The following is a 54,646-nucleotide window of genomic DNA, read 5'->3' as shown; positions in this document are numbered from 1 at the left end:
GCGCGGCCGGGTCAGCCCATAGACGACCTGATAGGGAACGCCCGCGCCGTCGTCGGTCTGGCCGGATTGCATGACGGCGCTGTAGCGCGTGGCGGCGCTGTCCGGCGAAACCCGCTCGCCATAGGCGTAGCCCATGCCGAGGTCGCCCTGCGCGATGTCGCCGAGCGTCTCGGCCAGATTGGGCCCCCAGGTCAGCCGGTCGGTCCCGATGTCCCAGTCATAGACGACCGCGCCGATGGAGCTGAGAATACCCGCCGGATCGGGTCCCGCGGCGACCGCCGGGGCCGGCGGCGGCGCGAGAGGGGCGGGCGGCGCGAGGGGCCGCTGGGGCATGGAAAGGGGCGAATGGACCGTCGCGACCGGCGTGTCCTGCCCCCGGCTCGCGATATGGCGCAACTGCATCTGCTCAATACCTTTGTCTCGACTGTCGGGCGCTACTGTCGCGGCCAAACGTAAAGGCGGCGTTTCAACGCGAACAAGGCGCGCGCGCCGGGGCGCTGGACGGAACGGCCGCGCGCATGCGAATGACTCGCCTGACAGAGAAACCGCGTGGAGAGGCAAGACATGGACGCCGGCGCCTTCAATGACATCAGTCTCGACGACCTCAAGGCGGGCCTCGCCAGGGGCGCCATCCTGCTCGTGGACGTGCGCGAGGCCGAGGAATACGCCGCTGGCCATATCGCCGGCGCGCTGTTCAACCCGCTGTCGCGGTTCGACCCCTCGCAGCTTCCGGTCGCGGGCGACGGACAGAAGGTCGTGATCTACTGCCGCTCCGGGCGCCGGTCGGTGTCGGCCATGGAGCAGGCGCGGCTCGCCGGCCGGCGCGACGCCGACACCCATTTTGGCGGCGGCATTCTCGCCTGGCTGAACGCGGGCGAGCCTGTCGTCGCGGGCATGTGAGTCACCCCCAGAGCGCGGCGGGCGGCGGCTCCATGGTCGAGCCTTCGTAGACGAGGCCGGGCTCGCGATCCTTCGCGAGCAGCAGCGGCCCGTCCAGATCGACGAAGGCCGCCATCTGCCCGATGAGCGTGGCCGGAGCCATGGCGAGCGACGTGCCCACCATGCAGCCGGCCATGATCGCAAAGCCCATCTCGCGCGCCGCCTGCGCCATGGCGAGCGCCTCGGTCAGCCCGCCAGTCTTGTCGAGCTTGATGTTGACCGCGTCGTAGCGCCCGCGCAGCGCCGCGAGCGAGGCGGTGTCATGGGCGCTCTCGTCCGCGCAGATCGGGATCGGCCGGGCGACGCGCGCCAGCATCTCGTCCTGTCCGGCGGGCAGCGGCTGCTCCACGAGCGCGACGCCATAGCGGGCGCAGGCGTCGAGCTGCGCCGCCAGCGTCTCCTCCCGCCAGGCCTCATTGGCGTCGACGATCAGCGTGGCGTGGGGCGCCCCCGCGCGCACGGCGGCGAGGCGGGCGTCGTCTCCCTCTCCGGCGAGCTTGACCTTCAACAGCGGCCGGTCGGCGGCCCGGATCGCGGCGGCGCGCATCTCGTCCGGCGTCCCGACCGACAGCGTATAGGCGGTGACGAGCGGCGTGAGACGGGAGAAGCCGGCGGCCAGCCAGGCGCGCCGTCCGCTCTTTTTCGCCTCGAGATCCCACATGGCGCAATCGACGGCGTTTCGCGCCGCCCCGGCGGGCAGCAGCCGTTGCAGGGCGACGCGATCCGCGCCCGATTCGAGCGCCGATCGCACGCCTTCGATGGCGGCTGTCACGCTTTCGACGCTTTCCCCGTATCTTGCATAAGGCACGCATTCGCCGCGCCCCTGCGCGTCGCCGTCGCGCAGCGTCGCCGTCACGACGACGGCCTGCGTCTTCGCGCCGCGCGAGATGACGAATCGCCCGGCGATGGGAAAGGCCTCCACGGCCAGGGTCAGCTCGATGGGCACACCGGACCTCCGCTTCCTCCGCGCCTGATTCCAAAGGCTGTGCGCCAGCGCGCTTGTCGACCGCATGTCACGAAGTTAAGAGAAATTGCAAGGCTTTACTCACAGCCGTCCCGAGATCGAGGTTCAATGGAGCTCACCGCCGCCCCGCAGCCGCCGGATGTCGCGTCCCGCGAAGGCGGCGCGCGCCTTGCGCTTCTCGGCGACTGGACGCTCGCCGCGTCCCGGCGCCTGGAAGAGAAGGCGCAGGCTCTCACCGCGCTCGACGCCGGCGCGCATTTCGTGACATTTGACCTCGCGGGGGTGTCGCGGCTCGACACCGCCGGCGCCTGGCTGATCAACCGGGCGCGCCAGACGCTCGCCAGCGCCAATGTCGGCGTGGCTCTGGAGCATATCCGGCCGGAGCACGGCATGTTGCTCGACGAGGCCGCCTGGCGCGATTTCGGGCCGCAGACGCGCGCCAGACTTCCCGTCCTCATCCAGCTCCTGTCGGATTTCGGCCGCGCGGTCGTGGTGAGCCTGAAAGAATTTTACCGCGGCGTGTCCTTCCTCGGCGAATTCGTCGCCGCCATGGCCTTTGTCGCGACGCATCCGCGCCGTTTCCGGCTGACGGCGCTCGTCGCCCATATGGAGCTGATCGGCCTGCGCAGCGCGCCGATCATCATCCTGATCAATCTGCTGGTCGGCGGCATTGTCGCGCAGCAGGGCATCTATCAGCTCCTGAAGTTCGGCGCGTCGAGCTATTCCGTCAGTCTCATCGGCATTCTCGTGTTGCGCGAACTGGGCGTGTTGCTCACCTCGATCATGATCGCGGGCCGCTCGGGCTCGGCGATCACGGCCGAGATTGGTTCGATGAAGATGCGCGAGGAAATCGACGCGCTGCGCGTGATGGGTCTGTCGCCGCTGGAGGTGCTGATCGGGCCGCGCGTGCTGGCGCTGGTCATCTCGCTGCCCATTCTCACCTTCATCGCCGACATGTCGGCGCTCTTTGGCGGCATGCTGGTGTCCTGGAGCTACGGCGGCATCAGCCCGATCGCCTTCACCGCGCTGCTCAAGGAGGCGATCGCCTTTCACACCTTCATGGTCGGCATCATCAAGGCGCCCTTCATGGCGCTGGTGATCGGCATCATCGCGGCGATGGACGGCCTCGCGACGGAGGGCTCGGCGGAATCGCTCGGCCGCCAGGTCACCTCCTCCGTGGTGAAGTCGATCTTCATGGTCATCGTGCTCGACGGCCTGTTCGCCATCTTCTTCGCCGGTGTGGACTACTGATGCCGACGCGGGTCCACGACAGCAGGGACGCCGGGGCGCCGGCGGGGGAGCCGATCATCAGCGTGCGCGACCTCGTCGTGGGGTTTGGCGACAGGCTGGTGATGAACGGCCTCAACCTCGACGTCTACCCCGGCGAGGTGATGGGCTTCGTGGGCGGGTCGGGCCAGGGCAAATCCGTGCTGACGCGGACCATTCTCGGTCTGGTGCCCAAGCGTTCGGGAACGATCCGCCTCTTCGGCCGGGATCGCGACGCGCTGGGGCCGGCCGAGCGCCGCGCGCTGGAGCAGCGCTGGGGCGTGCTGTTTCAGAACGGCGCGCTGTTTTCCGGCCTCACCGTGAAGCAGAACATCCAGATGCCGATGCGCGAGACGCGCGATCTGTCGCAGCGGCTGATGGACGAACTCGCCATGCTCAAGATCGAGCTGGTTGGCCTGAAGCCCGACGCCGCAGACAAATTTCCGTCGGAATTGTCGGGCGGCATGATCAAGCGCGCGGCGCTGGCGCGGGCGCTGGCGCTCGATCCCGAACTGGTGTTCCTCGACGAGCCGACCTCGGGCCTCGACCCGATCGGCGCGGCGGAATTTGACGAACTCATCGGCACGCTGCAGGAAACGCTCGGCTTGACCGTGTTCATGGTGACGCACGACCTCGACAGCCTGTACGCGATCTGCGACCGCGTCGCCGCGCTCGCCGATGGCCGGGTGATCGCGTCGGGCGCCCTCGATGAGCTTCTCAAGTCCGACCATCCCTGGTTGCAGGCCTATTTCCACGGCGTTCGCGGCAGCCGTCTCGCCGCTTCGGGCGCCTAAAGAGGACGACGCATGGAAACCCGCGCCAATTTCGCTCTGATCGGCGCCTTCACGCTGGCGATGATCTTCGGGGCCTTCAGCTTCGTCTACTGGTTCTCCGGGGCGAGCCAGAGCGGCAAGCAGGACATCTATCAGATCGTCTTTTCCGGCGCCGTTTCGGGCCTGTCGCGGGGGTCGTCCGTCCTGTTCAACGGCGTGAAGGTCGGCGAGGTGACGCATCTCGCGATCTCCGACAAGGACCCGAGCAAGGTCGACGTGCTCGTCAAGATCGACGACAACACGCCCGTGAAGACCAACACCCGCGCCCGCCTCGAAACGCGCGGCTTCACCGGCGTCGCCGACGTGCTGCTCGTCGGCGGAACGCCGGGCGCGCCCGATCTCGCCATCGCGGAGGGCCATCGCTATCCGCAGATTCAGGCCGAGCGTTCGGAAATCCAGAACCTTCTGGGCAATGTGCAGAACCTCTCCACCAAGGCGGCGGAGGTTCTCGTCAAGCTCGACAAGCTTCTCGACGAGAACAAGGATTCGATCAGCGGCACGCTGAAGAACGCCGAGGCCTTCACCAAGACCCTGGCCGACAATTCGGCGCAGATCTCCTCCTTCATCAAGGACGCCTCGGAGGCGGCGCATTCGCTCAAGCCGGTCGCGGCGCGTCTCGACACGCTGCTCGCCGCCGGGGAGAAGACGATCAAGGCGATCGACCCGAAGCAGATCAAGACCATCACCGGCAACATCGCGGGCGCGTCCGCCAACATCAAGAATTTCTCGACCACGGGCCTGCGCCAGTATGAGCAGCTCGCCGTCGACGCGCGCAAGGCCGTCGACACGCTGGATCAGGCGATCAAATCCATCGAGCGCGACCCCTCGCAATTCATCTGGGGACCGGCGCAGACGACGCCCGAATATCACGGCCGATGAACCTTTTGTCCGCCGCGCGCGGGTGCTAGAACCGCTACACTTCGGCTTGGGGCGGACGAGCGCATGGCGAGGACGATGCAGGGCGCGCGGCGCGCGGGAACGCTGTTCGGCGCGACTCTTGGCGTCGCCCTGGCGGCGTCGGCCGCCGGCTGCGCGCCGCCCATGCGCCAGACCTTCGACCTCTCCGCCGCCGCCGGAGCGCCGCCGGGCGCGGAACGCGCGGGACCGGCGCTGGTCGTGCGCGAGCCCACCGCCGCGCCGCCGACGAGTTCCCCGAGGGTTGTGGTGCGCGGCGCCGATGGCGGCGTCTTCATCCTGCCCGGATCGGAATGGTCCGCGCCGCTGCCGCGGCTGTTGCGCGAGCGCATGGTCGAGGCGCTGCAACGGGCGGGCGTCGGCGCCGCCGCCTATGGGCTGGCGGGCGTCGCTCTGGCCACGGACATCCGCCGCTTCGAAATCGACGTGGCGCGCAATGTCGCCGTGGTCGAGCTTTCGGCGAGGCTCGTCGACGCGAACACGGGCGCGGCCCGCGCGGCGCAGAGCTTCGTCGCCGAAACGCCGGCTCCCGAACATACGGGCGCGCCGGCCGTCATGGCGCTCACGGAGGCGGCCGGAGAGGCGCTCGCGCACATGGCGCGGTGGGCGCGCGGGAAAGTCTGATTCATCCGGTAAATTGCGTGAGAGGGTCGCTTTTTACACATTGGCCAGCAGCCTCGGCGGGCGGCGCCGCTCGCGGCGAAAGGGGCTAGCGCGGCGCCCGGACGGGTGCTAATCGAGCGCTGAACAAACAGGCGTTCGGCCTGCGCCGAACGGGCAAGGGCCGGCGCAAGCCGCACGACGGAATCATTTCAAGGAAGAGACGCGCGTCATGGTGAAGATGAGCTTCGACGACACCGCCACCCGCTACGGCGCCGAACCGGGCGGCGGCGCGCCGACCAAGGTCAAGATCACCTTCGTCGATTCCAACGGCCAGGCCCGCACGGTCGAGGGCGAGGTCGGCGCCACCGTGATGGAGACCGCGCGCCGCAACGACATTCCCGAGATCGCGGCCGAATGCGGCGGCGCCTGCGCCTGCGCGACCTGCCACGTCTATGTCGACGAGAAATGGACCGAGAAGACCGGCAAGCCCTCGCAGATGGAAGAGGACATGCTGGATTTCGCCTTCGACGTGAAGCCCAACTCGCGTCTGTGCTGCCAGATCACCGTGCGCCCGGAGCTCGACGGGCTGGTGGTCAATACGCCCGCGCAGCAGGGCTGATCTCGCCCGGCGTCTCCCTGCAAGCGGGGAGAGAGGCGCGGCGAGGGGCCAGGCCGCTCCCCGCGCGCCAGACGCGGCGGCGTCTTGCCGCTGCGGATTCGTGTTGCATCGCGCCACGAATACGATAGACGAACGCGAGAGGCGGCGGATGAGCCATCCGCCGGTCGGCTGGCCGCGTTCATTGTCCTCCCCGGGTTCTGCGCGGACCCTGTCCCGACCCCGCCCCGCGCGTCGCGGTCGCGCCGTGAGACAGTCGCCGCCGTGAGACAATTGAGGATTTTGAGACATGAACCAGCTCAATGAAGCCGCGATCGAAACCGATGTCGTCATCGTCGGGGCCGGCCCCGCCGGCCTGTTCGCAGTGTTCGAACTGGGTCTCCTGGACATCAAGTGCCATGTCATCGACATCCTGCCGCGCGCCGGCGGCCAGTGCTCCGAGCTCTATCCCGAGAAGCCGATCTACGACATTCCGGGCCTGCCGATCGTCACCGGCCAGGAGCTGACCGACAATCTCCTCAAGCAGATCGACCCTTTCGGCCCGACCTTCCATTTCAATGAAATGGTCGAGACCCTGACGTCGCTCGGCACGGCGGACAAGCCTCTGTTCCGCCTCACGACGGACGCGGGCAAGATCTTCATGGCCAAGGTCGTGATCGTCGCGGCTGGCGGCGGCTCCTTCCAGCCCAAGAAGCCGCCGATCCCGACGATCGAGCAATATGAGGGCAAGTCGGTCTTCTACGCCGTGCGCCGCATGGAAGATTTCCGCGACCGCGACGTCGTCATCGTCGGCGGCGGCGATTCCGCGCTCGACTGGACGCTCAATCTCCAGCCTGTCGCCAGGAGCCTGACGCTCGTGCATCGCCGCGACGCTTTCCGCGCCGCGCCGCATTCGGTGACGGCGATGCAGGATCTGGTGAAGGAGGGCAAGATCTCCTTCCGCCTCGGCCAGATCACGACGGTCGAGGGCGCCGACGGCCAGCTCGCCAGCGTGACGCTGAAGGGCAATGACGGCGTGGAGGAAAAGCTCTCCTGCCACCGCATGATGCCCTTCTTTGGACTGACCATGAAACTCGGCCCGGTCGCCGAATGGGGCCTTCAGCTCAACGAGAACCTGATTCCCGTCGACACGGAGAAGTTCGAGACGAGCCATCCCGGCATTTTCGCCGTGGGCGACATCAACTTCTATCCGGGCAAGCTGAAGCTCATTCTCTCGGGCTTTCACGAGGGCGCGCTGGCGGCGCAGAAGGCGCATCGCTACATCTATCCCGAGAAGAAGCTGCTGTTCCAATACACGACGTCGTCGACCAATCTTCAAAAGAAGCTCGGAGTGTCCTGAGCAACGTGGACGTTTCGGTCACGACGCTGGACTTGGGGGGGATTCGCCCCGAACACTGGCCGGCGCTGGCCGAATTGCTGGATGACCAGGAGCGCGCCCGTGCGGCGCGCTTCGCGTTTGAAGAAGACCGGCAGGCCTATGTCGCCGCCCATGCGCTGCTGCGCGCGGCGCTCTCGGACGCAGCCGGCGGCGCGCCACAGGAGTGGCGTTTCGCGGCGGCCAAACATGGCAAGCCTTATCTCATCGATCCCCCGCGAGACCTGCGCTTCAGCATGACGCATACGCGGAGCATGGTCGCCGTGGCGGTGACCGAGGGGGTCGAGATCGGCGTCGACGTCGAGCCCGCGAACCGCCGGGCGGAAAGCATGAAGCTGGCCGAGCGGTTCTTCGCTTCCGAGGAAACCGCGCTGCTGCGCGCGCTCGAGGGCGACTCGCGGCGGGACGCTTTCTTTGCGATCTGGACGCTGAAAGAGGCGGTGGTGAAGGCGACCGGCGAGGGGCTGTCGCGCGGCCTGGCCAGTTTCACGATTTTTCTCGATCCGCCGCGCGTGGTCATGGCGGACGATCCGGGCGCGTGGCGGCTCGCGCATTGGCGCCTCGGCGCGCACCATGTGGCGCTGGCGGGCAGATGCGCCGACTGGCGGCCGAGTCTCGTCGAGAGGGACGCGGCGGCCTTGTTGCGAGCTGGCGAGTGAGCGACGCTCCGGCGCCCCCCTGTCTCTCCCCCGCGTCGCGAGGGAGGGAGAGGGGACGCGGCTACGGAAAAGTCACCCCGTGTTCCGCAACCCAGCCGACACGCCGTTGATCGACATGAGAATGCCCTCGCGAATCTCCGCGTCGGTCATGCCGGCGCGGTGGCGGCGGATCAGTTCGGCCTGGATGTAATTGAGGGGCGCGATATAGGGGAAACGGTGCCTGATCGAGCGCGCCAGCGTCGGATTGTCGGCCAGCCGCTCCTTCGTGCCCAGGATTTTCTCCAGCGCCTCGACCGAGCGGGCATGCTCCGCCTCGATCATCCCGAAAATGCGCTCGGCCAGCGCGCGGTCCTCGACCAGATCGGCGTAGCGGCGAGCGATCTCGAGATCGGTCTTCGACAGGATCATGTCGATGTTGGAGAGCAGCGAGCGGAAGAAGGGCCATTCCCGCGCCATCTGGCGCAGAAGATCGAGCCGCGCCTTGCCGTCCGTCTTCAGAAAGCCCGCGATCGCCGAGCCGAAGCCATACCAGCCCGGAAGCGCGACGCGCGCCTGCGCCCAGGAGAAGCTCCACGGGATCGCGCGCAAATCCTCGATCTTGCGCGAGGGTTTGCGCGAGGCCGGGCGCGAGCCGATGTTGAGCGTGGCGATTTCCGAGATCGGCGTCGAGGCGAAGAAATAATCGACGAAACCGTCGGTCTCGTAGACGAGGCCGCGATAGGCCGCCATGCCGGCGCGCGAAAGGTCCTCGGCGATCTCCAGAAATTCCGGCGGCGGCGCCTTGTGCTGGGAGAGCAGCGTCGCCTCCAGCGTCGCCGCGACGAGCAGCTCCAGATTGACATGGCCGATCTGCGGATTGGCGTATTTGGCCGCGATCACCTCGCCCTGTTCGGTGAGGCGGATCTGGCCGTTCACCGTGCCCGGCGGCTGCGCGAGAATGGCGTCGTAGCTCGGCCCGCCGCCGCGCCCCACCGTGCCGCCGCGGCCGTGGAACAGGCGCATGGTGACATTGGGCATGGAGGCGAAGAAGTCCGCCAGCGCGGTGGAGGCGCGGTACAACTCCCAGATGCTCGTGAGAATGCCGCCGTCCTTGTTGGAGTCCGAGTAGCCCAGCATGATGTCCTGCTGCGCGCCGGAATTGACGACGAGGCGCTGAATGCCCGGCAGCGCGTAAAAGGCCCGCATGATGGGCGCCGCGTTGCGCAGATCGCCGATGGTCTCGAACAGCGGCACGATGATCAGATCGGCCGCCACGGCGTCCGCGTCGCGCGGATCGAGCGTGCCGCGCATCAGGCCGCATTCCTTCTGGAGCAGCAGCACTTCGAGCAGATCGCTGACCGTCTCCGTATGGCTGACGATGTAATGGCGGATCGCTTCGTCGCCGTAGAGCCGGCGCATCTCGACCGCGCGCTCGAAGATCGCGAGCTCGCTCATGGCGCGGTCGCTATAGGCGTGGTCGGGCAGGCGCACGGGGCGCGGATCGAACAGGAGCCGCATGAGGAGCTGCTGCTTCTCCATCTCGGAGAGGGCGGCGTAATCCTCCGCGACGCGCGCGGCGGCGAGCAGTTCCGAAATCGTCTCCTCGTGACGGTCGGAGCTCTGGCGCAGATCGAGCGTGGCGAGATGGAAGCCGAACACCTCGACGGCGCGGATGAGGGGCTCCAGCCGCTGCGTGGCGATCACCTCGCTGTGATGAATGCGCAGGGATTCGTCGATGGTGACGAGATCGGCGAGAAAGGCCCAGGAATTCGCGTAGGGCTCGCCGGGCGCCATGGCGTGGCGCATGGCCTGACCGCCGGTGAGCTTCTCCAGCGTGCCGGCGAGGCGCGAATAGACGCCGATCAGCGCGCGGCGGTAGGGCTCGTTGTCGCGATGCGGGTTGTCGTCGCCGGCGCGGATGGCCAGCTCTTCGAGCGCCCGCGTGGCGCCGCCGTAACGCCGCGAGATGGAGAGGTCGGCGCCGATCTCGTGCACCTCCAGCAGATAATAGCGCAGCGCCGTCTCGCACTGCATGCGCATGGCGGTCGAAAGCGACTCGGCGGTCACATTGGGATTGCCGTCGCGGTCGCCGCCGACCCAGGCGCCCATGCGCAGGAAGGGCGGCACGCGCAGACCATCGAGCTTGGCCTCGATCTCGCCGTAGAGTCTGGGGATCTCGCGCAGAAAGGTCGAACGGTAATAGCTCAGGGAGTTTTCGATCTCGTCGCGCACGGTGAGGCGCGATTCGCGCAGCAGCTCGGTCTGCCACAATTGCAGCACGCGGGCGCGGAGCTGCATCTCGTTTTGCGCCCTCTCGGCCTTGCCGCGCAAATGCTCGCGCGCGGCGAGCAGGTTGAAGATGTTGCGCTCGGCGTCGAGCAGGCTCTTGCGGCGCACTTCGGTGGGATGGGCGGTGAGCACCGGCGAAATCCAGCCGCGCGACAGCGCCGCGGCGATCTTGCCGGGGCCGACGGCCGCCTTGCGCAGATGGGCGAAGGAGCGGACGAGGCTGGGCTCGTTCAGCGTCCCCCCTTCGGCGAGCGTGCGGGCGCGCTCCTTCAGCGGATGCAGGTCCTCGGCGATATTGGCGAGATGCGAGAAATAGCTGAAGGCGCGGATGACGCTGGTCGCCTCCTTCGCGGTCAGCGAGCGCAGCAGCGCGTCGAGCTTCGCGGCGGCGTCCTGATCCTTGTTGCGGCTCGCCGCGACGGAGAGGCGGCGGATCGTCTCGATGCGCTCGAACGCCTCATTGCCCTCGTGCTCGCGCACGGCCTCGCCCAGCAGGCGCCCGAGCAGGCGGATGTCTTCGTTGAGGGGCAGATCGCCGCGCGCCTCCGGCTCGGCCGCGGCCGGAACCGTGACGGGCGTGTCCTTCGTCTGTGCGTCGATCTGCATGATGAACCCTTGAAATCAAGCGCCCCGCCCCGGGGCTCGATCAAAGGCTATAGCAGGCTTGGGGCCAGTTTTCGACGGGCTGCGAAAAAGCGCCGTTTCGGGGCCGCCGCCCGGCCCCTTGTTGAAAATCCCCGCCCCCCTTATAGACCTTGCGCGGCCAGAAAAACGTCAATCGCCCGCGCTCTCGCGGTCCAACCGGTCACGCCATGCTCGACACTTTGGAAATCGCCCTCTTCGCGGGGCTCGGGGTTCTCTTCGCCATTGGCCTCATCGTGCTCACGCGCTGGTCGAAAACCCGGCCGGCGCTGCTCGCGGCCTATGCGCTCATCGCCATCGCCTTCCTCTATGTCGGCTTCGCCATCCGCGCCGAGAATTACGAGACCTGGGTCGGCTTCGAAATGACGGCCGTGGCCGTCTTCGGCACGCTCGCCGGCATGTCCATCGTGGGCTCGCCCTGGTTCGTGGTCGCCGGCCTGCTGCTCCACGCGGGCTGGACGCTCTATGAGCATTACCTCGGCGCCGGCCAGGCTTTCGCTCCCGCGCCCGCCGTGATGGCGACCATCGGTTTCGACGTGGTCGTGGCGCTCTATGTGGCCTTCATGACCCTGCGTGGCCAGAAGGAGGGCGCGCAGGCCGCCCCCGAGCGCAAGCTCGCCGCCCGTTCGCAAAACCGCAAGGGAGCCGCGCGATGAACGCGCCCGCCGCCGACTTCAACATCCGCCACGACTGGACGGTCGACGAGATCGTCGCCATCCACAATCTGCCGCTGCTCGACCTCATCGCGCAGGCCAACGCCGTTCACCGCCGCTATCACGACGTCAACGACGTCCAGAAGGCGGCCCTGCTCTCGATCAAGACCGGCGGCTGCCCGGAGGATTGCTCCTACTGCCCGCAGTCCGCGCATCACCGCGAGGTGAAGCTCGACCGCGTCGACCTCCTGACCACGGACGAGGTGCTCGCCGCCGCGAAAACCGCCAAAGACGCCGGCGCCGACCGTTTCTGCATGGGCGCCGCCTGGCGCTCGGCGCCGAAGGACAAGCGCTTCGACGCGGTGGTCGACATGGTGCGCGGCGTGCGCGAGATGGGCATGGAGGCCTGCGTCACGCTCGGCATGATCGACAGCGGGCAGGCGAAGCGCCTCGTCGAGGCCGGGCTCACCGCCTATAACCACAATCTGGACACCGGCCCGGAATTTTACGGCGACATCATCACCACCCGCACCTATCAGGACCGTCTCGACACGCTGAAGGCGGTGCGCGGCGCGGGGCTGGAGATGTGCTGCGGCGGCATCATCGGCATGGGCGAGAGCGTGCGCGACCGCGCCGGCATGTTGCAGGTGCTCGCGGGCTTCGACCCGCACCCCGAGAGCGTGCCGATCAATACGCTGGTCGCCGTCGAAGGCACGCCGCTCGCGCAGCAGCAGAAGGTCGATCCGCTCGATCTCGTGCGCATGATCGCGACCACCCGCATCGTGATGCCGAAGGCCCGCGTCCGTCTGTCCGCCGGCCGCTCCTTCCTCACCCGCGAGGCGCAGATCCTCTGCCTCGTCGCCGGGGCGAATTCGATCTTCTACGGCGAGAAGCTCCTCACCACGTCGAACGCCGGCGTCAACGAGGACGACGCCCTGTTCAGCGCGCTCGCGCCACGCTGAAATCGAGCCGCTTCCCGCCGGGCTCCCGGCGGGGGAACTTGTAAGGGTCGAGCCCCGCCGCCTCGGCGGCGTTGAGGATTAGCGGATGCAGAAGGTCGCGCTCGGCGTCCTCGAGAAGGCCGCCCCCGGTCTCGGCGTCGAGCTGCATGAGTTCGTCGAAGACCCGCGCGATCTGCTCGACGATCCGGTCTTCCGGCGCGAGGGGCGGCAGCGCCTTGAGCGATGCGAAATAGGCGCGCAGGCAGGCGTCGACGCGGGCGGTGGCCTCCGGCGTCGCGCCCCCGACCCCTCTGTCCCGGCAGCGCTCCCAATGGACCGCGATGGACTGTTCCGCATCCTCGAGCAGGGCGGTCAGCCGCCGGTTCCGCGCCGCATCCATGGTCTTGCGCCTCCTGTCGACAGTCATGTTGTCGGTCGACATATGCTAAAATTTCACCAAAACCAGACGTCGCAGGCGGAACATAAATGAGCGCTCACGCCAGATTTGTCCTCGCCGGCGTCATGGGCTGGCCCATCGCCCATTCGCGCAGCCCCAGGATCCACAACCACTGGTTCGCGCGCTATGGCGTCGAGGGGAGCTATGTCCCGCTGGCCGTCGAGCCGGGCAGGCTCGAAACGGCGTTGAGGGCGCTGCCGGCGCTGGGCTTTTCCGGCTGCAACCTCACCATTCCGCACAAGGAGGCCGCGCTGGCCTGCCTCGACGAGATCGACCCGGCGGCGCGCCGCATCGGCGCCGTCAATTGCGTCGTCGTCGACAAGGCTGGCGCGCTGATTGGCCGAAACTATGACGGCTACGGCTTCATCGCCTCGCTCCACGAGGCCGCGCCGGCGTGGAGGGCCGATGACGGCGCCTGCGTCGTGATCGGCGCCGGCGGCGGCGCGCGGGCGATTGTCTCGGGGCTGATCGAGGCGGGCGCGACGGACATCCGCCTGTTCAACCGCACCCGCGCCCGCGCCGACCGGCTCGCGACCGATTTCGGCGCGCCGGTCGCGGCCTTCGACTGGGAGGCGCGCCACGAGGGGCTCGCCGGCGCGGGGCTTCTGGCGAACACCACCAGCCAGGGCATGGTCGGGCAGGACCCGCTCGACCTCTCGCTCGCCGCCCTGCCCGCCTCGGCGGTGGTGGCCGACATCGTCTATGCGCCGCTGGAGACGCCGCTGCTGGCGGCGGCGCGGCGCATGGGCGCGACGCCGGTGGATGGGCTCGGCATGCTGCTGCATCAGGCCCGCCCGGCCTTCCGCGACTGGACCGGGATCATGCCGGAGGTGACGCCGGAGCTGCGCGCGCTGATCGTCGCGACGCTCTGAGTGCCCGACGGCGCGGAGAGAGGTCCGGGAGCGGGCAAAAAAAAAGCGCCAGCGGCCCGAAGGCCGCCGACGCCCGCTACAGACTAAGCGAAAATCTTGAAAGGTCACGCAGCCTTTTGCGCGCCGCAGAGCGGAGCGACGGAGAGGGTCGCCACGTTGCGGGCCAGATCCATCAGCTCTTGCGACTGGCGGATGAAGGCCGCGAAGCGCTCGCTGGCGAAACGTGACTGAATGTCGATGACGTCCTCGAAAGTCTTCGCCCTGCCGATCTCTTCGGCGAGATCGAGAAAGGCGGCGGCGTTTTCCGCCCAGAGATCAATGGATTTCTTCGACCAGCCGGACGAATCGAACTGGAAGGACGCCGAAAAGGCGTCCGTCGCCGATTCGACCGCTTCCTCAATCACGGCGAGGGGCGCGGAAATGCTGTCGGCGATTTCCGGCTCGGGCGCGGCCGTCTGCGCCAGCGACGGCGCAACGGCGTCCGCCGCGGCGATCGCGGCAGCCTCGGCCGCCGTCTCAACGGGCGCGTCGGCGGCGATCGTCATCTCCGTCGGCTTTCCGGCGAGGAAATCCTCACCGGCGTCGTCGGGCCTGCTTTTGTCAGCCTTGCTTTTCGTCGCCATCTTCCCGTTCCTTCGCATTTTTGAGGTTGTGGGAGGTCTTGCCGCCTCAGCCCTTCAGCGTGGTCGACCGCTGGATCGCGGCGCCGAGCTCCTTGGTCTGCTCCTGAATGGCCTCGAACTGGGACTTCACGAAGTCGGCCTGAAGCTGGAACACTTCCATCGGATCCTTGGCCTTCACGAGCTTCTGCGCGAGGTCGAAGGCGGCGTTGACATTGGCTTCGGCGAAGGACAGCGCCTTGGCGCCGACGTCTTTCGCGCCCGGGGGCGTCAGCGGCAGATCGGTGGTGGAGGTCAGCGCCTTCTGGGCCGCGCCAGCGAAGCCGTCAAAAGCCTTGCGCGCCTGCTCGACGCTCTTTTCCGCGAAATCGCGAACCTCGTTGGGTACCTGATAAACGGGGTCAACCATGTACGTCTCCTGTGAACGCCGCCCCGATAATGGCCGTCATCCCGGCGCGGCGGCGGCCCGCCGGCGACAGCCGACAGGCGAGGATAAATATGCCCTGCTTTCTGCTGCAACGCAACAAATATTGTGCAATGCATCATAAGCTAACCATTTTGGTGAGAAAATGCCCTGAACAGGGGCGCCGACCGATGGACCGGGCTGCGCCAAACGATTAAGTTTGTGTTAACAACGGGCTTGACCATGGCCTTTGGGTCAGGCGTGTTCGAACCGTGTCCCCGTCGCAAAGGCGGCTAGCGTCATGAGCTCTTCGCAGGCAGAGACCGAGGACGGCGCGCGCGCCGCGAGGCGCATCGCGGCCGATCCTGCGTTTTCGGCGCTCGACGCCTCCGGGGCGCCCATTCTGGCGGCCAGCGGCGATCCGCTCAGGATCGTTCATCTCAACGAGGCCGCGAGCCGGCTGTTCGGCTCCGACCGCGCCGCGCTGGCGGTCCGGCTGTTCGAAAGCGCGGGAGCGGGCGCGCCGCGTCTGGCCATGCTGGTCGAGTCGCTGCGCCAGGGCGCGGCGCTTCGGCTCGAGCGGCTGAGCCTCGATCTGGCCGAGGGGCCCCGGACCGTCACGATCCTCTGCCGCCAGCTCGCCGAGCCGGACGCGCCCGCCTGTTTCGTGATCGCCGCGCTCGGCCTGCGCGCCGCTCCGACCGGCCCCGTCGCCCCCTCCCCGGCTGCGGCGGAGACGCCGCCCCCGTCGCCGGCCGCCCCAGCCTCGCCCGAGGCGCTGCGCGCGCGGCTGATCGACCGCAACGGCGCCCGCGCGCCGCGTTTCCTCTGGAAGACGGACTCGGACGGACGCTTCATCGACGTCACCCATGTCTTGGCCGATGTGGCTGGCGCGGAGTCCTCCGATATTCTCGGCCGCACGGTCGAGGAGATTGCCGACCGCCTGCGACTGACCCCAGCCTTCGCCTCGGCGCTTGCGGCGAAGAAGAGCTTTGCCGGGGTCGAGGTCGATTGGCCGCTGGCCGAGGCCGGCGCCCGCGCGCCCACGACGCTGGGGGGTCTCCCGGTCACGGACGCGGACCGCCGCTTCGCCGGTTTTCAGGGCTATGGCGTGATGCATCTCGACCGCGCCCTGCTCGCCGCCCTGGCGGCGGAGACGCCCCCCGAACCTCACCCGGCGGAGCCGCCCGCGTTCCCGCCCGAGGCCTACGCCGCCGACAATGTCGTGCCGCTGCGGCCGGCCCCGGTTCAGCGCGAGGCGCAAGACCTTTCGCCCGCGCCCGAGGCCGCGATGTTGACCTCGATCGAGCGGGAGAATTTCGAGGAGATCGCGCGGGCGCTGCGCGTGGACGAGCCCCAGGCGAGCGACGACGCCAGCGCGGCGGTCACGCCGCCGCCGCTGGCGGTATTGCCGCCTTTGCCGCCGCCGGAGGAGCCTTGCGAAGCCAGGGGCGGGCCGTTGACCGACGAGGCGGTTCAGGAGCTGGCGGCCGAACTGGGCGCGCTGTTGCAGGGCGCGGCCGCGCCGCCGCCCGCCGCCCCGCTTCCCGCGCCGCCGCCGCCGGCGGCCGCGAATGTGCTGGACTGCCTGCCGGTGGGCGTGCTGATCGCGCGCGGCGCGCGGACGCTGTTCGCCAATCAGACGCTGCTCGACTATCTCGGCTATGCGGATATCGCGGCCTTCGAGGCGGATGGCGGCCTCGCCCGCATGTTCTTCGGCCGCCCTCCGGGCGATCCCGGCGCGCGGGCGGCGGCCGTGCAGTCGATCGACGGCGAGGCGCTGGACGTCGACGTGCATCTTCAGACCGTCGAATGGGAGGGGCGGCCGGCGACGCTGGTGACCCTGCGCCGCAACCGCAACCGCCCGCCCGGCCCCGAGGAAAGCGCGCTGGCGCTGGCCCGCGACCGCGACGAGAAGCTCGCCCGCGCCCGCGCCGACAACAGCCTGCTGCGCGCCATTGTCGAGGCCAGCGGCGTCGCCGTGGCGGTAGTGTCCGACGACGGCCGCATCGAGAGCGCGACGGGCGCCTTCGCCGCGCTGTTCGACGCGGAAAAGGGCGCCCTGGACGGGCTGCCGCTGTCCGCGCTGTTCTGTGCGGAAGACGGGCGGCTGCTGACGGCGCGGCTCGGCCGCGCGGCCGATCAGGGCGCGCTGCGCCTCTCGGCCCGTGTGGGCCTGAAGAGCTTCACGGCGACGCTGCGCCGTCTGGGGCCGGGCCAGCGGCTCTGCGTCGAGCTGCGCGAGGAGGGCGCCGAGTCGCGCGCGCTCGAACTCGCCGCCGCGCGGGACGCGGCCGAACAGGCCAATGCGGCCAAGTCCGATTTCCTGGCCCGCGTCAGCCACGAGATCCGCACGCCGATGAACGCCATCCTCGGCTTCGCCGAACTGATCATGGAGGAGCGTCTCGGGCCGATCGGCAATGAGCGCTACAAGGAATATATCAAGGACGTGCATGCGTCAGGCGAACTCGTCCTGTCGCTCGTCAATGATCTGCTCGATCTGTCCAAGATCGAGGCGGGCAAGATGGAGCTGGACTTCGACCGCGTCGACGCCAATGCGGTGATTTCCGAATGCGCCTCGATCATGCAGACGCAGGCCAACAAGTCGCGGATCGTGATGCGCCTTTCGCTGGCCGAGCGCCTGCCGCCGGTGCGCGCCGATCAGCGCTCCTTAAAGCAGATCCTGCTCAATCTCCTGTCGAATGCGGTGAAGTTCAACGAGCCGGGCGGTCAGGTGATCGTGTCGAGCGCGCAGACGGACTCGGGCCATGTCGTCATCCGCGTGAAGGACACGGGGATCGGCATGTCGGACGATGAGATCGCGACGGCGCTGGAGCCGTTCAAGCAGGTGGCGGCGGCGCATCAGAAGCTCGGCACCGGCCTCGGCCTGCCGCTGACCAAGGCGCTGATCGAGGCCAATCAGGCGAGTTTCACCATCCGCAGCCGGAAAAACGAAGGGACGCTGGTGGAAATCATCTTCCCGCCGCCGCAGGTGATGGCGGCGGAGTGATTATTGCCGATGGGCGAGCGCGCGCATCCTGATCCGGCCAGTTCGACCACTGAAAAATGGCCGACCCAGTCATTCCGCTCCTCGATGCGGGCAAGCAGCGCCGCGCCAATTGACGTCGACGGCGGCGTGGGCAGCCGGAACAGAATGATCCCGCATGACGCCGGAAGGCCGAAGCGCCAGGCAAGCTCGCCGAAATCCTTGTCGAAGGTGAGCAGGATGCGTGCTTCTTGCAACGCCGTCTCAAGGACGCGCACGTCGCTGGCGCCCGCAGCGGACTGGCTTATCCAGTGAATGTCGTGCCCGGCCGTGCGAAGTGCGTTGACGGCCTCGCCGGGGAAATTCTCATCGGCGAGGAAGCGCATGTCAGGCCGCGCTTGGATAGGTTTTTTCAGACCTCAGCAAATCCCGCGCGTAAGCCAGACAAGCCGCCACATCCTCACGCGTCAACGACGGATAATTGCGCAGAATATCCGCCTCGCTCCAGCCATCCGCCATCAGGCCGATGATGAATTCGACCGATAGCCGAGTGCCGCGAACGACCGGCTTGCCGGCGAGCACGTCGGGGTCGAGCGTTATGCGGGGCTGGTCGGTCATGGGCGGCCTCCTGCGAAAGATATACACCATCGGAGGCCCAAGCCCAGCGACTGTCGCCTCCCCCGTCATGCCGCGCGCCTCGCAGGCCAGACGCGCCCGGCCATGACGCGGGCAAGAGGGGGCGTTACCGGCTCAGACGAGCCGGCTCTGCGCCTTCGCTGCCGCAATAAAGCTCGCGAACAGCGGATGCGGCTCGAACGGCCGCGACTTCAGCTCGGGGTGGTATTGCACGCCGATGAACCAGGGATGGTCCGCGATCTCCACCGTCTCGGGAAGCACCCCGTCCGGCGAAGTTCCGGCGAACATCAGGCCGCAGGCCTCCAGCCGTTCGCGATAGGCGATGTTCACCTCATAGCGATGGCGGTGGCGCTCGGAAATCTCCGTCGCGCCGTAGACCTGCGCGATGCGCGAGCCCGGCGCGAGGCGCGCGGGATAGGCCCCGAGCCGCATGGTGCCGCCGAGATTGCCGCCCGACGCGCGCTGCTCCAGCTCATTGCCCTTCAGCCATTCGGTCATGAGGCCCACGACGGGCTCGTCGCAGGGCCCGAATTCGGTCGAATTGGCCTTGTCGATCCCGGCGAGCGCGCGCGCCGCCTCGATCACCGCCATCTGCATGCCGAAGCAGATGCCGAAATAGGGAACCTTGCGCTCGCGCGCGAAACGCGCCGCCAGAATCTTGCCCTCGGCGCCGCGCTGGCCGAAGCCGCCCGGCACCAGAATGCCGTGGACATGTTCGAGATGCGCGGCGGGATCGCCGCCCTCGAAAATCTCCGACTCGATCCAGTCGAGATTGACCTTCACCCGATTGGCCAGCCCGCCATGCGCCAGGGCCTCGATGAGGCTCTTATAGGCGTCCTTCATCTCGGTGTATTTGCCCACCACCGCGATGGTGACCTCGCCCTCCGGATTGGCGATGCGCTGGGTCACCGCGTTCCAGCGGCTCATGTCGGGCTTGGGCGCCGGCTCGATGCCGAAAGCGGCCAGAACCTGCGCGTCGAGACCCGCCGCATGATAGGCGCGCGGCACTTCGTAGATATTCGCGGCGTCGCGCGCCTCGATCACCGCCTGCTCGCGCACGTTACAGAACAGGCCGAGCTTGCGGCGCTCCTCGCGCGGAATCTCCCGGTCGGTGCGGCAGAGCAGAATGTCCGGCTGAATGCCGATCGAGCGCAGCTCCTTCACCGAATGCTGCGTCGGCTTGGTCTTCAGCTCGCCGGCGCTCGGAATGAAGGGCAGCAGCGTCAGATGCACATAGATGCAGTGATGCGGCGGCAGGTCGTTCTTGAGCTGGCGGATCGCCTCGAAGAAGGGCAGCGCCTCGATGTCGCCCACCGTGCCGCCGATCTCGATCAGGACGAAATCGACGTTCTCATTGCCGTCGAGGACGAACTCCTTGATGGCGTTGGTGACGTGCGGAATGACCTGGATGGTCGCGCCGAGATAGTCGCCGCGCCGTTCCCGGTTGATGATGTCCTGATAGATGCGGCCCGTGGTGACATTGTCCTGCCGGGTCGCGGGACGGCCGGTGAAGCGCTCATAGTGGCCGAGATCGAGATCGGTCTCGGCGCCGTCGTCTGTGACGAAGACTTCGCCGTGCTGATAGGGGGACATGGTCCCCGGATCGATGTTGAGATAGGGGTCGAGCTTGCGCAGCCGGACCGTATAGCCGCGCGCCTGCAGCAGCGCGCCGAGAACCGCCGACGCGAGACCCTTGCCAAGTGAGGAAACCACGCCGCCGGTGATGAAGATGTAGCGCGCCATGGGGCTTAACGCCTAACGCCTTTCGAGGGGTTTGGATAGCATTTATTGCGCCGGGGAAGCCGTCTTCCCCAGCGCGTTTTCGTCGCGGCTCACAGGTCGCGCGTGGCGTTTACTGCGGGGATTTCCACTGGGTGGGCGCGTCGGCCTTCGGAGCCTCGGCGGCGGGCGCCGCGGGCGACTCGGCCTTCGGAGCGTCAGCCTTGGGGGCCTCCGCCTTGGGCGCCTCGGCGGCCGGGGCCGGAGCAACCTCCGCCTTCGGGGCGTCAGCCTTCGGCGCGTCAGCCTTGGGGGCTTCAGCGGCGGGGGCCTCGGTCTTCGGAGCCTCCATCACGGGGGCGCCGCCCTGCTGGCGCTTCTGCTGGGCGCGCTGGAGCTGGTCGAAGAGCGAGTCCTTGCCGGGCTCGGGCGCCTTCTCGCCGGGCTTCACTTCCTTGAACTTGGCGTCGCCCTGGTCGATCGCCTTGGTCCAGTCGTCGCCGCCGGCGGCGCGGCGCTCCCACGCCGGCAGAACGGTCAGCGCAATGCTGGTGAGGAAGAAGATCGTCGCGAGAATGCCGGTCGCGCGGGTGAGCGCATTGGCCTGACCCCGGCCCGTGAACACGCCGCTGCCGCCGCCCATGCCGAGCGCGCCGCCCTCGGACTTTTGGTAGAGCACGAGAATGACGAGCGCCGTCACCACCATCAGGTGGATCGCGATAATGACCTGTTGCATTTCAGACCTTCTTCCCTAGCGGAGACGCGGCCATGGCCGCACTCGACGCCAAAACCTGGCCAAAACCCTGGCGGGCTTCTACACCATGGACGGGGCGCACGGAAGGGGCGCCGTCGCCTCCGCCGCTCCCCTGCGCGAACAAAAAAGCGGGCCGCGAGGGCCCGCCCGTCGTCACGCCGCGCCGGACGCGCTCAGTAGAGATTGCCGTCCTGGCCCTTCCACTTGCCGCCCTCTTCGTCGAAGCGGGTTTCATCCTTGAAGTCGACGACCTTGCCCGGCTCGATATACTGCTTCTCCTTGATCATCTGATTCTGGATGGTCGTGGAGTAATAGGTGCTGGCCGAGCAGCCCGCCTTCACCGCGCCGGCGGCGTCCGGCTTGCATTCGAGATTGGCACCCTTCGGGAATTTCACGGTCGCCGTGAAATAGAACTCATAGCCCTTGTGGCCCGCGCCCTCGACGTCGAGCGGCCAGAAGCGCGTCACGTCGAATTTCTCGATCGTCGCGTCGGGATCGAACTTATTCTTGATCAGATTCTCGAAGACCTTGCGCGCGTCTTCGGGCTTCGGCTCACAATTCACGAGGCAGAAAGCCTTGGCGGGGACGGCCCCGGCGAAAGCCGCGAAAGTGGCGAGCGCGGCGACTTTAAGAAGGTTCATGAAGCGTCTCCCTCCGCATTTTATGAAACACCGCCCGGCGGTCGCCGCTCTTTGAGGTCCGGCGCGACTCGCTTGTGCGATTTCCTATTCCTTGACCTTTTTCAAGCTGCACGGCTTCCCCCTTTCGGGCAAGGGAAAGCGACCGCGCGAATTGTCGCACGGCGACGCCCGATCGCCCCATGTTGCGCGGGGCGCCCCGGCGCTCTATTGACGGCGCGGGTTTCTCGAACACAGAGGGTTCTTTTCATGTCCGCCCACAAGCTCCTGCTCCTGCCCGGCGACGGCATCGGCCCGGAAATCTCCGCCGAGGCCGAGAAGGTGATCGACTTCCTGAGCCAGGCGGGCGTTGCCAAGTTCGAAATCGAGCGCGGCCTCGTGGGCGGCGCGGCCTATGACGCGCATGGCGTCGCCATCAGCGAGGGCGACATGGCGCTCGCCCAGAGCGCCGACGCCGTGCTGCTCGCCGCCGTCGGCGGGCCGAAATGGGACGGCGTGCCCTATGCCGTGCGCCCCGAGGCTGGCCTGCTGCGCCTGCGCAAGGACCTCGCGCTCTTCGCCAATCTGCGCCCTGCCATCTGTTACCCGGCGCTCGCCGACGCCTCCTCGCTCAAGCGCGAACTCGTCGACGGTCTCGACATCATGATCGTGCGCGAGCTGACCGGCGGCGTCTATTTCGGCGAGCCGAAGGAAATCGTCACGCTCGAAAACGGCGAGAAGCGCGCGGTCGACACGCAGGTCTACACAACCCACGAGATCGAGCGCATCGGCCGCGTCGCCTTCGAGCTCGCCCGCAAGCGCCGCAACAAGGTCACCTCGTCCGAGAAGGCGAATGTCATGCGCTCGGGCTATCTGTGGCGCGAGGTCATCACCGCCCTCCACAAGCGCGAATACGCCGACGTGCAGCTCGAGCACATGCTCGCCGACGCGCTCGGCATGCAGCTCGTGCGCTGGCCCAAGCAGTTCGACGTGATCGTCACCGACAATCTCTTCGGCGACATGCTCTCCGACGAAGCCGCGATGCTCACCGGCTCGCTCGGCATGCTGCCCTCCGCCTCGCTCGGCGCGGCGGACGCCAATGGCAAGCGCAAGGCCATGTACGAACCCTGCCACGGCTCGGCGCCGGACATCGCCGGCAAGGGGATCGCCAATCCGATCGCCATGATCGGCTCGCTGGGCATGGCCATGCGCTATTCCTTCAACAACGCGAAGGCCGCCGACGCCATTGATCAGGCCATCGCCGGCGTGCTGGCGAAGGGCCTGCGCACGATCGACATCAAGGGCGACGCGCCGTCGTCGATCTCCACCCGCCAGATGGGCGACGCCATCGTGGCGGAGCTGAAGACCGTTCTGGGCTGATCCGCGCCCGATCGCGTCACGCCTGCGCGGCGCTCGCCGAGAGACCGGCGAGCGCCCGCTCGATTTTCGGCCCGAGCGTCTTTTCGCGGAGCCCGAAGAAATTGCGCACCTTGTCGACCAGGCTGTTGCGGCCCGTCACCACGCAATCGACGAGGGTGCGCGCGCCCTCGGGGCGCAGCGACACGGTCGCGAGACTCTCGGCGGGTCCGCACACGACCCTGAGCATGATCCGCTCGTCGAGCGTGCTGTCGACGACGGAGGCCGCGCCGAGCGGCGCCCAATGGGCGGGATCGCGCGCCATCGCGAAGACGCGCGGCACATCGGCGGCGATGGTCGCGGAGCGGCCGACGGCATAGCTGTCCGGCTGCATGATGAGCGCGGCGGCAAGCAGAGCCAGCACAAAATAGAGAAGCACAAGACCGACCCCGAACATGGCGCCCTCCCGGCAACGCCGTTCCCGCGTCTCCGGGCGGCGGGCGCCGGAAACCGCTCCAGAACGGGAGCCCACGTCGATCATGGGACCGGGCCCATGGCGTCAACTTAGCGCGGGGGCGGGCGCCGGCTACTGGCGGGTCCACTTTTCAGCGCCGACTTTTCTGCTGTTGTGGTAGGTCCAGACGCCGGCCCAGTTCTCTCCCTCCTCACCATACAGCGCGAGGCCCGCCTGGCCGGCCGACTTGTAGCTCACGGCGAGGAAGTTCTTGTCGCCAATGCCCGTCCCGACATAAACCGCTCCGCCGATGTCCCAGGTGACCTTGTAGGTCTCGCCCGTCTTCTCGACGGTCGCCGTGCCCGAATAGCTCGACTTGTCGGGGTTCCGGCCTTCGACCTTGTAGGCTCCGACCGGATCGCCCGCCCGGGCCGCCGAGACCATCAGCAGAATGGCCGCCACGGCCGTCGTCGCGCTGCGCACCATCATCATTCCCCCTCCCCTGCGAAAGACTCAGGCCAAGCTGACCACGCCGCGCCGGGTTTTTCAAATCGCGGCCCCGGCGCTGTCGCCCCTCATCGCCCTGCGCTAGGATTCTCCCCGATGGCGAACTCTCCGCGAATCGATCTCAACGCCGATCTCGGCGAAGGCTTCGGCCCCTGGCGCATGGGCGACGACGCGGCGATGCTCCAAATCGTCACCAGCGCCAATGTCGCCTGCGGCTTTCACGCGGGCGATCCCGACATCATGGCGCGGACCTTCGCGCTCGCCCGCGAGACAGGCGTCGCGGTCGGCGCCCATGTCGGCTATCCCGATCTCGCCGGCTTCGGACGCCGGCCGATGACGCTGACGCCGAAGGAGATCGAGCGCGCGGTCGCCTATCAGATCGGCGCGGCGCAGGGGCTAGCCGCCCTTCAGGGCCACCGCGTGACCTATGTGAAGGCGCATGGCGCGCTGGCCAATCTCGCCGAGCGGGACGCGGCCGTCGCGGACGCGCTGGCGCGGGCGACGCGGGCGGTCGACCCCGCCCTCGGACTGCTCGCCATCGCGGCGTCGGAACAGGCGCGCGCCGGGGAGCGCGCCGGGCTGATCGTCGCCCACGAGATTTTCGCCGACCGCGCCTATCTCGAAGATGGGCGTCTGCAGCCGCGCCGCGAAGCGGGGGCCGTGATCGTCGATGCCGCCATCGCCATCGCCCGCGTGCGCGAGATGCTGGCCGAAGGCGCGCTGATCACCATAACAGGCAAGCGCCTGCCGACGCCGATCGACTCCGTCTGCGTGCATGGCGACACCGCCCACGCCGTCGACATGGCCCGCGCCCTGCGCGCCGGGCTCGAAGCCGAAGGCTATGACCTGCGCGCCTTCTCCGGGGCGTGACATGAGCGACGACACGCCCCGCTTCCTGGATCAGGGCGAAACGGCGCTGACGGTGGAGTTCGGCGACGCGGTCGATCCGGCGCTCAACGCGCGCGTGCTGGCGCTCGATGCCGCCTTCCGCGCCGGGGCGCCCGCGGGGGTGAAGGAGACGACGCCCACATACCGCTCCCTTCTCGTACGCTACGAGCCGCTGGAGATTTCGCGGGACGCGCTCGTCGCCTGGATAACGCCCCGCCTGTCCCCCGGCGCCGCCGCCGAGCCGCGCGCGGACGCAGGCGCATGGGTCGTCCCCTGCTGTTACGACCCCGCCGTCGCGGAAGACATCGGGGAGGCGGCCGCCCGGCTCGGCCTCGACGCCCGCGACCTCGTGGCCGCTCACGCGGCGGCGGACTACCGCGCCTATATGTATGGCTTCGCCCCCGGCTGGTGTTATCTCGGCGGTCTGCCCCGGCGCCTCACCCTCCCGCGCCGACTCGCGCCGCGCGGACCGACGCCGGAGGGGGCGGTGCTGATCGGCGGCGGCCTGTCGCTCATCGGCGCCAATCCCATGCCGACAGGCTGGTATGTCATCGGCCGCACGCCGGAGCGGCTCTTCTCGTTGCGGCGTGATCCGCCTTTCCTCATCGCGCCCGGCGACGCGCTGCGCTTCGAGCCGATCGACGCCGCGACCTTCGCGGCGCTCGACGCCCGCGCCGCGGCGGGGGAGATGGTGATGCGGCGCGAGCCTCCTCCCTGTCCCTCCCCCGCTCGGGCGGGAGAGGGGACGCTCGCGAGCAGCGTTCTCTGTCCAGACCCGCGTCTGCTCCCTCTCCCGCGAAGCGGGGGAGGGGTGCGGAGGGGGCCTTCCACCACCTCTCCCCGCCTGCACATCCACGCCGCCGGCCCCGGCGTCACGGTGCAGGACGCCGGGCGCTTCGGCTTCTCGCGCTTCGGCGTGACGCCGGCGGGACCCATGGACCGCGAGGCGTTCCTGACCGCCACGCGCGCGGTGGGCGCCTCCGCCGCTCTGGAAATCTCTCTGGGCGGCCTCGAGGTTTCAGCCGAGGGCGCGACGCTCGCCGTGGCGCTCGCGGGCGGGAATTTCACCATCCGTCTCGACGGCCGCGAGCTCCCGCCCGCCTGCCTGATCCCGCTCGAACCCGGCGCGCGGCTGACGGTGCGGGCGGGCGCGGCCGGCGCCTGGTGCTACGCCGCCTTGGGCGGGCGTCTTGATCTTCCCCCGGCGCTCGGCTCGCTTTCGACCCATGCGCGCTCAGGGATCGGCCCGAAGCCGCTGGCGGCGGGCGAGAGCCTCTTCATCGCCGACGCCCACCCCGCCCCCCATGGCCCTCACGCGCTCGCCGCGCCCTGGCTCGCCCGCGCCGGCGCGCCGATCCGCGTGACGCTCGGGCCGCAGGAGGATCATTTTTCGCCGGAGGCGCTCCAGACCTTTCTGTCGGCCGCGTGGCGCGTCGGCGCGCGCAGCGACCGCATGGCCTATGCGCTCGAAGGCCCGCGTCTGTCGCACGCCCGGGGACACGACATCGTCTCCGACGGCGCGGTCATGGGGGCTGTTCAGGTTCCGGGCTCCGGCGCGCCCTTTGTGCTGATGGCCGACCGCCAGCCGACCGGGGGCTATCCCAAGATCGCGACGGTCATCGGCGCCGATCTGGGGCGGGTGGCGCAGGCGCGGCCGGGGGAGACGCTGCGCTTCCGGGCGGTGGACTGGGCGGAAGCCGTCGCGGCGCGCGCGGCGCTGGAAAAAGAAATGGCGGCGGGAGCCGTCGCAACGCCCCTCGCCGCCGAACTCTCCACCGAGACGCTGCTGGCCGCCAATCTGATCGGCGGCGTTGTCAGCGCGCGGGACTGACAGGCCTTGCCCCTCTCCCCGCTTGCGGGGAGAGGCGGCCGACCTACTCCGCTGGCTCCTCGACCTTCGTCAGCGCGGCTGCGCCGGCGGGCGCCTCATTGCGGCGCTTCCACCACTTCCACAGCATCATCCACCAGGGATCGCCGACATGCAGGTGATAGCGCAGCGGCGTCTTGATGATGGCGAGAACCAGACCGATCGAGAACAGGCACCAGACCGCCGGCCACTCGTTGATGTTGTTCGTCGTCATGCCCGCGAGCAGCGGCCCGGCGACCCAGGAGAACAGAATGAAGCGCCAGCTTCCGTAGAGCGTCGGGAAATAGAAGGCCATCAGCGGATAGCTGAGGAAGCCGCGGCCGAGCCAGCTGTCGCCCGCCATGCTGTTGCCGATGCCGTTGGAGGGCACCAGCCAGGCGATGTGCCATTCGCCCTTGACCGTGCAGAGCACGTCGCCGCACAGCGGCCGGCCGAGCGCGCAATGACCCGCCCAGTTGAATGGATAAAGTTGCAGCAGCATGACGATGGCGCCGACGAAACAGCCGAAATAGGCCCAGGGCGCAATGATGCGCGCGCTGTCCTTGGGCATGAAATACAGCGCCACGGCGTTGATGAAGAAGGGCTGGAAGGCGATGTGGAGATAACCGAATATGGTCATCAACTGGTTTAATGGCGAGTCGCACTGGTTGAGCACCGAATAGGCGACCGCCTGAAGCGACTCCATGCTGGCGAAATACAGCAGGCAGATCCAGAGCGCCATGGGCTCCGGGTTCTTCTTCAGAGCGGAATAGGCCGCGCCGGCGATGCCCGTCGCCGCCAATACTGTGGACGCTTCTCCGCTCCAGCACATTTGTGTCGTGTCCCTTCTTGTTGTTGAGCGACCCGATACACCATCCGGCCGAATGCAAAAAGCCCCGGCTCTTGAAAATGGGCGGCCGTCGTCCTAACGGGCCTCCCCCGCGTCCGGAACCTGCCCCGGCGCGGCGATCTCGAAATGGGCGAATTCGAAGCCGGGGGCGACGGTGCAGCCGACGAGCGTCCAGCCGCCGAGGCTTTGCGCGGATTGCCAGACGCCCGCCGGAACGACCCCCTGCGGGCGCTCGCCGGCCGCGAGATCGGCCCCGAGGCGCAGCAGACTGTGACGCCCCTCCTGGTAAAGCGACAGGGCCAGCGGCGCGCCGGCGTGCCAGTGCCAGATTTCCGCCGCGTCGACCCGGTGCCAGGCCGAGACCTGCCCGGCCGGGAGCAGGTAATAGATGGCGGTCGAGGCCGCCCGCCCGCCGCTCCCCCGTGGATCGCGGAAGGTCTCCCGGTAGAACCCGCCCTCGGGATGCGGCGCGAGGTCGAGCAGCCGCGCGACCTCCCCGGCCGACAGACGATCGCCGCCGGGCATCACTGGAACCGGTTCTTGCGGGCGCGCATTTCGGCGAAAACGGCGAAGGGATTGGCGTCGTCCATCCCCATCGCCTTCTTCACCTCCGGATCCTCGACGCGCAGGAAGGGATTGGTGGCGTTTTCGAGCGCGATGGTCGTGGGCAGGGTGTATTTGCCGGCCGCGCGCAATTCGGCCACCCGTTGCACGCGGTCGCGCAACACCGGATTCTCGGGATCGACGGTGAGGGCGAAACGGCCGTTCGCCTGCGTGTATTCGTGGCCGCAGTAGATCAGCGTCTCGCGCGGGAGATTGGCGAGCGTCTCCAGCGACAGCCGCATCTCGTCGGTCGTGCCCTCGAAGACGCGGCCGCAGCCCAGCGAAAACAGCGTGTCGCCGACAAAAACCGCCTCGTCCTCGGGGAAGTAATAGGCGACATGGCCCGTCGTATGGCCCGGCGTCGCGATGACCCTGGCGCGGGAGCGGCCGACGGCCACCTCGTCGCCGTCCGAAACCGCCTGATCGAGCGGCGGCAGGCGGTGGGCGTCCGCCGCGGCGCCCACGATCTTCATCTGCGGGAAGCGCTTCTTGAGGATTTCAGCGCCTTCGATATGGTCGGCGTGATGGTGCGTGATGAGAAGGTGGGTCAGCGGCCAGCCGCGCCGCTCGGCCTCCGCGGCGATCGCCTCGCCGTCCGGCGCGTCGACGCTCGCCGTCGCGCCGGCGCCGCGATCATGGACCAGGAGGCCGAAATTGTCGTTCAGGCAGATGAACTGCGCCACTTCAATGGGCATATCTCTCTCCGCATTCTGCTGCCGCCTTTATAGCCGCCGCGCCAAAAAAAGCGACCAGGTCAAGCCTTGCCTCTACCGGCGAACCGGAAGATGATCGCCCCATGGGACCAGACGTCGTCGAACTGAGAGCCTTTTACGAGACTGCGCTCGGCGAGGTCGCGCGCCGCGTGGTCGGCCGCCTGCTGCGCACGCGCTGGGAGGATCACGCCGGACTGCGCGTGCTGGGCCTTGGCTATCCGACCCCCTATCTCGACAGTTTCCGCGAGAAGGCGCAGCGGGTGCTGGTCTTCATGCCGGCGACCCAGGGCGTCGTGCACTGGCCGCTCAACGGCCGCTCCGCCACGGCGCTGGTCGAGGCCTCGATGATGCCCCTGCCCGACGCCTCCATCGACCGCATTCTGATCGTGCATGCGCTGGAGGTCGAGGAGCATCCGCAGGACCTTCTCGAAGAGGTCTGGCGCATTCTCGCCCCCGGCGGCCGCGTGGTGATCGTCGCGCCGAGCCGCACGGGCCTGTGGGCGCGCGTCGACACCACCCCCTTCGGCCACGGCCATCCCTATTCGCGCGGCCAGTTGCAGACGCTGTTGCAGGAGGCGCAATTCCTCCCCGTGTTCTGGGGCGAGGCGCTCTATGTGCCGCCCTTCCAGCGCGTGACGCTGTTGCGCTCGGCGCCGGCCTTCGAACGCATCGCCGGGCGTTTCTCGCTGCCGGGCGGGGGCGTGCATGTCGTCGAGGCGACGAAGCAGCTCTACCGGCCGGTGCTGCGACGGGCTGTGAAGCGCATCCCGGTCTTCGTGGAGCCCGCGCTGGAGCCGGTGCTGGAGCCCGAAGGCGCCGAGCCCGCCTGAGCGGCGGGACGCTATCGCCGCCCGTAGTCGACGTTCACCCCGAAGGACTGCGCCAGAAACAGCGCGCCATGGATGAGGCCGGCGTTGTCGATGCCATGGCCCAGCGCGGCGGACATGTGCCATTGGGTCGGCACGCCCATGTCGGCGAGCGAGTTGGCGGAGAGCAGCAGCGCCTCCGCGGGAATGAGTTCGTCCTCTTCGCCATGCACCAGCAGCACCGGGGGCGGCGGGTTTTGCGGCGGACGCTCGGAGCCCGGCTGCGCGGCGCCGAGCACATGAATGCCGGAATAACCGAGAATGGCGCGCGGCGCGACGCGACGGCGCAGGCCCGTGTGCAGGGCCATCATCGTGCCCTGGCTGAACCCGACGAGGGCGAGCGCGCGCTCGTCGACTCCGCGCTTGTCCAGCTCCGCGTCGAGAAAGGCGTCGAGCGTGGGGCGGGCGGCGTTGACGCCGCGCCAGCGTTCATCGGGATCGCGTGTGAAGAGCGGAAACCACTGTCGCCCCATGGGCGACATGGCGCAGCGTTCGGGCGCATGCGGCGCGACGAAATCCGCGTCCGGGAGGAAGGAGCGCCACTGACGGCCGATCTCGATCAGATCATTGCCGTCCGCGCCAAAGCCGTGAAGAAAGACGACGAGCTGCCGGGCCTTGCCCGATTTCGCCGCCACTCTGGGTCCATCGATCGCCGCCGTCATCGTCGCGCTCCCCCTGTTGCGAGACTAGCTGTCTCGGAGGTCAGCGCGAGAAGGTCAAGAGGCGGCGTCGTCGGAGCGGCCGGGTCTCAGAAGGAATGCACGGCGAAACGCAGGATCTTGAAGGCGAAGATGAACGCGCCGGCCAGCGTGCCGTGCTTCACCATGGTCATCGCGAGGAAAATATGATCGGGCCTCATCATCTTTCATGACCTTTCATAAAGGCGCGCGCGACCTTGCGCGGACCTTGCAGTTTCCACGACGTTAAAGAGAGACGTGTTGTTCTTGCGGTCCAGGGAGTCTGCGTCTCGATCAGACCCTTGCGAAAGGCGCGCCATGCACGCCTTTATTGACTGAGCAATTTCGTCGCACCCGCTCGCGGGGCGGCGTCGCTCCGTGCTCAAGACCTGCGGACGAGGTAGCTTCGAGCAACTCCATTTGCAAGCGAATGCCTTCGCGATCGGGCCTTTCGCGACAATATGTCACTTCGCGGGGACGAGACCCCGCGACGCTTCGGAAGGTCAGGGTTTCATGCCCAAAATACTGATTCTGGCTGGCCTCGCGCTGATCGGGCTCGGACGGATGTGGATGCGCGGCGAAGGTCTCGGACCTGGCCGCCGCATTGGCCGCCTGCCCGGCGATGTCATGGTCGAGCGCGGCAATGTGCGCATTTGTTTTCCACTTGCGACCTCGCTGGCGCCGAGCGTCGTGCCGGGCGCGCGGGTCTGGCGCCTGACCCGGCGACGCGTCGCGCCCGGCGCCTGGCGTTGGTCTTTTCAAGCTTGACCGTGTAAAGCTCCGCGCAACGGGCAGGACAAGGGTCCCGGCGCGCGACGCCGGGCGCGTCGTTCAGGGAAAAACGCCAATGAGGTTCTTTTCGACCATCCTGCGCAAATGGCTTGCGCCGGTTGTCGGCGCCTGTCTCGTTCCCACGCTCGGCCTCGCGCAGGCGTCGAAGCCGCAATATACGTCGCTGCAGGATTGCAGGACGGTCAACCGGCTGAAGCTTCCCAACCGTGTCGTCGACGCCGGCGTGTTCCGCTGCAAGGGCGCTGGCGGCTATGCCGTTTACGTTGTCGAGGACGACCCCCGGAGCTTCCTCGTTCTCGAACGCGCGAAGAAACTCTTCTCGCTCGAAGCGCCCATGGTCGCGGCCTTCACGCTGGGCGATTTTCCGAACGTCTCGGGGACGGCGAAAGCAGAGTGGCGCATCGACGCCTCCGGCAAGGCCGTGGCGCTCATCGTGCGCGTCGCCTATCGGAAGCCCGACACCGGCAAGGCCGCGTCGACCCTTCTCGTGTTCGATCTGCGCGGCGACGCGCCGGCTCTGGTCGGCTCCGCCGCGACCAATGAAGACGCGCGCAGTCTCGCCGACGCGGCTCCGGCCCAGGCCGACGAAGAAGCGCTCTCGCGCGCCTGCAACGCCATCTACGCCGAGCTGTGCAAGGATTTTCCGGCGGGGCCGGAGAGGCTCGGCCGCTGCTACGACAAGCGGCCGGCGATCGCCGACAAGGTTCCGGCCAGATGCGTCGCCGATTTCCAGACGAATATTGAAAACTACCACCAGGCCGTCGGCGGCGCCCGATAGGCCCGTTGTCTTTTGTCGACCACGCTCAGGAACAACCCCCCGTCGCCTCTCGTTGATCGGTCACGCGAAACAAAGGGCGGCGCGGGCCGAGGGTGTCGACATGCAGATCTTCAGACGCAATCGTGAACGTGACGTGAGAGACATCGGCGGCGTCGTGTCGCAGCAGGCTTCGGCCGCGGCGGAGCAGGCGCAGCGCATGATGGACGAAGGCGTGAACCAGGCGAACCGCGCCCTGTCGGCGGCGCGCGAGCAGGGCGCGCAGCTCTCCGAAGACGCCGGGGAAGCGCTCGGCGAATGGCGGTCGTCGGTGGAGAGCGCGGTGCGCGCGCAGCCGATCACCGCGCTGGCGCTAGCCGCGCTGGCGGGGCTCGCGTTCGGCGCCTTGTTCCGGACGGGCGACAAGTCGTAAGGCTTTGTGGACAGGCGGGGCGGCGGACGTCGCCCCGCCTCCGTTTTGCGGGGGAGAGCGCGTCCTGCTAAGAGCGGCCGATGCCGCCGGATTCGACGCTCTCCACTCTCGACGCCCTTCGGCGGGGCGATCTCGCCGGCGCGCGCGAACTGCGCCTGCCCGGCCTCTCCGAATTTCCGCGTGAGATTTTTGGCCTCGCGGAGACGCTCGAACTCCTCGATCTCGGCAATGGCGCGCTGACGGCCCTGCCCGAAGACATGGGGCGGCTGCGCAAGCTGCGCGTGCTCTTTTGCTCCAACAACCGCTTCACGCGCCTGCCGCCGTCGCTGGGCGATTGCGCGGCGCTCGGTCTCATCGGTTTCCGCAAGACCGGCATGCGCGAGGTTCCAGGCGAAGCGCTGCCGCCCGCGTTGCGCTGGCTCACGCTCACCGACAATGAGATCGCGCATTTGCCTAACGCGCTCGGGCGGCGCCCGCATTTGCAGAAACTGATGCTGGCGGGAAACCGGCTGACGACGCTGCCGGATGGGCTGGCGCAGGCCGGCTCGCTCGAACTCATCCGGCTCAGCGCCAATCGTTTGGAACGCCTGCCTGTGTGGCTGCGGACCTTGCCAAGCCTCGCGTGGATATCGTGGAGCGCGAACCCTTGCGCGGCGGAGCCTGCGCCCGCGCAGACGCGGCGCGCGCTCTGGCCGCAACTGGAGATTGGCGGGCTTCTGGGCGAAGGCGCCTCGGGCCGCGTGCACCGCGCCGAATGGCGCATGGAGGGCGGCGTCGACGCGCAGCCGGTGGCGCTGAAACTCTTCAAGGGCGCCATGACGAGCGACGGCCTGCCCGCCCATGAAATGGCCGCCTGCCTCGCCGCCGGCGCGCATCCCAATCTAACCTCGGCGATCGGCCGCCTCGCCGGCCATCCGGACGGAGCGGAGGCGCTGCTCCTGCCGCTCCTGCCGGCGCATTGGCGTCCGCTCGCCGAGCCGCCCAGTCTCGAAAGTTGCAGCCGCGACGTTTACGATCCGCGGCTGCGCCTCGGCGCCGGCGCGGCGCGGCGCCTGCTGCGCGGGATCGCCGGCGCCGTCGCGCATCTCCACGCGCGCGACCTGCTGCATGGCGATCTCTATGCCCATAATATTCTCTGGGACGGAGACGCGGGCGAGGCGATCCTGAGCGACTTCGGCGCCGCCTCCGCCCTTGCTCCCGGCGATGATAATGCGGACTGGCGCCGCATCGAGACCCGCGCATTTGGCCTGTTGATGATGGAAGCGCTGGATCGCTGCGCCGAGGCGGCGCAGCTTGCCGGCCTCAGGGAACTGGCGCGCGTCTGCGTTCAGCCGGACACGCGCGCCCGACCGCTCATGGCCGACGTCTTGCGCGCCATCTAGAAACGGCGCGCGCCCGCCCACCGGCGTGACGCGCGCGTCGCTTACTCGTCGTCGTCGCCGGAGTCGTCGTCGCCCCCATCGTCGTCGTCGCCGGAGTCGTCATCGTCCCCGTCGTCATCATCGTCGTCCGACTCGTCATCGTCTCCGTCGTCATCCTCATCCGAGTCGTCGTCTTCGGAGTCGTCTTCCTCCTCGTCCTCGCTCTCCTCGTCGTCTTCGTCCTCTTCACCCTCGTCCTCGTCCTCGTCCTCCTCGTCCTCCTCGTCCTCTTCCTCCTCTTCGTCGTCCTCTTCTTCTTCGGATTCCTCGTCTTCCTCTTCTTCCTCGGATTCTTCCTCGGTTTCCTCTTCGCTCTCTTCTTCCTCTATCTCCTCGCTCTCTTCCTCGGTTTCGAACGAGACGTAGCTTTCGCTCTCCTCAATGTAAGTGAATTCGCTTTCGATGCTCTCGTAGAATTCGACATAGTCGCCGATCAGATCGCTCGAATAATGAAAATCGTCGTCGCCGCCGAAGAAGCTCAGCTCGATCCAGTCATAGGCCGTGGCGAGATAGGAGTTGATCCGGGCGTGGTCGACGTGGCGCAGCAGCGGCCGGTCGTCGGCGATCCAGCTTTCGGAGGGGTCCGGCAACTGGTCCTCGCCGCGCAGCATCCAGCAGTCGCCGCCGTTGAGCTTCTCACTCATGAGGTAGTTGTAGGGCATGTAACAATAGCCGCCATCGCCCCAATCCGCGCCCCAGGAGTTGCGAACGATGAAAACCTTGTCGACATCCGAATAGCCGACGCAGAGCATCGCGTGCCGGCCGTGCTCTCCGCGGGCGACAGCCTTCGGGTCCGGCATCGGCACGACGCCATGATGGCTGTTGCAATCGTCGAAGGATTCGAAAAGCGCGCAACCGAAGACGATCGGATATCCCTCGGCAAGGCACTGACGCCAATGGTCGAGAGTGACGTTGACCTTCTGCATGTCGAGAACGCGAAATTTCTCGGCGGCCGTATAGATGGGCTTCTTCGGCTTGTCGAGCACGGCGGTCGGCTCGTAGGGCCAGACCGTCTCGTCGCAGGCGCCGAAGCTCTGCAGGCTCTCCATTCCGTATTGAATGACGCTGCCGCAATCCTCGCGCTGCTCGCCGTTGCGCCAGCGCGCATTGTAGTAAATGAACAGCCGGCTGAGATCGACATGCGCGCCGGTGTGCTTCTTGATCAGATATTCATAGGCGCCGGCGATGGCGTTGGCGGTGCAGGACTGCAGCGGCCCCTGATCTTCAACGGGCGTCATGTGCCGCCGCAGATCGACCTTGCGCGGCGGCGTCAAATCGAGAGTCGGACTGTAGACTTTGGCCTCGGGATTTGGCGACGCAAACTGATAGCCGCTCTTCCTTATCGACATGCCTGGCGCTCCTTGTCTTGACCTTGGCTGTTTCGAGAGGATGCAGCGCCGGGGCGAAGCCGCAAGCCCGCCGGTCGTGAGAGCGTCCGGAAATCGTCTTTTTATCCTGCATGAAAATGCGGCAGCCCGGTCGGGCGCACAGCGAATAGCCAATCGCGCCGGCACGTATTTTCCACAACTGGCGCAGGGTGGCCGTCAGCGTATCGTGCTGTTGCGCAAGCGAAAGGACGACAAGAGCCTGCTGCGCGGTCTGCAGGGTGGGCAGACGAGGGACTGGCGATCCATCCGCCCGGGAGGGGGATGGATCGCCAGCCGGAACAGCCGAAGGTTGTGGAGCGTCAGCGCTTCAACTGCGCCAGCGCGAGTTCGAGCGGCTCGGTGGAGAGCTGGATCAGGCCCCGGAACGGCATGTCCAGCTCGAGAATGAGATAGATCGCCGCCGTGACCGACGCCGCGGCGACCAGCAGCGAGACGAGAACGGTCGCATGCATGGGCGCCGTCAGTCCGAAACTGAAGAAGATCCCCGAGAGCCAGAACAGCAGCACCGCCAGCAACGGCCATTGCAGACTGGTGCTCAGACTCTCGTAGACGTCGAGCCGCAGGCCGGCAATCTCGCTGATGAGGGTCAAGGCCGTGGTCTTGAGCCAGGTCTGGTCGTCATTCTCGGGCCGCAGCGTGAGGATCTTGCCCTGGATCTGATCGATCCCCACCCCCATCCCGACCTTGTCGGCCTCCACGCCCTGCTCGTGCACGGTCCGCGCGTGCTGGATGGAGTAGGCCACCGCCGCGCGCAAGTCCTTGCGGATGTCCGCCGTCTTTGGCCCATATCTGGCGAGCGTGCGATCCAGCGCGACGACTTTCGCGGCCGAGGCGCGGATGTCGTTGCTCTTCACGTCGAAGGAGTTCTTGGCCGAGGCCACCAGCAGCCCCACGGTGAGCGCCGTCAGGCCGGCGACGACGCTGCGGACCGCCTTGTAAGTGTCGATGGAGTCGGAATCGAGGTGATGGTCGGGCAGGCGCCTGGCCAGAAACATGCCGGCGAGCGCGCCGGCATAGATGCACAGAAACGAGATGACGCAGACCAGACCGACGTTCACAGGACTTCTCCAGGGTCGTTACAATTGGTAGCACAACCCTGACCGGCGCGCCACGCGTCGCTCCCGCGCAGGGAACCCGGACGACTGGATAGGGGAGAGGTGGCGGTCCCGACAGGATTCGAACCTGTGACCTTCGGTTTAGGAAACCGCTGCTTCGCAGCGTCACAGGGCGACGCACCCCGACAATTGAACATCACGCAACCACTGGATTTGCTTGATTTATGCGCTTGGCTCCCTACCTTTGCGACAGACCCCGACACACGGCGACAATCGCAGACAGCTGCCAATTCTTACTTTCACCTCTTACCTTCAGGCGGGTCGGTCGGCGAGACGGGAGCATCGAACCATGCAAACGGAAGCGAAGGCGAAGCGGCCCGCAATCGCCACGGTTAAGGAAGTTGACGCGCTAAAGCCGGAAGCCAAAGAGTTTGCCGTGAAGGACGCCAAGACAGAGGGCTTATGGCTCACAGTCAAGCCTTCGGGCGTCAAGTCATGGGTGCTTTTCTATAGCTTTGCAGGAAAACAAAGGAAGCTCACGGTCGGGCCGTTGCCGCTTGCTGATGCCCGAAAGAAGGCGGCAGAGGCGCGAATCCTGATCGCCGAGGGGATGGACCCGGCTCGCGCCAAGAAAGCTTATAAGGCCGCGCAGACCGCGCGAGCCCAGAAGAGGCGGACCCCGGCGCTGATCGAAGGGACCGCGACATGTGGAGGCGACACGCCCATGGATGGCGGCGCGCCCCCTGCCCTTGAGCATGTCCACGATCGAATCGAGGACGTGGTGTCCCGTTTCGTCGAAGAACATGCTAAGGTCAAGACGCGCGACTGGAAAGAGACCGCGAGGCTTCTGAATAAGAATGTCGTCGAAGCTTGGCGGGGGCGGCGACTGTCCGAACTTGAGCCGGACGATTTTTACGAGCTGCTCGATGAGATTGCCGAACGCGCCCCCATCGGCGCAAACCGGGTCCATGCCCAGCTTTCGGTCATGTGCCGCTGGGCGTCGGGCCGCAAGGTCAAGTTGATCGAAACCAATCCCTTCGTTGGGATTGAAAAACCAACTGACGAAAAGGGGCGTTCTCGCGACCGCGTGTTGACAGACGCAGAGCTTCGCCTTGTCTGGCTGGCAAGCGACAGCTTGGACTTTCCTTTTGGGCCAATGGTCAAGTTACTGATATTGACGGGCGCGCGGCGAAAGGAGGTCGCGGGGCTGACTTGGGATGAAATAGACGCGGGCAACGCGCTCGAATGGACCGTGCCGGGCTCGCGCACCAAAAACCGCCATCCTTACATCGTCCCGATCAGCGGGGCCGCGTTGGACGTGTTGCGCTCCCTGCCGCGCTTCGAGCGGCGACACGGCCGGACCGACTTCGCGCTCAGTCCCGGCGCGACGCCGCCAAGCGGATTCTCTCGCGCCAAGGAGCGGCTGGACAAAATTATTCTCGCCTTGCAGCGCGCCGACGATCCGAATGGCGAGCCACTGGCGCAGTGGCAGTTTCACGACCTAAGACGGACCTTTGTCACCAACCTGGCCCGCTTCGGCGTGTTGCCGCATGTCCGTGAGGCTTGCGTAAATCATGTGTCGGGCCACAAATCTGGTGTGGCAGGCGTTTACGATCGTTGGGAATATCTCGACGAAAAGCGCGTGGTATTTCGTCTTCTGGCCGAACATATCTACTCAATCGTTTCAACTGACATTGTATCCGCTTCAGGAATTGCGGAACCTGTCTGAATTAGCGAATAAGCGAACGAACTAACATCCAAGACTCGCGAGCTTGCGTATGGTTCGCGGGTTTTTTGCTGTCAGAAATTGAGCGTGATTCCAGAACGAGGGGAAATGTCTGCATAGCAAATGGGAGACTTAGGCAAACGAAGAAAAGATTTCGCGAAAACCGAAGTTGCGTAGCCAAAAATCGATTTAGCAATTTTCAAAATGAAATTAGCATCAACGTGATTATTCCAAAATCAGGGGCAAGCGTAAGCCTGTGCGCGATTATTCTAGCAAAAGCAGAATAATGCTGTTGAAAGGTCGCTGTTAGTGACCCTTCTATAATAAGCAAGTCGCCCGCCACGGCGCGCGGCGGCGAAACCATCCAAATTGGATAAATGGAATGAGCCTCGAACACGCGCCTTCGCGTCAAAAGCGCACTGGACTTGTCGGCGGCGAGCGACTGGTCAAAATCCGCGATGCAGCTGCGATGTTGGGCTGCGTGACCATTGCGAACAATCGAACGGCTGGCCTTGCGCGACCCGACATTTCCGAAAATCCGCTACATCGCTAATCGGCGCTATCTGGAACACGGCGAATTGACAGCATTCATCGCAAATCGTCCCACCGCGCCGGAAGAGACACCCGTCGATTGAACTTGATGGTGGCCGAACGGTCGCGTTCGCAGCGCAACCGGCGCTCGCCGCAGGAGCAGTCGTGATAGGCCGCGACGTTCTGACCCCTGCGGCAATCGCTCCCTCAAATTGTGGGGGAAGCCGTTACTTGGTCTCGCGCCGCAGGCGTTTTCAAAAGTCGATTGAGCCTTTGATATTTTCCAAGGTCGAGGCACAGCTATGAGCCCCCCGTATGAACGACTACAGCCCCGCCGAGGGTGCGGCAGGGCTGTCGGTCGAGGTTATAAAAATGAACGCACCTACGATTATAGAAGCGCCGCAACGCCCGGCAAGGGCGTAGAGACGGTTTGCGCCGTCGCGCGCCATGACACTAGCCGCACCTTCCGCAACCCGCATCCAGTGCCGCCGCAGGGAGGCCCTGCGGCCATCGCCGCACGCCAATCACGGCATCCCCACCCACGCTGGGGAGGCTGAGTCATGGGCGAAGCGCAACACTTTTCCTCGCTCAACAGCGCCATCAAAATGGACGCGGCACTGTTCTACGCGTCGCTTGGCTTCCATGTCTTCCCGCTGCATTTCATGCGCGCCGATGGCTGTTGTTCATGTGGCAAGCCTGATTGCGCCAATGCTGCGAAACATCCGCTTACGCGATACGGCCAGAATGACGCTTCCACTAACGTGAGCCGCATCCGCTATTGGTGGACCCGATGGCCGAGCGCGAACATTGGCTTGCATTGCAAACGCAGCGGACTCGTCGTCATTGACATTGATCCGCGCAACGGGGGCGACGTGACTTTCACCGCCTTGGAATCGGCCCATGGCGACATTGCCTCGCCATTAACGTCGAACACGGGCGGCGGCGGCAAGCACATTCTGTTTGCGGCTCCCGACTATGTGGCGAGAATTCCCGGCGCTCTTGGCGACGGAGTCGATGTAAAGCACAACGGCTACATCATTCTGCCGCCGAGCAATCATAAGAGCGGCGGACATTATCAATGGGCTGACGGCGCGCGCTTCACCGCGCTTCCAGTCCTGCCGGAGTGGGTTGCGACTCCTATTGTCGTCGAGCGCAAGGAAAGACTCTCGACCGATAACATGGAATTCGAATTCGCCGAACTGTGCGAAGCCGTCCTCTCGTTGCCATCATATTCATATGACAATTACCATGAATGGGTTCATAACGGCATGTCGATCTATCATGCTTCGGACGGTAGCGATGATGGATACGATCTGTTCGACGCATTCAGTCAACAAAGCGAAAAATATAACGGGCCGCTCGAAACGATCCGAAAATGGGAGAGCTTTGGCGACTTCCATAACAATCCCCGCACCGCCAACAGTATTTACAAGGTTGCGCGCCAATATGGCTGGAAGCCATGGGACGAAACGCCAGAGCCATGGAGCATCGCGGACTTTGAAAATACTGACGCGCAGACTGTTCTGTGTGCTGCGTCGCTTGCTGTTGAATCAGCGCCGATTGGGGACCGCATAACGCTTCGCCGCTATTGCAAATTAGTGGCTTGGGAAGTGGCTCTCGAAAATCTGGACGAACAGACCGCGCGCCAAGTAATTGGCGACGCCGCTTCGAGTATCGGCATTGGCCGCGATGAATTCCGGCTGATATTCGACGGCGCGCTCCGATGGCAACGGAAAGAGTTGGCGATCAGGAGGTTCCTAGAGGAAGACGAATGCTCGCGCATCTCGCTCAACAAAAAAGAAAGAGAATATCTGGAGCGGCGGTCATGACACAGGGGGCGGACTACATCAAGGAAATCGCGTCAATCGCTAAAGCGGGCGAAATGTATCGCGAGGCAAAAATCAAATTCGTCGCGGAGACGTTCCACAAGTCGGAAGATGAAGTGCGCGCCGCAGTGGATAAGGCGCTAGAGGTTTTGAAAGGCGGCAACGGACAGAACAAGTCGCCTGACGAATATCAGAAAAGGTTTCAAGAATTCGCCGCGCAACCGAGTCATGTTCGCGGTTCTCGTTTCAAGAATTTTCTCAACTTCGCCAATGGTTGCGGTATTGATCGAGAGACGGTTGAAAAGCAACTTCGCGACTATGACCGCAAGTTATGCAAAGTCGCAATCGTTTGCGCCAAGGATATAAAGCCGGAACCCGTCAAATGGTTGTGGAAAGGTTGGCTTGCGCGCGGAAAAATAGAAATCGCCGCCGGAACGAAAGGCGACGGTAAGACAACCCTCGGCCTTTCGCTTGCGTCAACCGTTTCGTGTGGCGGCAAGTGGCCGGACAGCACAATTGCCGAAATGGGCAAAGTGCTGATTTGGAGCGGCGAAGATGGCGCGGCGGATACGATCATTCCACGCTTGATTGCTATGGGCGCGGACCTAAACAACATATTTATTCTGTCCACTGTGACCGAACGCGACGGCGAAAAGCGGCCATTCGATCCGTCAACCGATCTTGCCGCGCTTGAAGATACAATCGCAAGAATTGGCGGCGTCGATTTAGTGATAATCGACCCGTTCGTTTCCGCTGTCACGCGCGGCAAGAACTCGCATAACAATGCAGAAACCCGCCAGGGTTTGCAGCACGTCGTGGATTTTGCCGAGAAGCACGATTGCGCCGTGCTTGGGATTCATCATTTAACTAAGGGAACAGTTGGCCGCGATCCTTTAGACCGAGTGACCGGAAGTCTGGCGTTTACGGCGCTTGCGCGCATCGTGCTTGCGACAGTCACAAGGAAGGAAAGCGAAAGCGAAGGTCCGCCGCGCATGTTGCTGCGCGTCGCCAGCAATTTGGGGCCAAGCGGCGGAGGCTTTGGCTATGACATTGAAATGACGATCCTGCATGAACCGGCAATCGAAGTCTCTCGCATCAAATGGCTGGAAGAAGTGGAAGGCGACGCACACGAACTGATGGCCGAAGCGGAGGAAGTGAAAGATAAATCGGATTCGGCGCTCGCGAAAGCGTGCGAGTTCCTGCGCGAGATTTTGAAAGTCGGGCCAAAATCGGCAAAAGAAATGGAAAGGCGCTTTGCGGATGCAGGACATTCAGAAAAGACAATCAGGCGCGCGAAAGCCGAATTGAAGATAAAGTCGTTCAGGAATAAGACGACGCCGGAGGTGTGGATGTGGACTTTACCTGAGCATGAACCGTTTTGAGCTACAACTGCGCAAAAGGGGAGAAGGTGGCCAACCTCTACGACACCAAATGATGGCCATCTTGACCATCTTCCATAAAAACAACAACTTATATTGGCCATCTTTGAAAATGGCCATGGCCACCTTGGCCACCTTCTCAATTTCTCCCGGAATTCCGGGAAGATGGTCAAGATGGCCAACTTTTTGTGTCAGGAAATTTGGCCATCTTGCAACATCGCTTTGGACTCATCTAGTCTTAATGACCGCGTCATTGGAACTTCGATCTCAAAGCGTCGCCGATCGCCGCGCACATAGCCGCCCGGTCCGAAGCGGGGAGGTCTACTAGGACCTTCTCCTGCTGATTTATTAGGTAAGTAACCACCCCAGGTGTTTTATAGGGTTTCAAGATTCTAGCATACAGGACACGCTTCTGCTCTTCTGAAATCGGGCTGCTGCAAACCTTTGCAGATGCTAAAAGGGTGATTGCCTCCCCGGCAGATTGCAAAAGGGTGATTGCCTCTTTTGCATCTCCCATCGCCTGATTTAGCTGTTCGCTTGCTGTAGGTCCCACGGTAAAGGGAAATCGGGCGACATATTCCTTACTGCCGTCGTCGCTGAGCGCCTTGACGATGCCGATATACTTACCCTCATTCGCGAAATTATGATCGAAGGTGAGCGTGCCGGTCTTGTACTTCTTCGGTGCCGAATAATATTCGGTGTTCGCCTCCATGTTCTCGCGGTCGTCCTTCTGGCCGACGTCCCGAATAACGCGCATCTCGAGATTCATTCGGCGCAATTCGTCCTGCTGCGCGGCGAGCGTGATGATGGTGGGACCGGCGTCCGGGATGTCGTCACAGAACTGATCGCGCGACTTCAGGGGCTGATAGCCGGTGAAGCTCATCGTGTCCGGCCCGATTTTCATCAGGCACTGCCCCTGGTTATAGCCGACGTCGCCATGGGCGTGCGCCTGTGCAACCCAACCAACCGTCGCGATGGTCAAGGCGACGAGGAAGCGCATCATCATTTTGGTTCCTCCCCTTGTAACGATCGCCCGTCGCTTCTTAAATTTTTATTCCGCCCCATATCAACCATCTTGGGCGTAGAACGAATTTGACCACCAAGTCAGCGCGCCAAATCTCCGTTTCATCCCCCCAAACACAAACGTAACAGTTAGATATTTTTCCCGCGCTATCCTGCCCGCCTCGCGCCGCCGAGCAATCGCCCCCGACAAACAGAAGCGCTTAAGCAGTATAATTTTCTCGCCCCCCTTCGCCGCCGAGCAAGCGTGGCGACCGCCATGGGCGAGAAACCTCCCACCCATACGCGAAACGCCGATGCCAACCACACACCTACCTCTCGGGGCCTCGGGCCGCTCACGGGGCCTCTCGTTGACCCACGGTAGGATTGAGTGCTCCACTATCGCTTTGCTCAATTTTGGAATCATCCACCGCACCATTGGCCGTCCCGACAGGGCCTTTTATCGGGCCGCTTTCTGAATCCTTTGCAGATGCCTCACCAACTTCCGCTGATTCCGGACTAGCAGTCTTTTTTAGGAACATCGCAGTTGTCAAAAAGATTGACGCAACAAGGCCCAAGATTGTGAATAGATAAACATCATTAGGGTATGAAGTTGACGGCCGCAGCTTTGATCCGGCGGCGACGATCATTACCACGATCGCCATCCACCCAAAGAACAACAACGGCCTTCTCCATACCAACGCAATTTTTCTCCCACGCCAAGTTAGATATGCGATGAGCGTGGGAATTCCCAGAAGGCCGAGAACTGGAACGAAGGCCGGATGGGCTTGCTCATTCTCCCTAAGGCTAGGAATTGCGTCTCCGAGAAAGCGGTCTAAACCCGCCGTGAGAAACATACCGATGAAACTCATTAAAACCCACGCAAGTCCTTTGTTCGCCAACAAAATTAGAGAGTTCCGTGTGAACAGCGGTTTTCTCGCGCGACCCAGCATCTCTTCCATTACCTCGTTGCTGGAAGGCTCGGTGAGCCGTGCTTCGCGCATCGGTTCTTCCGAAGGCTTTGAAGAATTCGTGGCGGAGTCGTTCGCTTTGCCTTCAAGAGTTCCCCCTTTTGAGGCGGCTTCAAGCATTGCGAGGGAAGGAAAAATAACGTCAAGCGGTTTTCTCGCGCGACCCAGCATCTCTTCCATCACCTCGTTGCTGGAAGGCTCGGTGGGCCGTGCTTCGCGCATCGGTTCTTCCGAAGGCTTTGAAGAATTCGTGGCGGAGTCGTTCGCGTTGCCTTCAAGAGTCCCCCCTTCTAATGCGGCTTCGAGCATTGCGAGAGAAGGAAAAATAACGTCTCTGTCTTTAATATTTGCACAATATTGGCCATCGCGCGTGCGCCAGTATGGCGTGCCAGAGATTACGCCTTCGGCGTGGATTGGGCGTTCACGGTTTTCGAGACTTTCGGGGTTCAGTGCATCTTTCTCGTCGGCCCCCGACCGAAGACTCGAAAAAGAGGCTCGCTAATCAGAGGAGACCTTTCACGTTTATGGCCAGCACTACCGCACGCCATGACCAATGCGACGAACCATCCGATGACTGACCAGCCAAACAGAAGATTTAAAAGGAATATTCCGTCCTTATTTGAAGTGTTTCTTTTATACGCGACATACGCTGGGAGAAAATACACGAAAACAAAAATTGCTATTTCGATCCAAACTGTCTCCTCGTTTGCAGGATCGGCGTTTGTAGTAGCAGCATTCACGAGCGCAAGGCCCGCGGTGCTGAAAACGACAGTCAACAAAACTGTCATTAAAGGCGCGAGCTTTACCAGCATGACTGGTTACTCCGGCTTAGGGGAGCTATTCGCTTAGTCTAGGGGAGTTTGGGCGAGCTTCAAAAAGTTAAGGGGCGGGCAAAACTCACGCTCAAGTGAGATATTTTGACCGCAAAACAGATAGATTGACGCTCTATTTTTTCTCCTGTTGAGCATAACCCACGCCAACCCTACAGGCCGCGCCGAGCGCTCAACCCTCACCGGGGGTCAAATGCGGCCCAGCAGCCCCGGATTTGGGTTAGCACCTGTTAACACATCCGGTGCGGATTCTCCGAAAACACTCGCTGATTCAGCCTTGTCTCAGGTCTTTCGGCTGACTATTTGGCTAGAAGGTAAGAGCAAGAATCCTCAAAAAGTAAGAAAGCGCCCGGATTAGGGCCTCTTTGGGAAGTCTTGAATGGACGCCCGCGATTAAGTTCCGAAGATGACCTTCGAGAGTTCACACAGAGAACCGCAGATCGAACCGCGCTGGTCGGGGAGAAAGGATAAGCGCGCTCGCACGCCAATTGCGAATGGGACGCGTTTGATTATGGCCGATGGCAGGAGCTTGTGGGCCAAGCGGTTCACTGAGATTTGCAGCGCCCATTGTGCGGACCTTGGCGGCTTCGACAACCTGAGCCAAGCCGAATTGGCGATCATCAAGCGAGCGGCTACGCTTCAAGTTGAACTTGAAGCGTTAGAAACGCGCCTCGCCAATGGCGAGGGAAAGATTGACCTTGTGGCCTTTGCGCAAATCTCCAACGGGATGCGCCGCCTTCTGGAGACAGTCGGAATTCGCCGCCGTCCCCGCGATTGCACGCCTAACCTCGCCGAAATTGTCGCCAGCCATCATAACGACGCCGAGATGATCGACGCCCGCGCCGAACAATCGCGCGTTGACGAGATGGTTGAGCAGGGCTGCGACACACGCGCCGAAGAGTCCTCCGTTGAAGAGGACACGCCGTGAACATCGTCGAAGCCTGCAAGCATCCCGACCTATTCGGCCCGCTATTCAAGAATGCATCATGGCGCGCATGGATGACCTTGTTGCGCGCGTTGTTCGCGATTCCCATGGCGAAGGACGATCTTGCGCTTTATCAGGATTGCACGGGGCGCACGACGTGGCCGAAAAAGCAATTCAAGGAAGCGTTCCTGATCTGCGGGCGCCGTGCTGGCAAATCCTTTTGCATGGCTGTTATCGCCGTCTTTCTCGCATGTTTCTTCAACTATCGCCCTTATCTCAACATCGGTGAACGCGGCACGCTTATGGTCATTGCCGCCGACCGCAAGCAGGCCCGCACCATCATGCGTTACATTCGCGGCTTGCTGCAAATCCCGGCGCTCGCCAAAATGGTGGACAATGAGCGCGCCGAGTCCTTCGATCTTAATAACATGGTCACGATTGAAATTCCACCGCTTCATACGCCACAACGAGAGGATATTCCGTTGTCGCAGCGTTGGTGGACGAAATTGCCTTCGCCGGGCAGGACGATAGCGCTCTGTCGCCTACCGAACTTTTGCGCGCCCTGCGCCCCGCGATGGCGATGATTCCCAACGCCATGCTGATATGCGCCAGTTCTCCCTACAGCCGCAGCGGGCCTCTATGGACGGCATTCGATAAACATTTCGGCAAAGACGGCTCAAGCGTCTTTGTCTGGCGCGCCCCGACTCGCACTATGAATCCTCTCATTCCGCAATCGTTGGTTGACGAAGCGATAGAAGAGGATCACGAAGCGGCAAAGAGCGAATTCCTTGCGGAATTCAGGAATGACGTTGCCTCATATATTGATCGTGACGTTGTTGAAAACGCCGTCTTGCGCGGCGTCTATGAAGTCCCTTTCTTTCCGGGGCGGCAATACTTCGCCTTTGTCGATCCGAGCGGCGGACATAGTGACAGTTTCACAATGGGCATTGCCACAGGCAAAGAAGAATGCGGTGTTCGTTCCGCGCAACTCGTCTGCGTCCGTGAATTCAAGCCTCCGTTCATTCCATCGGAAGTGATCGAAGAGATTGCCCTGACGATCAAAAATTATTGCGTTTACGAAGCAACGAGCGACCGCTATGCGGGTGAATTTCCCGTTGAACAGTTCCGCAATTTTGGCGTGACGATCAATCCATCTGAAAAGAGCAAGAGCGAAATATATCGTGACGCATTGCCGTTGCTGAATTCCGGTCGCGTCGAATTACTCGACAATCAGCGCCTCGTTAACCAGATTTGCGGACTCGAAAGACGCGTGGCGCGTGGCGGTCGCGACTCGATAGATCACGCCCCAAGCGGGCATGACGACGTTGCGAATGCCGTATTAGGGGCACTCGTTTTAGCAAGCGGCATAACAGACACGTTCAATCTCGACGAATGGCTGAGATGTTGGGACCCGACTCGACTCACTTATGCCGAAGAACGTGAAATGTTGGCGCTCGAACGCAAGAAACTCGAAGCCGAACGTCTAAAGAAAGAAGAAAACGAAGCACAAGAAAGGAATCCGCAATGACATATACTTCCGACTCCCGCGCCATTCGTCACTTGACGGTGGACTCCGCCGACGCCCTCGCGAACAAGTCGGGCAAGATTGGCTTTGCAATCCTGATGGATGAAAGCAATCCCGACTCCTTCGACATTGTGCCGTTGGGAAATTCCAAGGCCAACGTCCGCGAGCTTTCAGCGGAAGAACTTCAGGCGTGGCAACATGCAGGCCCCACAACGAAACGAGTCGAAGAGGGCGACGACCCGACCAATTACACCGGCAACGCGCGCATGCCGCTCGATCCTTACGAACAGGCCGCCGGGGCCAATTTCGAACGCGCCGCAGCACAGTCGCATGAAGTGACGAAGGCCGCCGGCGAGACCAAGACGCAGAAGCTCACAGGAGACGCGTTGCGCAACAAGCAGATGATGGACGCCGCCCGCGAGAGAAGCATTCGAGCTGAAGGCATTGCGCGTAATGAGCGCATCGCCGCCGCCATGAGAGCAGCATCAGACCGGCAGTGGAAGCGGAGCGCCTGACATGAGTCCAGAACGCAAGAATCTTGCCGCCGCGATCAAAGCCTATCACGTGGCGCAGCATGACGTGGAACGCGCCGAGGACATGATGCAACGCGCGTATGAGCTATCGGAAAACCTTGAATTGAAGTGCGAGCAATTCAACGGTCTTGATGAAGAAATTGCCGCCGCCAACGCCGCCAATGTCGCGCACGCCATCGAGCATGGCGAAACCAGCTTGTTGACAGAACGTCCGCAAGGCTTCGCGAGCAAGATTGTTGCCCGCGATCATGCGCTGGCGGAACTTGCTTCCGTCAATGAAGCGCTTCCTGTTCTGCAAGAGCAACTGGAAGCCGCCAAGCAGCGCCTCTATCAATGCGACGCGACCCGCGAGCTTGCCGCCGAGAAAGTCATCGTGGCGGAAGCCAATGCAATGGCCGTGGCGCATCTCGAAAAGCTGAACGAACTTCGCATCGAACACTACGTGATGAACTTCCTCGCGATGCAGCAAGTCAAGAGGGGGCCGACAGAAAGAGTCGTCACATCCGCCCCCGGCTATCTTTATGGACCAGGACCGACGCGACGCATCCAAATGTCTGAAACGGTCATATTGGCGGCGTCGGAAAACATCATCGGCACGCATGAACTGAAAAAAGGCCCGTTCCTTCGTGATGCCATTGGCGCGCAAGTGGCGAGCTATTGCGGGGCGCTGAAAGATGACGCGGGAGCAACGTTGGAAATCGAGGAACTGAAATCATGAATCAGTCGCCGCTCTTACGGATGCGGAACGTGCCCCGCGCCCCAAGGGCGGTTTTGCGCCGCGAGTCGTTCGTCCTGCATCCGGCGACACGCGACGCAGCGAGCCCTACGGGGAACTCTGCGCGGGGCCACCCCGTGGGGCTCGCATGGTTTCCGATTCCGGTTGGTCCTTGGCTGGAGTCGGAAGCGCGCGGAGCGGAATGCGCGCAACGGGGTCGACAAGTGAATGTGATGCGCGCCTGTCGGCCCCGGATGTTTCAAGAATCAGCGCCGGGTTTCGAACGTCCCTTGGCGCTGAGAGAGTCGATCGGGATAACAACGGGGTTGCTTCCTCTTCCCCTGAGTCGCCGTCCCGCTCGACTCGCAAAGCCAGAGCAAGTTTTCGACTTCCTTGCGCGGGCGACTACCATACGAGTGAACCGCAATGCAGAAGATGCAAGAATTCAGATTCGGCGCATTATGGTTCGATCAAGGAACCCGTCACCCGAAATTTCTCGGCGCCTTCAATAAGGCGGGCGTATTGATCGCCGCCCAACTTGCGGACGGTTCGATTCATTGGAGGCGTCATTGTGATGAGGCACCAGAGGGATTCGAAAAACGCGTGACGAATGATCTTCTGGACCTGATGTGCCTTGCGCTTTGCTCGTCTTTTGACTCGGCACAGTCAGTGACAGGCGGCGGACTGGTCGACTAGCATATTCGTTAAGGCGCATACTATCACCTGTTGTTCGGCCGCGCAGGCAAGCGCCTATCTCTGACCTCGGGGCGAGAGGTCTCGCAAGGAACTATCTAATTATGCATGAGTTGTTCCGGCAAACGCAAAAATCAGGTGGCAAGTGCCCCCCAGATACCAAGATAGCCAGAAATCACACACTGAGTCGTGCGATTCGCTTCTGATCCTACGCGCGCTCAGCCATGCGCTTCGGCTCTCATACGACAGGATCGCAAACGAACCGTTGTCTTCTGACTACGCGCTCTTGCTGATGCGATTGGCCTTTGCCGAAGGGATCGATAACGCCGCCGAGAGTGCATATGGTGCTTGCCCGACCACGCTCGCCCCCGAAGACTCGGCGCTGATCCAGCGCGCAATCGGACACGCCCTCCAAATCTTGTATGACCAGGCGGGGCGCGAGCCCCTGCCGGAAGGCTTCAAGGCGCTCCTTGAACAACTTGCAGCCAAGGAAGCGGCGTCGCTGCACCGATGATTAGGAGTCGGCATTGATGCGCCGTTCCGCGATTAGATGCCATCCCGACAAGCGCCGCGAAATCGCCCGCGTGGGCGAGGCGTCGGTTGCGCCTGTGAATCGCGCATTCTCGCGCGGCCCCAGCCTTGCCAGCAAGGCCGGGAAGAAGGGCGGCAAGTCGGTCGATCCTGCGGCGCGGTCATTCTCCCGCGACCACGATCTTGCCGCACGTGCGGGCCGCAAAGGGGCGGGGGTGGCGCATCGCGGCGGCTGTCAGCGGGGGAGGTGAATCGCTTTGGGAACCTTGGCTCCCCCAAGCGTCTTTTGGGCTGTCCGACAGCAATTCGGGGCGCGAATATCAGGTGCTCTTTTACACGGTGAGCCGGTCCCACCTCTCCCTGAATTCGTCTCGCAGAAATGCCGCCTTTTGTAGCCAGTGGTCTTGGTTATAACACTTCGCCCCTGCCTTTACCTCATCCGGGGTCAGTATGTAGCATACCGGGGCATCGCTGGGGGCGTTCGTGACAATCACCCACAAGTCGCCCATCAAGTCATCAAGAGAACGCTTGAGGGGAACATTGTCACATCCGGTCTGCGCCTTCACTTGAATGCCGCGGAAGTTCTTCCCGTCGGGTGAATAGGCGATTACGTCGATTCCCTTCGCGTTACGTGCGGTAGGCATAGCATTCCAGCCGAGAAGGGAGAGCTTATAACAGACGAAATACATGCCGACGTTGCCCACTATTTGGTTGGTAAGAGCCATGGTCAGACCTCGCCGTCATTGAACTTCAGTAGCATGAAATTATCTTCACCATCCAGAAATGAGCCTGCGGGAGCGCCATTGCATCGCCAGCGCCGAGAGTCGCCGGTCAGGCGTCGATTGTCGTTTGACTACCGCCCCTGCCGCCATCCCGCATCCGGTGCGCCTTTCCGCGCGGGCGTTGGCCGGTCATGTTTCACCCCCCTCCCGTTATTTTGCCCTTCACCTTGCGCGATAAGTGGCACTCACGGTGCACTACCCATTTTTCCGCCTTCGCCATTGTCAAAGGACCAGGATTTTGATCAAATTGATTTTCAACGCGATCTGTGTCCCGCTCTACGGCGGAAGTGTTAGGGGACGAATGCTAACCGCATTTGAAGAAGTTGAGGTTTATTTTGGCGAACGTTCCCAAAGGTCAACATTTTATTCCTCGCTTACATCTGCAACATTTTTTAGGTCCGAAGCCGGAAGGCCAAGTGTGGACCTTCAACAAGAATACCGGTGCGTCTTGGTCGGCTGCTCCCGAAAACACGGCACAACAAACACATTTCTATTCAGCCGAGAATGAGGATGGTTCTTATAATACAGACATTGAGATTTACCTTTCAGAAGTCGAATCCGCAGCGGCGCCAATCTATGAGCGCCTCTTAACAGGCCAAGTTCCCACGGGCCAAGACCGGGCGGACTTCGCACAATTCCTAGCTTTGATGTATCTTCGGACGCCTGCCATGCGTCGCGATTTTGCCGATTTAACGGGGAGAATGCTGCACACATTGAGTTATGCGTGGGGCGTTCATGAAAAGGCTTTCGATTCACTTACGCGCAAAATTGAACGTGAAAAGGGTCGGCAACTTCACCCGGATGAGAAGGAACGTATGCGCCAAGTCCTAATCAACCCTTCAACCTACACATTGCTGATTCGAAAGGAAGAAACACTTAGAGCACTTGCTGGGGTAGATAAACTCACTCCATTGATTTCAAATATGCAATGGACACTGTTATCAGTAACGAACGGTTATTTAATAACTTGCGATAACCCTTTGATCCGTTATGTTCCATATCAAAAAACTCATCCCGTTTATGGCGACGGCGGATTTGCGCATAAGGAGGTTGAGGTTAGTTTTCCGCTCAGTCCCAAACTTATGCTATTGATGACATGGCAGGATCGACTCCCATCTTTTATAGAAATTGGCCGTGAGCACGTAGAGCGGTTCAATGAATTAAGAGCATTTTCCGCGTTGGAGTTCCTTTATTGCCACTTGAATGATTCGCGCATTCAAAAGCTCGCAAACAAGTTTAAGGGTTCTCGGCCGCGTGTAAAGGCACATGGTTTCGGTCCAAAAACAGAGGGGCCGATTGAAGTTCCGCGACGGTGGCCGAAGCCCAAAGAGCCCGCTTAACAAACTCGCCCCATGCCGCTCGCCCGATACTGCGACCAATCCGGCCGCACATCCTCGGGGCGAGCACCGCAGGCGATGCAGCGCAGGCGGCGGCGAAGCGACGGCACTTCAACCGATCCGGCGAGCCCAGACACATCCACGCTCTCACGGCGACCGCAGGCGCAAGCGGCATCCACGCCGCTGATCCCCAGCGACCGCATGTTTGCAAGATTCATGGCTGGGCCGGTGTAGCGTGGCGCGGCATAGGGAAACATGTGCGTGGCTGAGCGATTACCTCACCCTACGGCGGCTTCGCTTCCTCGGCAATTTTCGGAGGTTCGGTTAGCCGACTCAGGGCGCTAATAGTCCTCCCCCAAGAGTCTTATCCCCAATATCCACCAGTTTCTCCACATATTGCCTGCCTGTTAATATCCGACACAATATCTTGACGCTCAAGTGAGACTCGCGCAGCTTGCTTTGAACGAGCGGGCGCCGCCCGCGCGTAGCGACCAATCGTGGTTGATCTGACGAAAGGTGTAGTGGATGCAAATAGGTCACGTCATTTCCGTCTTTGGGGAGATACTGACGCAACTAGGTCAGGTGGCTATGGCCATCGGACAGCTCCTGATGGCCATAGCGCACACGACAGGTATTGATAGCTAATCGTCAAAGTCCCTCGCGAGCTGCAACTTGCGGGGGACTATTTTTTCTAGCACGGGGCTCGGGGATGGCAAATCCCACAGCGATTTTTCCCACTGCTTTAATCACTCCCGCCCCGCCGCCACGAAAGGCGCAACCTTGCCCCGCTCGCCGCGCGGGCTCTAAACTCGCGCCACCTTCCCGCCTCAACCCGTCCCCGTTGCTTGTCAAGCTATCGCCTATCTCGCTAGACCGCCGCAATACCAAGGGGGTCCACATTCGCGGAACGATAGGGGCCGGTAGGTGGTGACTCCATGAACGGGCCTTGCGCCAGCGGACCGGGGGAGCGCCCCGGCAGACTGATCGGGGGCGTAGTGCGGCGGTTTAACGCGCTCACGCTCACAGGCGCGCAACATATATATTCAATATCCCTAATAAATGGGCGGGGATTTGAAGATGACCATGATCCACGACAGCGCGCTATTGGGCGCACGGGACCTTGCGCCCCAAGACTTGGCGCTGATTGGGCGCGAAGTCGGGAGCGCCCTTCGCTGGCTATATCGCGGCGTGGCGTCCGAACCCCTGCCAGATCGTTTCGCGGCGCTGCTTGAAAAGCTGGCGGCGCAGGAGGCGCTTCGCGGCGACGATTACAGGGACAAGTTGCGCTGAGGAATTTTGGTGCAACGCCAAGCTGTTTCGCGAGTCGCTGACACTGGCGGAAGGATGTGCCCGACGCTGCAAATGCTCATGCGACGCTCTATTCGTTAACGAAACGTTGTGAGAGTAGAGAAAAGAGGCTCAGACCCACTCGTGATTGCTCGTAGCGCGCGCGTCTTCGAGAATGTTCCACGCCCAGCCAGCGACGCGTATCGCCTCTGGGTGATCAAATCCAAGCATTGTCTCGGTGGCTGTGGCCAGCATATCCACAGCATCGAGGGTGGAACCGGACTCCAACAAACCAAGGGCGCGCTCAAGCATTGCCTCATAGATCGGAATGACAGCCGGCCGATTGGAAGAAAGCGAATTATTCGGAACGTCGGCCATGTGGTCATCCCCTCGCAAACAGTCAGGGGAGTCATAGCTGGCCACCTTTGAACGGGAAATTTAGCCAAAGGCTCAAATTTTAAAGAGACAGGGGAATAGATAGGCGCGTTGCGAAAATTTAACGAAATCAGTTCGGATCAAGCGCGAGAGCGGTTTCGTTATACTTTCACGGCTCATCATGAACGCGTTTCTGCTTCCATGAGAAAGAACAGTACCAACCTATCGCCGGAAGATGAGGCGATCATCAAGCAGGAAGCGGCGAGCGCCCTTCGCTTTGCGTATCACGACACGGTTGATGAGCCCTTGCCCGAGAGGATTTTGGAGCTTCTCAAAGAATTAGCGGTGCGTTGCGGAGGCGATCTGATTACGGGGACTCGTCAGCGGCCGTGCAGTTGAATCTTCCCCAGCATTCACCAATGGCCACGTTTGCCGGACTCATGCATTTGTGTTTAGATTTTTTACAGCGACGGCGACCGAGGCGCTGGCCTTTAGGTCGAAAGCTCTGAGGGCGATTGTGCTTGCGATCGCCGCCGCAACAAGCAAACTCCTTTGCACGTGGTTCGCAGGTTGGGGGATTGCCGCGCGTATTAGGTGTCGTTTTGGAAGTCGCGTTGCATTCGAAAAGAGATGAGGTTGCGATGCCAACCCGAATGCTACAAGACTCCGACCAGCATTACGAGCTATTCGTGGAGCACCTTATTGGAAGCGCCCTCTCTTCCCTGTATGACGACACGGTTAACCAGCCATTGCCGGATCACATCCTAGCGCTGCTTGAAGAGCTTGAGGCGACGGAACTGCGTCGAGGCGAGTGTGATTAGGACGGGCTTTACGGTCGCCTTGCTGCTGATTCCGAGCCCTTATCCGCACTATCCATGTCAAACCCGGCAAGGATTGCGCGCGCCTCATTCATCGCTTCTCGGGTAGTTTCGCAGCCACTGAGGGCGTCGAACAGCGCGGCGAGAGCGTCGGCGGTAAGCGACGCGCTATACGTGAACATTGGCTTCTGCGACATGGCCTGCGGTCCTTTGTCGCTGGACTAGAGCGGGGCCAATCAGACCCTTTCATCAGATGGAAATGGACGGCCCGCCCAGCTTCAAGGCGAGCCGCCCAACGGCCCCATTGAAAAGCGCTCTTAAACAAGAGGAAGGTAGCGCGCGCCTGCCAGCTTGGAAAGGCGTGGCCGAGCCCGTGAACAGTGTTGCGGAAGAGGTTCGCGTGGCAGTTGCAAAACAGCCACACATGCTGGGGCGGCTGTCGCCCATCTCGCGTGACCGCCGCCTTACTAAGGGGGCCTACGTTTGCGGAAGGGGGAGGGGGCGGTTGAGATCGGAAGAGCG

General features: G+C 63.8%; 60 protein-coding genes (1 of these 60 cut by a window edge). 36 read left to right on the top strand and 24 right to left on the bottom strand.

The features are described 5' to 3' along the window. A protein-coding gene (locus ACR652_RS25355) for a putative bifunctional diguanylate cyclase/phosphodiesterase (protein WP_434509247.1) crosses the window boundary here: on the bottom strand, positions 1-402 show its 5' portion. 1,422 nt of this gene lie to the left of the window's left edge; 402 of the gene's 1,824 nt are visible here — the first part of the coding sequence; its start codon is at positions 400-402; its stop codon lies beyond the left edge, outside the window. A gap of 162 nt (positions 403-564) precedes the next feature. On the opposite strand from ACR652_RS25355, the gene ACR652_RS25350 reads away from it, so the two are divergent. After that, positions 565-900 carry a rhodanese-like domain-containing protein gene (locus ACR652_RS25350; RefSeq protein ID WP_434509246.1) on the top strand — a complete coding sequence of 112 codons (336 nt, stop codon included), beginning with the start codon at positions 565-567 and terminating at the stop codon, positions 898-900. A gap of 1 nt (position 901) precedes the next feature. On the opposite strand, the gene dgcA is transcribed toward ACR652_RS25350, so the two are convergent. Next, complete coding sequence (gene dgcA / locus ACR652_RS25345) at positions 902-1,885, bottom strand: N-acetyl-D-Glu racemase DgcA (RefSeq protein WP_434509245.1); 984 nt, start codon at positions 1,883-1,885, stop codon at positions 902-904. Positions 1,886-2,011: 126 nt separating this feature from the next. Here dgcA and ACR652_RS25340 point away from each other — a divergent pair, with 126 nt between their 5' ends. From ACR652_RS25340 to ACR652_RS25310, 7 genes are all read left to right on the top strand, one after another. Beyond that, on the top strand, positions 2,012-3,154 hold the full coding sequence (locus ACR652_RS25340) for an ABC transporter permease (protein ID WP_434509244.1): 1,143 nt from the start codon (positions 2,012-2,014) through the stop codon (positions 3,152-3,154). Beyond that, on the top strand, positions 3,154-3,963 hold the full coding sequence (locus tag ACR652_RS25335; RefSeq protein ID WP_434509243.1) for an ABC transporter ATP-binding protein: 810 nt from the start codon (positions 3,154-3,156) through the stop codon (positions 3,961-3,963). The genes ACR652_RS25340 and ACR652_RS25335 overlap by 1 nt, the downstream gene beginning before the upstream one ends. A 12-nt stretch (positions 3,964-3,975) precedes the next feature. Next, the gene (locus ACR652_RS25330; RefSeq protein WP_434509242.1) at positions 3,976-4,881 is read left to right on the top strand and encodes an MlaD family protein; all 906 of its coding nucleotides are present in this window, start codon (positions 3,976-3,978) and stop codon (positions 4,879-4,881) included. Positions 4,882-4,944: 63 nt separating this feature from the next. Then, on the top strand, positions 4,945-5,541 hold the full coding sequence (locus tag ACR652_RS25325) for an ABC-type transport auxiliary lipoprotein family protein (RefSeq protein WP_434509241.1): 597 nt from the start codon (positions 4,945-4,947) through the stop codon (positions 5,539-5,541). Between the two features lie 208 nt (positions 5,542-5,749). Next, the gene (locus tag ACR652_RS25320; RefSeq protein WP_434509240.1) at positions 5,750-6,139 is read left to right on the top strand and encodes a 2Fe-2S iron-sulfur cluster-binding protein; all 390 of its coding nucleotides are present in this window, start codon (positions 5,750-5,752) and stop codon (positions 6,137-6,139) included. A gap of 286 nt (positions 6,140-6,425) precedes the next feature. Then, positions 6,426-7,475, top strand: coding sequence for an NAD(P)/FAD-dependent oxidoreductase (locus ACR652_RS25315; protein WP_434509239.1), 1,050 nt, complete (start codon positions 6,426-6,428; stop codon positions 7,473-7,475). 5 nt (positions 7,476-7,480) lie between these two features. Beyond that, positions 7,481-8,170, top strand: a complete 690-nt coding sequence (locus ACR652_RS25310) for a 4'-phosphopantetheinyl transferase family protein (RefSeq protein WP_434509238.1) — start codon at positions 7,481-7,483, stop codon at positions 8,168-8,170. A gap of 72 nt (positions 8,171-8,242) precedes the next feature. Here ACR652_RS25310 and ppc read toward each other — a convergent pair whose 3' ends face one another. Next, a complete protein-coding gene (gene ppc, locus ACR652_RS25305; protein WP_434509237.1) occupies positions 8,243-11,044 on the bottom strand; it encodes a phosphoenolpyruvate carboxylase in 2,802 nt (933 codons plus the stop codon). Positions 11,045-11,250: 206 nt separating this feature from the next. On the opposite strand from ppc, the gene ACR652_RS25300 reads away from it, so the two are divergent. Further along, a complete protein-coding gene (locus ACR652_RS25300) occupies positions 11,251-11,736 on the top strand; it encodes a PTS sugar transporter subunit IIA (protein ID WP_434509236.1) in 486 nt (161 codons plus the stop codon). Further along, positions 11,733-12,695: a biotin synthase BioB gene (bioB, locus tag ACR652_RS25295; RefSeq protein ID WP_434509235.1), complete on the top strand. Its 963-nt coding sequence runs from the start codon at positions 11,733-11,735 to the stop codon at positions 12,693-12,695. The genes ACR652_RS25300 and bioB overlap by 4 nt, the downstream gene beginning before the upstream one ends. On the opposite strand, the gene ACR652_RS25290 is transcribed toward bioB, so the two are convergent. Continuing rightward, positions 12,673-13,116, bottom strand: a complete 444-nt coding sequence (locus tag ACR652_RS25290) for a hypothetical protein (protein ID WP_434509234.1) — start codon at positions 13,114-13,116, stop codon at positions 12,673-12,675. The two genes, bioB and ACR652_RS25290, sit on opposite strands and share 23 nt — an antisense overlap. A 44-nt stretch (positions 13,117-13,160) precedes the next feature. On the opposite strand from ACR652_RS25290, the gene ACR652_RS25285 reads away from it, so the two are divergent. Next, positions 13,161-14,003 (top strand): shikimate dehydrogenase, encoded by an 843-nt coding sequence (locus ACR652_RS25285; RefSeq protein WP_434509233.1) that lies wholly within the window; start codon positions 13,161-13,163, stop codon positions 14,001-14,003. 104 nt (positions 14,004-14,107) lie between these two features. Here the strand turns inward: ACR652_RS25285 and ACR652_RS25280 are convergent, their stop codons facing one another. Both ACR652_RS25280 and ACR652_RS25275 read right to left on the bottom strand, forming a co-directional pair. Continuing rightward, positions 14,108-14,626 (bottom strand): phasin family protein, encoded by a 519-nt coding sequence (locus ACR652_RS25280; protein WP_434509232.1) that lies wholly within the window; start codon positions 14,624-14,626, stop codon positions 14,108-14,110. 46 nt (positions 14,627-14,672) lie between these two features. After that, a complete protein-coding gene (locus ACR652_RS25275) occupies positions 14,673-15,032 on the bottom strand; it encodes a phasin (protein WP_434509231.1) in 360 nt (119 codons plus the stop codon). A gap of 295 nt (positions 15,033-15,327) precedes the next feature. On the opposite strand from ACR652_RS25275, the gene ACR652_RS25270 reads away from it, so the two are divergent. Further along, positions 15,328-18,036: an ATP-binding protein gene (locus ACR652_RS25270; RefSeq protein ID WP_434509230.1), complete on the top strand. Its 2,709-nt coding sequence runs from the start codon at positions 15,328-15,330 to the stop codon at positions 18,034-18,036. On the opposite strand, the gene ACR652_RS25265 is transcribed toward ACR652_RS25270, so the two are convergent. The 5 genes from ACR652_RS25265 to ACR652_RS25245 all read right to left on the bottom strand — a co-directional run bounded on the left by ACR652_RS25265 (position 17,946) and on the right by ACR652_RS25245 (position 21,762). Beyond that, positions 17,946-18,398 (bottom strand): DUF5615 family PIN-like protein, encoded by a 453-nt coding sequence (locus ACR652_RS25265; protein WP_434509229.1) that lies wholly within the window; start codon positions 18,396-18,398, stop codon positions 17,946-17,948. The two genes, ACR652_RS25270 and ACR652_RS25265, sit on opposite strands and share 91 nt — an antisense overlap. Before the next feature lies 1 nt (position 18,399). Beyond that, complete coding sequence (locus ACR652_RS25260; RefSeq protein ID WP_434509228.1) at positions 18,400-18,630, bottom strand: DUF433 domain-containing protein; 231 nt, start codon at positions 18,628-18,630, stop codon at positions 18,400-18,402. A gap of 132 nt (positions 18,631-18,762) precedes the next feature. Further along, positions 18,763-20,391, bottom strand: coding sequence for a CTP synthase (locus ACR652_RS25255; protein ID WP_434509227.1), 1,629 nt, complete (start codon positions 20,389-20,391; stop codon positions 18,763-18,765). 109 nt (positions 20,392-20,500) lie between these two features. After that, entirely contained in the window at positions 20,501-21,103 is a 603-nt protein-coding gene (secG, locus tag ACR652_RS25250) for a preprotein translocase subunit SecG (RefSeq protein WP_434509226.1), read from the bottom strand. Positions 21,104-21,294: 191 nt separating this feature from the next. Next, on the bottom strand, positions 21,295-21,762 hold the full coding sequence (locus ACR652_RS25245) for a hypothetical protein (RefSeq protein ID WP_434509225.1): 468 nt from the start codon (positions 21,760-21,762) through the stop codon (positions 21,295-21,297). A 246-nt stretch (positions 21,763-22,008) separates the two neighbouring features. Here ACR652_RS25245 and leuB point away from each other — a divergent pair, with 246 nt between their 5' ends. Continuing rightward, the gene (gene leuB / locus ACR652_RS25240) at positions 22,009-23,118 is read left to right on the top strand and encodes a 3-isopropylmalate dehydrogenase (RefSeq protein WP_434509224.1); all 1,110 of its coding nucleotides are present in this window, start codon (positions 22,009-22,011) and stop codon (positions 23,116-23,118) included. A 16-nt stretch (positions 23,119-23,134) separates the two neighbouring features. Here leuB and ACR652_RS25235 read toward each other — a convergent pair whose 3' ends face one another. Both ACR652_RS25235 and ACR652_RS25230 read right to left on the bottom strand, forming a co-directional pair. Next, a complete protein-coding gene (locus ACR652_RS25235; protein ID WP_434509223.1) occupies positions 23,135-23,551 on the bottom strand; it encodes a hypothetical protein in 417 nt (138 codons plus the stop codon). Positions 23,552-23,680: 129 nt separating this feature from the next. Next, complete coding sequence (locus ACR652_RS25230) at positions 23,681-24,040, bottom strand: hypothetical protein (protein WP_434509222.1); 360 nt, start codon at positions 24,038-24,040, stop codon at positions 23,681-23,683. A gap of 111 nt (positions 24,041-24,151) precedes the next feature. On the opposite strand from ACR652_RS25230, the gene ACR652_RS25225 reads away from it, so the two are divergent. Together ACR652_RS25225 and ACR652_RS25220 are read left to right on the top strand one after the other, a co-directional pair. Next, entirely contained in the window at positions 24,152-24,925 is a 774-nt protein-coding gene (locus ACR652_RS25225) for a LamB/YcsF family protein (RefSeq protein ID WP_434509221.1), read from the top strand. A gap of 1 nt (position 24,926) precedes the next feature. Further along, the gene (locus tag ACR652_RS25220) at positions 24,927-26,774 is read left to right on the top strand and encodes a carboxyltransferase domain-containing protein (protein ID WP_434509220.1); all 1,848 of its coding nucleotides are present in this window, start codon (positions 24,927-24,929) and stop codon (positions 26,772-26,774) included. Between the two features lie 43 nt (positions 26,775-26,817). Here the strand turns inward: ACR652_RS25220 and ACR652_RS25215 are convergent, their stop codons facing one another. The 3 genes from ACR652_RS25215 to gloB form a co-directional block, all read right to left on the bottom strand. After that, positions 26,818-27,621: a DUF5765 domain-containing protein gene (locus tag ACR652_RS25215; RefSeq protein WP_434509219.1), complete on the bottom strand. Its 804-nt coding sequence runs from the start codon at positions 27,619-27,621 to the stop codon at positions 26,818-26,820. A gap of 93 nt (positions 27,622-27,714) precedes the next feature. Continuing rightward, on the bottom strand, positions 27,715-28,164 hold the full coding sequence (locus tag ACR652_RS25210) for a cupin domain-containing protein (protein ID WP_434509218.1): 450 nt from the start codon (positions 28,162-28,164) through the stop codon (positions 27,715-27,717). Then, positions 28,164-28,937 carry a hydroxyacylglutathione hydrolase gene (gene gloB, locus ACR652_RS25205; protein WP_434509217.1) on the bottom strand — a complete coding sequence of 258 codons (774 nt, stop codon included), beginning with the start codon at positions 28,935-28,937 and terminating at the stop codon, positions 28,164-28,166. Before gloB ends, ACR652_RS25210 begins: the two co-directional genes overlap by 1 nt. A 101-nt stretch (positions 28,938-29,038) precedes the next feature. Here gloB and ACR652_RS25200 point away from each other — a divergent pair, with 101 nt between their 5' ends. Further along, positions 29,039-29,785, top strand: a complete 747-nt coding sequence (locus ACR652_RS25200) for a class I SAM-dependent methyltransferase (RefSeq protein ID WP_434509216.1) — start codon at positions 29,039-29,041, stop codon at positions 29,783-29,785. Between the two features lie 11 nt (positions 29,786-29,796). Here the strand turns inward: ACR652_RS25200 and ACR652_RS25195 are convergent, their stop codons facing one another. Next, positions 29,797-30,483, bottom strand: coding sequence for an alpha/beta hydrolase (locus ACR652_RS25195; RefSeq protein WP_434509215.1), 687 nt, complete (start codon positions 30,481-30,483; stop codon positions 29,797-29,799). Positions 30,484-31,011: 528 nt separating this feature from the next. Here ACR652_RS25195 and ACR652_RS25190 point away from each other — a divergent pair. From ACR652_RS25190 to ACR652_RS25175, 4 genes are all read left to right on the top strand, one after another. Next, entirely contained in the window at positions 31,012-31,266 is a 255-nt protein-coding gene (locus tag ACR652_RS25190) for a DUF2905 domain-containing protein (protein WP_434509214.1), read from the top strand. Between the two features lie 79 nt (positions 31,267-31,345). Next, positions 31,346-32,068 (top strand): hypothetical protein, encoded by a 723-nt coding sequence (locus ACR652_RS25185; protein ID WP_434509213.1) that lies wholly within the window; start codon positions 31,346-31,348, stop codon positions 32,066-32,068. 100 nt (positions 32,069-32,168) lie between these two features. Next, a complete protein-coding gene (locus ACR652_RS25180; RefSeq protein WP_434509212.1) occupies positions 32,169-32,477 on the top strand; it encodes a hypothetical protein in 309 nt (102 codons plus the stop codon). Between the two features lie 80 nt (positions 32,478-32,557). Next, positions 32,558-33,859: a leucine-rich repeat-containing protein kinase family protein gene (locus ACR652_RS25175; RefSeq protein WP_434509211.1), complete on the top strand. Its 1,302-nt coding sequence runs from the start codon at positions 32,558-32,560 to the stop codon at positions 33,857-33,859. Positions 33,860-33,900: 41 nt separating this feature from the next. Here ACR652_RS25175 and ACR652_RS25170 read toward each other — a convergent pair whose 3' ends face one another. Continuing rightward, the gene (locus ACR652_RS25170; protein WP_434509210.1) at positions 33,901-35,247 is read right to left on the bottom strand and encodes a C1 family peptidase; all 1,347 of its coding nucleotides are present in this window, start codon (positions 35,245-35,247) and stop codon (positions 33,901-33,903) included. A gap of 338 nt (positions 35,248-35,585) precedes the next feature. Then, on the bottom strand, positions 35,586-36,344 hold the full coding sequence (locus ACR652_RS25165; protein WP_434509209.1) for a hypothetical protein: 759 nt from the start codon (positions 36,342-36,344) through the stop codon (positions 35,586-35,588). Positions 36,345-36,690: 346 nt separating this feature from the next. Between ACR652_RS25165 and ACR652_RS25160 the strand changes: the two genes are divergently transcribed. The 4 genes from ACR652_RS25160 to ACR652_RS25145 all read left to right on the top strand — a co-directional run bounded on the left by ACR652_RS25160 (position 36,691) and on the right by ACR652_RS25145 (position 41,806). After that, positions 36,691-38,070 (top strand): tyrosine-type recombinase/integrase, encoded by a 1,380-nt coding sequence (locus ACR652_RS25160; RefSeq protein WP_434509208.1) that lies wholly within the window; start codon positions 36,691-36,693, stop codon positions 38,068-38,070. 379 nt (positions 38,071-38,449) lie between these two features. Next, entirely contained in the window at positions 38,450-38,620 is a 171-nt protein-coding gene (locus ACR652_RS25155) for a hypothetical protein (protein WP_434509207.1), read from the top strand. A 538-nt stretch (positions 38,621-39,158) separates the two neighbouring features. Next, positions 39,159-40,427 carry a bifunctional DNA primase/polymerase gene (locus ACR652_RS25150; protein WP_434509206.1) on the top strand — a complete coding sequence of 423 codons (1,269 nt, stop codon included), beginning with the start codon at positions 39,159-39,161 and terminating at the stop codon, positions 40,425-40,427. Next, complete coding sequence (locus ACR652_RS25145) at positions 40,370-41,806, top strand: AAA family ATPase (protein WP_434509205.1); 1,437 nt, start codon at positions 40,370-40,372, stop codon at positions 41,804-41,806. Before ACR652_RS25150 ends, ACR652_RS25145 begins: the two co-directional genes overlap by 58 nt. Positions 41,807-42,053: 247 nt before the next feature. Here the strand turns inward: ACR652_RS25145 and ACR652_RS25140 are convergent, their stop codons facing one another. The 3 genes from ACR652_RS25140 to ACR652_RS25130 all read right to left on the bottom strand — a co-directional run bounded on the left by ACR652_RS25140 (position 42,054) and on the right by ACR652_RS25130 (position 44,561). Further along, positions 42,054-42,809, bottom strand: a complete 756-nt coding sequence (locus ACR652_RS25140) for a hypothetical protein (RefSeq protein WP_434509204.1) — start codon at positions 42,807-42,809, stop codon at positions 42,054-42,056. A gap of 349 nt (positions 42,810-43,158) precedes the next feature. Beyond that, positions 43,159-43,995, bottom strand: coding sequence for a hypothetical protein (locus ACR652_RS25135; RefSeq protein WP_434509203.1), 837 nt, complete (start codon positions 43,993-43,995; stop codon positions 43,159-43,161). Between the two features lie 224 nt (positions 43,996-44,219). Then, the gene (locus tag ACR652_RS25130) at positions 44,220-44,561 is read right to left on the bottom strand and encodes a superinfection immunity protein (RefSeq protein ID WP_434509267.1); all 342 of its coding nucleotides are present in this window, start codon (positions 44,559-44,561) and stop codon (positions 44,220-44,222) included. 448 nt (positions 44,562-45,009) lie between these two features. On the opposite strand from ACR652_RS25130, the gene ACR652_RS25125 reads away from it, so the two are divergent. The 8 genes from ACR652_RS25125 (at position 45,010) to ACR652_RS25090 (ending at position 49,776) form a co-directional block, all read left to right on the top strand. Continuing rightward, positions 45,010-45,531, top strand: a complete 522-nt coding sequence (locus ACR652_RS25125; RefSeq protein ID WP_434509202.1) for a hypothetical protein — start codon at positions 45,010-45,012, stop codon at positions 45,529-45,531. Next, complete coding sequence (locus tag ACR652_RS25120; protein WP_434509201.1) at positions 45,528-46,112, top strand: hypothetical protein; 585 nt, start codon at positions 45,528-45,530, stop codon at positions 46,110-46,112. Before ACR652_RS25125 ends, ACR652_RS25120 begins: the two co-directional genes overlap by 4 nt. Then, positions 46,025-47,056, top strand: a complete 1,032-nt coding sequence (locus tag ACR652_RS25115; RefSeq protein WP_434509200.1) for a hypothetical protein — start codon at positions 46,025-46,027, stop codon at positions 47,054-47,056. The genes ACR652_RS25120 and ACR652_RS25115 overlap by 88 nt, the downstream gene beginning before the upstream one ends. After that, complete coding sequence (locus tag ACR652_RS25110; RefSeq protein ID WP_434509199.1) at positions 47,053-47,568, top strand: hypothetical protein; 516 nt, start codon at positions 47,053-47,055, stop codon at positions 47,566-47,568. The genes ACR652_RS25115 and ACR652_RS25110 overlap by 4 nt, the downstream gene beginning before the upstream one ends. 1 nt (position 47,569) lies before the next feature. Continuing rightward, entirely contained in the window at positions 47,570-48,304 is a 735-nt protein-coding gene (locus ACR652_RS25105) for a hypothetical protein (protein ID WP_434509198.1), read from the top strand. Positions 48,305-48,727: 423 nt separating this feature from the next. Next, a complete protein-coding gene (locus ACR652_RS25100) occupies positions 48,728-48,997 on the top strand; it encodes a hypothetical protein (RefSeq protein WP_434509197.1) in 270 nt (89 codons plus the stop codon). A 262-nt stretch (positions 48,998-49,259) separates the two neighbouring features. Continuing rightward, positions 49,260-49,508 (top strand): NepR family anti-sigma factor, encoded by a 249-nt coding sequence (locus ACR652_RS25095; protein WP_434509196.1) that lies wholly within the window; start codon positions 49,260-49,262, stop codon positions 49,506-49,508. A 16-nt stretch (positions 49,509-49,524) separates the two neighbouring features. Beyond that, positions 49,525-49,776 (top strand): general stress protein, encoded by a 252-nt coding sequence (locus ACR652_RS25090; RefSeq protein WP_434509195.1) that lies wholly within the window; start codon positions 49,525-49,527, stop codon positions 49,774-49,776. 81 nt (positions 49,777-49,857) lie between these two features. Here ACR652_RS25090 and ACR652_RS25085 read toward each other — a convergent pair whose 3' ends face one another. Further along, entirely contained in the window at positions 49,858-50,250 is a 393-nt protein-coding gene (locus tag ACR652_RS25085; RefSeq protein ID WP_434509194.1) for a hypothetical protein, read from the bottom strand. 392 nt (positions 50,251-50,642) lie between these two features. Here ACR652_RS25085 and ACR652_RS25080 point away from each other — a divergent pair, with 392 nt between their 5' ends. Beyond that, positions 50,643-51,647 carry a DUF4238 domain-containing protein gene (locus ACR652_RS25080; RefSeq protein WP_434509193.1) on the top strand — a complete coding sequence of 335 codons (1,005 nt, stop codon included), beginning with the start codon at positions 50,643-50,645 and terminating at the stop codon, positions 51,645-51,647. Between the two features lie 1,074 nt (positions 51,648-52,721). Then, positions 52,722-52,934: a NepR family anti-sigma factor gene (locus ACR652_RS25075; RefSeq protein WP_434509192.1), complete on the top strand. Its 213-nt coding sequence runs from the start codon at positions 52,722-52,724 to the stop codon at positions 52,932-52,934. 129 nt (positions 52,935-53,063) lie between these two features. Here the strand turns inward: ACR652_RS25075 and ACR652_RS25070 are convergent, their stop codons facing one another. Then, positions 53,064-53,309 (bottom strand): hypothetical protein, encoded by a 246-nt coding sequence (locus tag ACR652_RS25070; RefSeq protein WP_434509191.1) that lies wholly within the window; start codon positions 53,307-53,309, stop codon positions 53,064-53,066. Between the two features lie 108 nt (positions 53,310-53,417). On the opposite strand from ACR652_RS25070, the gene ACR652_RS25065 reads away from it, so the two are divergent. Together ACR652_RS25065 and ACR652_RS25060 are read left to right on the top strand one after the other, a co-directional pair. Then, the gene (locus tag ACR652_RS25065; protein ID WP_434509190.1) at positions 53,418-53,705 is read left to right on the top strand and encodes a NepR family anti-sigma factor; all 288 of its coding nucleotides are present in this window, start codon (positions 53,418-53,420) and stop codon (positions 53,703-53,705) included. Positions 53,706-53,947: 242 nt separating this feature from the next. Continuing rightward, positions 53,948-54,127 (top strand): NepR family anti-sigma factor, encoded by a 180-nt coding sequence (locus tag ACR652_RS25060; RefSeq protein ID WP_434509266.1) that lies wholly within the window; start codon positions 53,948-53,950, stop codon positions 54,125-54,127. Positions 54,128-54,646 lie beyond the last annotated feature (519 nt).

Origin of the sequence: Methylocystis sp. (assembly GCF_051061225.1) — a bacterium.
Lineage (GTDB): Bacteria > Pseudomonadota > Alphaproteobacteria > Rhizobiales > Beijerinckiaceae > Methylocystis.
This window is presented reverse-complemented; position numbering and strand designations above follow the sequence as displayed.

Bases quoted from the DNA above. Each gene is read 5' to 3' on its own strand.
- ACR652_RS25130 (WP_434509267.1), bottom strand. From the start codon at position 44,561: ATGACAGTTTTGTTGACTGTCGTTTTCAGCACCGCGGGCCTTGCGCTC.
- ACR652_RS25275 (WP_434509231.1), bottom strand. From the start codon at position 15,032: ATGGTTGACCCCGTTTATCAGGTACCCAACGAGGTTCGCGATTTCGCG.
- ACR652_RS25105 (WP_434509198.1), top strand. From the start codon at position 47,570: ATGAGTCCAGAACGCAAGAATCTTGCCGCCGCGATCAAAGCCTATCAC.
- ACR652_RS25170 (WP_434509210.1), bottom strand. From the start codon at position 35,247: ATGTCGATAAGGAAGAGCGGCTATCAGTTTGCGTCGCCAAATCCCGAG.
- ACR652_RS25100 (WP_434509197.1), top strand. From the start codon at position 48,728: ATGCAGAAGATGCAAGAATTCAGATTCGGCGCATTATGGTTCGATCAA.
- bioB (WP_434509235.1), top strand. From the start codon at position 11,733: ATGAACGCGCCCGCCGCCGACTTCAACATCCGCCACGACTGGACGGTC.
- ACR652_RS25265 (WP_434509229.1), bottom strand. From the start codon at position 18,398: ATGCGCTTCCTCGCCGATGAGAATTTCCCCGGCGAGGCCGTCAACGCA.
- ACR652_RS25075 (WP_434509192.1), top strand. From the start codon at position 52,722: ATGACCATGATCCACGACAGCGCGCTATTGGGCGCACGGGACCTTGCG.
- leuB (WP_434509224.1), top strand. From the start codon at position 22,009: ATGTCCGCCCACAAGCTCCTGCTCCTGCCCGGCGACGGCATCGGCCCG.
- ppc (WP_434509237.1), bottom strand. From the start codon at position 11,044: ATGCAGATCGACGCACAGACGAAGGACACGCCCGTCACGGTTCCGGCC.
- ACR652_RS25325 (WP_434509241.1), top strand. From the start codon at position 4,945: ATGGCGAGGACGATGCAGGGCGCGCGGCGCGCGGGAACGCTGTTCGGC.
- ACR652_RS25245 (WP_434509225.1), bottom strand. From the start codon at position 21,762: ATGAACCTTCTTAAAGTCGCCGCGCTCGCCACTTTCGCGGCTTTCGCC.
- ACR652_RS25145 (WP_434509205.1), top strand. From the start codon at position 40,370: ATGCTCGCGCATCTCGCTCAACAAAAAAGAAAGAGAATATCTGGAGCG.
- ACR652_RS25320 (WP_434509240.1), top strand. From the start codon at position 5,750: ATGGTGAAGATGAGCTTCGACGACACCGCCACCCGCTACGGCGCCGAA.
- ACR652_RS25290 (WP_434509234.1), bottom strand. From the start codon at position 13,116: ATGTCGACCGACAACATGACTGTCGACAGGAGGCGCAAGACCATGGAT.
- ACR652_RS25220 (WP_434509220.1), top strand. From the start codon at position 24,927: ATGAGCGACGACACGCCCCGCTTCCTGGATCAGGGCGAAACGGCGCTG.
- ACR652_RS25090 (WP_434509195.1), top strand. From the start codon at position 49,525: ATGCGCCGTTCCGCGATTAGATGCCATCCCGACAAGCGCCGCGAAATC.
- ACR652_RS25215 (WP_434509219.1), bottom strand. From the start codon at position 27,621: ATGTGCTGGAGCGGAGAAGCGTCCACAGTATTGGCGGCGACGGGCATC.
- ACR652_RS25235 (WP_434509223.1), bottom strand. From the start codon at position 23,551: ATGTTCGGGGTCGGTCTTGTGCTTCTCTATTTTGTGCTGGCTCTGCTT.
- ACR652_RS25340 (WP_434509244.1), top strand. From the start codon at position 2,012: ATGGAGCTCACCGCCGCCCCGCAGCCGCCGGATGTCGCGTCCCGCGAA.
- ACR652_RS25335 (WP_434509243.1), top strand. From the start codon at position 3,154: ATGCCGACGCGGGTCCACGACAGCAGGGACGCCGGGGCGCCGGCGGGG.
- ACR652_RS25070 (WP_434509191.1), bottom strand. From the start codon at position 53,309: ATGGCCGACGTTCCGAATAATTCGCTTTCTTCCAATCGGCCGGCTGTC.
- ACR652_RS25230 (WP_434509222.1), bottom strand. From the start codon at position 24,040: ATGATGATGGTGCGCAGCGCGACGACGGCCGTGGCGGCCATTCTGCTG.
- ACR652_RS25085 (WP_434509194.1), bottom strand. From the start codon at position 50,250: ATGGCTCTTACCAACCAAATAGTGGGCAACGTCGGCATGTATTTCGTC.
- ACR652_RS25135 (WP_434509203.1), bottom strand. From the start codon at position 43,995: ATGCGCGAAGCACGGCCCACCGAGCCTTCCAGCAACGAGGTGATGGAA.
- secG (WP_434509226.1), bottom strand. From the start codon at position 21,103: ATGCAACAGGTCATTATCGCGATCCACCTGATGGTGGTGACGGCGCTC.
- gloB (WP_434509217.1), bottom strand. From the start codon at position 28,937: ATGCCCATTGAAGTGGCGCAGTTCATCTGCCTGAACGACAATTTCGGC.
- ACR652_RS25150 (WP_434509206.1), top strand. From the start codon at position 39,159: ATGGGCGAAGCGCAACACTTTTCCTCGCTCAACAGCGCCATCAAAATG.
- ACR652_RS25300 (WP_434509236.1), top strand. From the start codon at position 11,251: ATGCTCGACACTTTGGAAATCGCCCTCTTCGCGGGGCTCGGGGTTCTC.
- ACR652_RS25175 (WP_434509211.1), top strand. From the start codon at position 32,558: ATGCCGCCGGATTCGACGCTCTCCACTCTCGACGCCCTTCGGCGGGGC.
- ACR652_RS25350 (WP_434509246.1), top strand. From the start codon at position 565: ATGGACGCCGGCGCCTTCAATGACATCAGTCTCGACGACCTCAAGGCG.
- ACR652_RS25280 (WP_434509232.1), bottom strand. From the start codon at position 14,626: ATGGCGACGAAAAGCAAGGCTGACAAAAGCAGGCCCGACGACGCCGGT.
- ACR652_RS25060 (WP_434509266.1), top strand. From the start codon at position 53,948: ATGCCAACCCGAATGCTACAAGACTCCGACCAGCATTACGAGCTATTC.
- ACR652_RS25180 (WP_434509212.1), top strand. From the start codon at position 32,169: ATGCAGATCTTCAGACGCAATCGTGAACGTGACGTGAGAGACATCGGC.
- ACR652_RS25110 (WP_434509199.1), top strand. From the start codon at position 47,053: ATGACATATACTTCCGACTCCCGCGCCATTCGTCACTTGACGGTGGAC.
- ACR652_RS25160 (WP_434509208.1), top strand. From the start codon at position 36,691: ATGCAAACGGAAGCGAAGGCGAAGCGGCCCGCAATCGCCACGGTTAAG.
- ACR652_RS25260 (WP_434509228.1), bottom strand. From the start codon at position 18,630: ATGACCGACCAGCCCCGCATAACGCTCGACCCCGACGTGCTCGCCGGC.
- ACR652_RS25195 (WP_434509215.1), bottom strand. From the start codon at position 30,483: ATGACGGCGGCGATCGATGGACCCAGAGTGGCGGCGAAATCGGGCAAG.
- ACR652_RS25255 (WP_434509227.1), bottom strand. From the start codon at position 20,391: ATGGCGCGCTACATCTTCATCACCGGCGGCGTGGTTTCCTCACTTGGC.
- ACR652_RS25155 (WP_434509207.1), top strand. From the start codon at position 38,450: ATGAGCCTCGAACACGCGCCTTCGCGTCAAAAGCGCACTGGACTTGTC.
- ACR652_RS25140 (WP_434509204.1), bottom strand. From the start codon at position 42,809: ATGATGATGCGCTTCCTCGTCGCCTTGACCATCGCGACGGTTGGTTGG.
- ACR652_RS25330 (WP_434509242.1), top strand. From the start codon at position 3,976: ATGGAAACCCGCGCCAATTTCGCTCTGATCGGCGCCTTCACGCTGGCG.
- ACR652_RS25200 (WP_434509216.1), top strand. From the start codon at position 29,039: ATGGGACCAGACGTCGTCGAACTGAGAGCCTTTTACGAGACTGCGCTC.
- ACR652_RS25125 (WP_434509202.1), top strand. From the start codon at position 45,010: ATGACCTTCGAGAGTTCACACAGAGAACCGCAGATCGAACCGCGCTGG.
- ACR652_RS25315 (WP_434509239.1), top strand. From the start codon at position 6,426: ATGAACCAGCTCAATGAAGCCGCGATCGAAACCGATGTCGTCATCGTC.
- ACR652_RS25185 (WP_434509213.1), top strand. From the start codon at position 31,346: ATGAGGTTCTTTTCGACCATCCTGCGCAAATGGCTTGCGCCGGTTGTC.
- ACR652_RS25210 (WP_434509218.1), bottom strand. From the start codon at position 28,164: ATGCCCGGCGGCGATCGTCTGTCGGCCGGGGAGGTCGCGCGGCTGCTC.
- ACR652_RS25190 (WP_434509214.1), top strand. From the start codon at position 31,012: ATGCCCAAAATACTGATTCTGGCTGGCCTCGCGCTGATCGGGCTCGGA.
- ACR652_RS25225 (WP_434509221.1), top strand. From the start codon at position 24,152: ATGGCGAACTCTCCGCGAATCGATCTCAACGCCGATCTCGGCGAAGGC.
- ACR652_RS25270 (WP_434509230.1), top strand. From the start codon at position 15,328: ATGAGCTCTTCGCAGGCAGAGACCGAGGACGGCGCGCGCGCCGCGAGG.
- ACR652_RS25285 (WP_434509233.1), top strand. From the start codon at position 13,161: ATGAGCGCTCACGCCAGATTTGTCCTCGCCGGCGTCATGGGCTGGCCC.